Origin of the sequence: Hyphomonas sp., from assembly GCF_041398465.1 — a bacterium.
GTDB lineage: Bacteria > Pseudomonadota > Alphaproteobacteria > Caulobacterales > Hyphomonadaceae > Hyphomonas.
Map to the genome: position 1 here is coordinate 1,118,213 of NZ_JAWKUS010000001.1, position 55,646 is coordinate 1,173,858.

Consider the following 55,646-nt stretch of genomic DNA (forward strand, 5'->3'; position numbering starts at 1 on the left):
TCGACTTCTCGGGCACGCGCGAGGCGATGGCCGCCAATGTCGCTATGCGAAAGGCGGCGCTGGACCACATCAAGGACGGCGGCTGCGTCATTGTCTTCCCGTCAGGCGGCGTCTCGACCACGCCGCGCCCGTTCGACCGCACCGCCGTGGACGATGAGTGGAAGCCCTTCACGGCAAAGCTGATCACACATGGCAACGCCTCGGTGACGCCCGTCTTTTTCGAGGGCCAGAATTCCCGCCTCTTCCAGATGGCGAGTCATCTCTCGCTGGAACTGCGCCTTGCGCTCGTCTTCCGTGAAGTCCGCCGCCGCATAGGCAAGTCGCTGCGTGTCGAGATCGGGCAGACGCTGTCGCCGGACGATCTCGCCGCCGCTGGCAAGCGCCGCGGCCTGATGGAGTTTCTTCGCGAGCGTACCTATGAGCTCGCCGGGCCGGTGCAGCATGCGCGTCTCGCCCGGGCCGGTGTCCGCTTCCAGCAGAAGAAGCCGAAAGTCTACCGTTGATCCCGCCAGCGACATTCCGGAAGATCGCGCCAGAGAGAATAGAAGACCAGGGGGAGCGTATGCGCCAGAAGACAGACCCGTCAGATCCCGTCGCCGCAGCAAAAACGCTGCTGCCGGAGCTGGCCGCCCGGGCAGGCGAGATGGATGAGGTCCGCCGCCTTCCTTCTGACCTTGCACGCACCATGGCCGAGGCGGGTGTCTTCCGTCTGGTGACGCCCCGGCGGTTCGGTGGACTGGAGGCGAGCCCCCGGACCTTCGTAGAGACGGTCGAGACGCTGTCGACCGCCAATGCCAGTGCAGGCTGGTGCTGCATGATTGCCAATACCTCCGCCCTGAACGCCGCCTATATGGCACCGGAAGAGGCAGAAGCCATTTTCGACGACCCCCATGCCATCACTGGCGGCGTTTTCGCGCCGATGGGCCGGGCCATTTTGGAAGAGGGCGGCTACCGCGTCACAGGCCGCTGGCAATGGGGCTCGGGTTCGGCGAACAGCGTGTGGCTTGGCGGCGGTTGCACCGTCTGGGAAAGTGGCGAGATGCGGCGCCTGCCGAATGGTGCGCCGGAAACGCTGATGGCTGTGTTCCCGGCATCGGTCGCGACCCTGCATGACACCTGGCATGTCATGGGGCTGAAAGGCACCGGCTCCGGCGATATCGAGGTGAAAGATATTTTCGTTCCGGAAGGGCGCTGCGTGCGTCTCGCCGAAGGCAATCCGCGTGAGACCGGCCCGCTCTACAAATTCCCGGCTTTCGGCTTCCTTTCACTCGGCGTGTGCGCCGCCGCGCTCGGCAATGCGCGGGGCAGTCTCGACACGTTCCACGCGCTGGCCGCCGCCAAGAAGAACCAGGGCTCGGCCAAGACACTGGCCGAACGCCAGACGGTCCAGTCGGCCTATGCGCAGGCCGAGGCCAGCTGGCGCGCAGCACGGGCCCTCCTGTTCGCCGAGATCGACCGCGTTTGGGAGATTGCCCAGACGTCTGACGAAATCCCCATGGAGGCGCGCGCCGATCTGCGCCTTGCCTGTACCCATGTCACCCGCACCGGCGCAGACATCTGCCGGACGCTGTATGAGCTGGGCGGCGGCGCAGCCTTGTTCGAAACGTCACCGCTTCAACGCCAGTTCCGCGATGCGCAGGCCATGACCCAGCACATCATCACCGCCCCTGCCACATGGGAACTGACCGGCCGCATCCTGTTCGGCCTGCCAACCGATGGAGGCATGGTATGAGCGGATTGCAGATCCTCGTCGATCCTGCCCGCTGAAGGCGGAGGCGTACCCGTCGCCTCAAACCTGACACGCGGTTGTCAATTTCTTCAGGCAACTACCACCTAAGGGAGAAGCTGGTGTTCAGCTTTACAGGGTAGGCCGCCACGCGCGACGGAGATTTGCCATGAATTGGACTGTCAGGATTGCCGCATTCAGCCTCAGCTGCGCAGCACTGTTCGTGATGCCGGCGCAGGCTGGCTTCACGCGGGATGTCGCTGCGGTTCAGTGCGCGGAAGACAGCAGCGCAGCGCTGATCCGCATCGGCAAGGTCGAATGGGTCGAGCCTGGACCGCCGCAATGGGATGCGCTGCCGCAAAGCCTCGCGGGGGACTGGCCTGACGCGCCTGGGGATGAGACGCATGAGTGCCAGATGACCGATGGCCGCCAGGTCGAGATGACACTCACGATCGGGCAGGCCTTCGCCTATGGCATGAATGGCGGCACGGAGGCGGCGTGGGTCAGCCTGTGGATCGACGGCCATTCGGTTCTGTCGCGTTATCTCGTCCGGGCGGGCTATCTCGACCAGTCCGGCAATGATGTCTCGGCGATCCTCGTCACATCGGACACGTTGCGGATTTGCGATCGGCCGAACATCCTGCCGCCGGCTCAGCGCAAGGCGGAAGCCTATGCGGAACTCGGCCGCGATCCGGAAGGATGTTTCATCCAGCCGTTGGCCCTTGACGCACAGCCGCTCGACCCTGTTCAGATGGCGGAGGAATCCGCACTCGGCACCTACACCGTGGCCGCCACCTACAGCGAAGCCTTCTGCCGGAAATTCATCGCGCCCGATGAACGCCAGCCCGGGAAAGAGCGGCTGAACTTCCGCCCGCCAATGGTCGAGCCGCTGGCAATCAACCGGCTGCAGTTCAAATCAGATCGCTATCGCATGTCGAAAGCCGGGTTGAGGATGCAGTGGGATGAATTCGATTTCGACAATGACGGGCAGAGCGACACGGTGATCCTCGCGAATGCCGACAGTCATTATATCGATGGGGACATCCTTCTCTTCCGGCCGGGACATCATCCTGATGCGTTGGAGAGCCTCGCCGCTTTGGAGGAGTTCGATGACTATCGTGACTGGGCTAGGCAGAACGAATTCCAAATGGTCACCGGCTCAAAGACGCAATATGGGAGAGACCGGTACACCCACTTCAACCTGTTCCAGATCGATGGGATGACCTTCGTGGAAGCCTACCCGACGAACCGGAGCCTGCGCCCCAGCGCTGTGCTCTACCGGTACAGGACAGTCGCCCCATTCAGGCGCGGCAGCTTCGACACGGTTTGCATGTTCCAGCAAATTCTCCCAAACGACTGAGATGTCACACGCCCTGCAAATCCTCGTCGATGCCGATGCCTGTCCGGTGAAGGAGGAGGTCTACCGCGTGGCGCTGCGCCGCGAGGTGCCGGTGGTGATTGTCGCCAATTCCTATCTTCGCATTCCTGAACACCGTCTGGTCTCACGTCAGATCGTGACAGATGGCTTCGATGCCGCAGACGACTGGATTGCCGAACAGGCGGGGGAGGCGAGCCTCGTCATCACGGCGGATATCCTTCTGGCCCAAAGGGCGCTGGAGAAAGGCGCTCGCGTGCTGTCACCGACAGGCAAGCCCTTCACCGATGCGTCCATCGGCAATGCGGTCGCCGTGCGCGCGATCCATGCTGACCTCCGCGCAGGGCTCGGCGAGAATGCCCCCAAGGGCGCTGCGCCCTTCACGAAACAGGACCGCTCCCGCTTCCTGAACGCGATGGACACTGCGCTCGTCGCGCTGAAAAAGGCGAACTAGCGCACCACCGGTTCAAGCAGTTTGAACGTCCCGGCGTCGGCATCCATTTCGACGAGCCCGCCTTCCGGCACGGTGAACTGGTCCGTCAGATGGCCGATGAAGGCCCCGCTAAAGGCCGGCACGCCGAGCGGCTTCAGGTGATGGTCCAGCACTTCGGTCAGGGTGAAGCCGCCAATACTGCTGCCCTGGCTGCAATCGGTGCAATTGCCGACGATGACCCCGGCAACGCGGCCGAGGATGCCCGCCTGGCCGAGCTGTGTCAGCATCCGGTCCACGCGGTAGACCGCCTCGTCGATATCCTCGAAGAACAGGATCGCGCCGTCGAATGCGGGCAGGTAGGGCGTGCCGACCAGCGCCGTCATGACAGTGAGGTTCCCGCCCAGCAGGCGCCCGCGGGCCGTGCCCGGCGTGATCGTCTGTGTACGCCATTTCCGCTGCACCAGCCGGTCTTCAGTGGCAACCGGGTTCACATAGTCCGGCGTCGCGGCATCAAACAGCAGCGGCTTGAACGTTTCCAGCGATTGCTTGCCCCAGGCAGAAATCCCAACCGGGCCATGGAAGGTGACCATGCCGGTTTTGGCCTGGATGGCCATGTGCAGCGCCGTGATGTCGCTATAGCCGATCAGCGCTTTCGGGTTCTGGGCGATCAGGTCGAAATCGAGATAGGGCAGGATGCGCGCCGTACCCCAGCCGCCGCGCACGCTCATGATTGCGTTGACATCCTTGTCGCCGAACATCTGGTTCACGCCGTCGGCGCGGGCCTTGTCATCCCCGGCGAAATAGCCGTCCCGGTCGAGGATATTGTGCGCGCGTTTCGACTTCAGGCCGAGATTGCCGAGCGCTTCCTCGATCAGCGTGATGGCGAGGGGTTCCCATGTGGCAGACGCCGGTTCGATCAGGCCGACCGTATCGCCCGCCTTCAGCCGTGGCGGCAGGAGGACCGGCGCACCGCCAATTTTCACTTTCGTTTGTGCGGCTGCCTCCATGCCTGCCTGTGGCCCCAGCGCCAGCACCGCACCCGCCGCCCCCAACATCTGTCTCCGGTTCATGGTTTTCGAGTTCCCTACGCAAATCGCTCTCTGTCGCACAGACGCGCGACCGTTCTCTCATATCAGGATATAGAGTATTGATAGGCCTGAAGATGGTTCAACCGTTCCCATCCACGAAAAGCGGACAATTGCCAGAATCTTGGTCGCTGAGCCTTTTCACAAGCATGACCACTTCTACTTTCTCAACGCGGTGGAAGTGGAGATGGTCGCGCTGAAGCGGGCGACAGGCTGCATCGGATGTCGAAGCGCGAGAACGGCTGACATGAGGTAACCCCCCGAATCCGCCAGCCTTCTCTAACCCCTATTTGCAGACCCCATCGCAGGAAGCAATTTTTTCCGGGATTTCGTCGAAGCTGGAAATTTTTCGGTACGCCTCACGGTAGAAAGTCTTAACAAGTAGCATAATGGACTTAGTATGCTGCGATAGGTTTTATGGGGATGCACGCATGGTCGACATATTCATCAGTTACAAACGGGAAGACCGTGACGTTGCAGAGAAGATTGCGAAAACCTTTTTATTGCGCGGCTTCCAGGTCTGGTGGGATATCGAGCTCTTGCCCGGAGCCGACTTCGTTGACGAGATCGATGAAATTATCGAGACCGCAAAAGCCACGATCGTCCTTTGGTCCAACAAAGCTAAAACCTCGCAATATGTTCGCGCGGAAGCGTTGAAATCATTCAAACTTAAGAGCCTGGTTCCGATCCATATCGAGAGAATTGATGATCTCCCGGTGCCGTTCAACGGCCTTCATGCACACGATCTGACCTCGTGGAACGGCGACCCTCTCGCGATCGAACTCGACGGCCTGGTCAAGGTCGTGGAAGCGAAGACCGGGAAGTCATCCATCTATGTTGAGCAGAACGACGAACAAATCGAAACACGGTTGAAGCAATACGATGTCGAAGCGGATTTCTGGAAGGGCATCGTCGAGAAAAAGAAGCCAACCGCCCAGGATTATGCGCTCTATCTGAGGCGGTACGGCGAAGTTGGCCAATTCTCGCACACTGCGGAGCGCCGTAGGCTGGCCGCGCTCCGGAAGGCCCGTTCGTTCCGGTCCAGACTTGTCGGTGCGTTGATCCTCACGGCGGCAGTCGCCGCAGTCGCTCTTAATTTCAATTCCATTTCCGCATCGGCCCTGCAACTGCTCGACCGGAAGTATGTTTGCTCTGAGGCCTGGGCGAGGTTGGAGCGATCCACAAGCATGCAGGAATATGAGCGGTTTGTGAGTGAGTGTCCCGGAAGTCCGAATCTCATACAGGCGAAAGCTAGGGCTTCGGTCCTGGCAACATGGGCAAGTGGCGAGCAAAACAATGAGGCATTCATTGTTGAGCTCCTTAATGACCTCGATATGTATCCAGGCTTGGAAATCAAACTTACCGATCAATTGCGGGCTCTCAGAGAACAATCGGAGCCGGAGTGGGCCACGCTTTTCGGATCGGTGGACGTCCGCGATGTTGCCTCGCTGTATGCCTTTCTAAGGCAGTCTCCGCCGGACTCGTATAAAGAACAGGTCCTGGCGAGGTTGGCAAAGTTGGGTGCGCCGGCATTGCAGGATGCACGGGAGACCGGTCCGGAATCCAAGGCGGGTGTCCTTGTGGACCCAGCCCAATTGGAGCCGTTCTCCCTTTTCAGGGACTGCGCGAATTGTCCCGAAATGGTCGCCATACCGGCAGGCTCGTTCGAAATGGGCAGCCGTAGTCTGTACAAGAATAATCCGGACAGGAGCGACGAACTTCCTCAACACCCGGTATCCATCGCCAAGCCCTTTGGAATAGGCCGCTACGAAGTGACGTTCGACGAATGGGATGCCTGCGTGGCGGATGGCTATTGCCAGGCCACCAGGGACGAGGGCTTCGGCAAGGGCAGCCGCCCTGTAATCTATGTGAGTTGGGTGGATATTGTTGGTGATGATACCGCGACCAGCCAATCCGGCTTCATTGCATGGTTGAACTCGAAAACGCCTGACAGTGTGGTATATCGCCTCCCAAGCGAAGCAGAGTGGGAATACGCCGCCACACAGGCCGTCAATATTGATTCAGGAATGCACAATCCAGGCGCGCCTGACGAGCAGTCCATATGTGAATATGCAAACACTCTGGATTCGTCGGTGGAGACGAATCTCTTCGGAAGCCGGAAGTCTTCCTGCAATGACGGATACGGTGTGATGACCGCACCGGTCGGAAGTTTTGCGCCTAACGAATTTGGAATCTACGATTTGATCGGAAACGTCTATGAGCGGGTTTCCGATTGTTACAACCCCTCTTACAATATTGAAAACAGGCCAGATAATGGCGAGCCACGCCTGTCCGGGGATTGTGAAAACAGGAAGATCCTTCGGGGGGGAGCCTACAACTCGGCGATCGAGTTAAACAGGCCACAGTATCGCTATTTCAGCCAACCGAATGTGAGACAGAACAATTTCGGCTTTCGCGTTGCGCGGGACATTCCGGAAGCGCCGGATTTTCTCAGGCAGTGATTTTAGCTACAGAAGCCGCTGTTTCCTGCAACAACGCCCTTTATCAGACATCTGAACTTCCTGGGTCAGGCCAGGAATAGCGGTTTTTATCGAATTTGAGTCTGCGGAAGCGCTTCAGGCCAAAGGCCGCAATCAGAGCGATATTAGCCTCCCCCTGATTCAGAGGTTCATCTGGCTCTGCGTCGTCAGGGCGACGAGTTTGCCGTCTTCGCGTTCGATGCGGGTTTGCCAGACCTGCAGGCGGCGGCCGATGCTGACGGGGGTGGCGGTTGCAGTGAGGACAGAGCCTGCGGGGGCGGCGGCGATGAGGTTCGTCTTGCTTTCGGGCGTGGTGGTCGTCTTCGCGCCGTCAGGCAGGTTGAGGAAGGCGCCGAGGGCGCCGGCGCAGTCGGCCAGCGTCATCAGGAACCCGCCATGGGCGATGCCGCCGGCGGTGCAGAGATCGTCCCGGACGGTCGCCCGCGCGACGATCCTGTCCTTTCCAGCTTCGATCACTTCAAAGCCGATCAGTTTCGCAAAAGGCATCGAGGCGGCGAGGGCGGCAAGCTGGTCAGCGGTCATTTCCGGCTCCTGTACATGGTGTTTACATGTTGTTTTCATTGGATTGTACATGGTCCGGAGGGCGGACTTATCCAACAGGCTACCCCTCCGGCGGGGGAGGCCAAGGCCTGCCCGCGCGGCAGCGCTCATACTTGCCCTTAACCGCTTTCATGCTAGAGCCCGTTCATGAACGGGATCACACTCCATAAGGGCGACCTGCCGGCCGGGCTCGACTTCGGCCCCCTCGTCGCCATCGACTGCGAGGCCATGGGCCTCAACCTCCACCGGGACAATCTGACCCTCGTCCAGCTTTCCAGCGGCGACGGCACGGCGCACCTGGTGCAGCTCGGCCGGGACTATGACTGCCCGAACCTGAAGGCGCTGCTGACCGATCCGAAGGTCGTGAAGATCTTCCATTTCGGCCGCTATGACATTGCCATGATGCTGCGCTGGATGGGAATCACCTGCGCGCCGGTCTGGTGCACCAAGATCGCTTCCAAGCTCGCCCGCACCTATACAGACCGCCACGGCCTGAAGGATGTCGCCCGCGAAGTGGCCGGGGTCGAGCTGTCGAAGACGCAGCAAAGCTCCGACTGGGGCACCGCCGAGCTCAGCGATGCGCAGATGCAGTATGCCGCCTCCGATGTGCTGTACCTGCACCGGATCAAGGCTGGCCTCGAAGCCATGCTGATCCGCGAAGGCCGGCTGGAAATGGCGCAGGCCTGCTTCGATTTCCTGCCCATGCGCGCCCGGCTGGACCTTGCCGGATGGGACGAGCAGGACATTTTCGCCCATAGCTGACCGATGGTCATGCCTTCGCCGCTTTTGTCACGGCAGGATCGCGGGTAAACAAAACAGCTGAGTTGCTTACAGGTTTGCCAACGGCATGGACGCCGCCACACATCACGATCCGGCCTCACTCTGGGCCCCGCGCCGCCAGCTGACGCTGGCGCAGGCCCGCAAGCGGTCGGAACGCGTGCGGATGCTGCGAATGTTGTTCGTGGCCTGCGCGGCGGTTTCGATCGGGTTCTTTGCCGGACACGTCATCAAGAGCGCCCTGACAGCCGAATCAAAGCCGGTCAGCGTGACGAAAGATGAGTCCGTGACCATGGTGAACCCCCGTTTCACGGGCCGGGATTCGACAGGACAAAGCTTCCAGATCACGGCAGATGCCGCCCGCCGCCGCCGGGGCATGGACCAGGCGGTCGATCTGGTCGGCCCGGTCCTGACTGACGAAGCAGGCAGCCAGGTCAGGGCGCCGTCCGGCATGTACGACCGCGCCGCCGGCATTCTGGAACTCTATGACGATGTCAGCATTACGGATGCATCGGGCTACACCTTCATGTCGCTCGGGGCGCGGGTCTTCGTCGGGGAAGGCCGGATCGAGGGCCTGTCGCCGCTACAGGGAAAGGGTCCCCTTGGCGACATCCGCTGCGACTCGTATGAAGTTCTGGACGACGGCAACCGCATTGTCTGTGCAGGCAATGTGCGCACTGTAATATATCCGGCGACCGAGGAAGATACGCCGGTGCAATTGGAAACGACGGGTGAAGGTGACACAGATGGCTCGAATTAGGATTCTTGGTGCATTGCTGGCCGGCTTGTTTGCGGTCACCGCCGCTCCCTTTGCCGCCCCGGCCAACGCCCAGATCTCGTCCGAAGGCGGGCCGATCTACATCAATTCCGACCGCACCGAGAGCCTGGAGCGCGAACGCAAGGTGTTGCTGATCGGAAATGTCGACATCCAGCAGGGCGATGCCCGCCTGCGCGCCGACCAGGTGACCATGGTCTTCGCCAGCAAGGAAGGTGGCGGCACCAGCACGGTGGGGGGCAGTTTCGGCCAGATCGAGTCGATGACCGCCGAGGGTGAGGTCTTCTATGTGACGCCCGAATTGAAGGCGAAGGGTGACCAGGGGGTCTATGTCGCCACCACCGATACAATTACGATGACCGGCAATGTTGCCCTGATGCGCGGCCGCGATGTCGCCGAAGGCGAAGTGCTGAAACTTGAGATCGGCAACCGGCGCACCACATTGGATGGCGGTGACGGCCGCACGCGCATGATGATCGACCCGGATTCCGAAAACGGGTCGAATGGATAAATTTCAAAAGGATCGTGAAACCGATCTTAAGCATGTGAAGATATCAGTCGTACCGGGCAACGAACGCCCGCACTGAAAGGGATTTCTGAGAAAGATGACCGAGCCGGCCGAAGGCCTTGTCGTTAAGAATATTGCCAAGGCATTTGGCAAGCGACAGGTCGTGCGGGATGTCTCGCTTTCTCTTCAGCGCGGGGAAGTCGTTGGCCTGCTTGGACCCAACGGGGCCGGCAAAACGACCTGCTTTTACATGATCATGGGCCTTATCGGCGTCGATTCGGGGGAGATTTCGATCGACGGCGAGGATGTAACCCGTCTTCCGATGTATCAGCGCGCACGCCTCGGCGTGGGTTATCTTCCGCAGGAAGCCTCCATTTTCCGGGGCATGACGGTAGAAGAAAACGTATTGGCCGTGGCGGAACTGGTCGAAAAAGACCGCGCCGCCCGTATGGCACAGGTCGATAGCCTGCTCAGCGAACTGCACGTGGAACATCTGCGTCACCAGGCCGCCACCTCCCTGTCGGGGGGGGAACGCCGCCGTGTCGAGATTGCCCGCGCGCTCGCATCGCGTCCAAGCTTCATGCTACTGGACGAACCGTTCACCGGTATCGACCCGCTTGCCATATCCGACATTTCAGACCTTGTACGCTACCTGAAGCAGCGTGGCCTGGGCGTCCTGATCACGGACCACCAGGTGCGCGAGACGCTCCAGATCGTCGACCGGGCCTATGTGATGTATGATGGCGAAGTGCTCTTCAACGGCTCGCCGGAAAGCGTGCTGAAGAATGAGGACGTGCGCAGGGTCTATCTGGGTGAACAGTTCGCCGCTTGATTTCAGGGGGCGCGGCTTATGGCCATGAAACAATCACTCGACATGCGCCAGGGCCAGTCCCTGGTTATGACGCCGCAACTGCAGCAGGCGATCAAGCTGCTGCAGCTTTCCAACCAGGAACTTGCTGAGTTCGTCGAAGCAGAGATCGAGCGCAATCCGCTGCTCCAGAAAGCCGAAGACAATGAAGGTCCCGGCGAAGGCAGCGAGCCGGCGCGCCGCGAAGAGATGTCGCTCGACGACCGCTCGGGCATGGGCGAGGCGCGCGAACAGCTGGACGCCCCGGGCGAGGATGTCTTCGAACCGGGCACAGGTTCCGACAATGCGATGCCGGCAGGCGTTTCTGGTCCCTCCGCCAAGGCTGACTGGTCCGGCATCGGGGCAGGGCCTGCGAGCGACGATTTCGATGCGGCTTCCAACGCATCCTCCGGCATCACGCTCAACCAGCACCTGCACGAACAGCTGCAACTCGCCGGGCTTTCGGCGGCAGATCGCATGATTGCGGCCCGTTTGATCGACGAGACCGATGATGGCGGCTACCTCCGCACAACCGTTGAAGAAGTCGCCAAGGATCTCGGCGCCGATGAGGCCAATGTCGAGGCGGTGCTGCGGGTCTGTCAGGGCTTCGAGCCGACGGGCGTGATGGCCCGTTCCATCCCGGAATGCCTGGCGCTGCAGCTGAAAGAGCGCGGCCGCTATGATCCGGCCATGGAAGCGATGATCGAGAACCTCGCGCTCGTTGCCAAGCATGATCTGAAAACCCTGTCTGACCGCTGCGGCGTCGGCAAGGAAGACCTGATGGAGATGATGACGGAGCTGCGCCAGCTTTCGCCGAAGCCGGGTGCCGGCTATTCCTCCGACACGACCATCGCCGTCCAGCCGGACGTTTATGTGCGGGAACTGCCCAACGGCATGTTCGCCGTCGAACTGAATTCCGACACGCTGCCGCGCGTGCTGATGGACAAGGCCTATTATGCCGAAGTCTCGGCGCTGAAGATGCGCGAGCAGGAGAAGGAATTCATCTCCGAATGCGCCGCGTCTGCCAGCTGGCTGATCAAGTCGCTGGACCAGCGTGCCCGCACCATCCTGAAAGTGGCGAGCGAGATCGTGCGCCAGCAGGACGCCTTCTTTGCGCACGGCGTGGCACACCTGAAGCCGCTCAACCTGAAACAGGTGGCCGATGCGATCGAGATGCACGAGTCGACCGTCAGCCGTGTGACGACGAACAAATACATGTCGACGCCGCGCGGATTGTTTGAATTGAAATACTTCTTCTCCGCCGCCATCCCGGCGACCGGAGGCGGGGAGGCGCACTCCGCCGAAGCCGTCCGTTACCGGATCAAGCAGCTGATCGAGAAGGAAGACCCGGAAGACGTGCTCTCCGACGATCAGATCGTGGAAATCCTGACCGGCTACGGCGTCGAGATAGCCCGCCGCACGGTGGCGAAATACCGCGAAAGCCTGAACATCCCCTCCAGCGTCCAGCGCCGCCGCATCAACCGCGCGAGCGCCTGAGGCGGTTCCAGGTCGGTGTCCGCCGCCGGCTGAAACGGGGCTCTCACAAGCATAGACGCACAAGCGCCACCGGAAGCGGGCGATCCTGCTTCTGGAGATTGGCGCGATTGTTCAATTCCGCCGGAGCAAACCGGGATAGGCGTGGCTCATACCGCCGATGGAGCCCGTCATGTCACGCAAATCCGCCTTCGATCTGAATGACCGCACCGTATTGATCACGGGAGGGGCACGCGGGATCGGACGGGCCTTGTCCGAAGCGCTGCTGGCGCATGGATGTACGATTATCCCGGTCGGAAGGGATCGCGCTGCGCTGGACGCGTTCGCGAGACAGCATCCGGGGCGTGTGCATCCCTGGTGCGCTGATCTGAGCAATCCCCGGAACGTCGACGCATTGGTCCGTGACCTGCCCGGAGCCCATCCGGATCTTTCCCTTGTGGTGAACAATGCCGGCCTGCAGACGGCCGCCAACTATATCCAGGACGATGTTGAAGCGCTGGCGCCCGCCGCCCGACGCGAAATCGCCGTCAACTTTGATGCCGTTGTGCGGCTGTCGACCGGCTTGCTGCCTTTCCTGCTGACCAGGCGATCTGCTGGCATTGTGAATATTTCCTCCTCCCTCGCAGTCGCTCCGAAAAAGTCCGCCCCTGTCTATTGCGCAACGAAAGCGGGCGTGAGGAATTTCACCCGGGCACTGTCCTACCAGTGCGAAGATCAAGCCCCTCATGTCCGCATTTTCGATGTTGTCATGGGGCTGGTCGACACCGACATGACGGCAGGCCGCGCAAGCGGAAAGATACCACCCGCGCAAGCGGCGCACGAAATCCTTGAAGGGGTCCGGCGCGGGCATGGAACCATTCCCGTTGCACAGGCCAAGGCATTGCTCGCGATCGCACGAATTGCCCCGGGTCTGGCTGCGCGTGTGTTGCGAAATTCGTGAAGCTGGATTTGCGCGGTTGCTTCTGACCACAGGTGGTGCCGGTCAGTTGCTTTCGGCGGCCGTTTCATCTGTGGCCATCACATCACGGAAGACCTTGGGCGTCATGTTCGTCACGCGCAGGAAGTCACGCTGAAAATGCGCCTGATCGGCATACCCGCAGCAATAGCCGATTTCCGCAATCGATGTGTCCGTTTCGGTGAGGAGCCTGGATGCCTCTCGCATTCGTGCGCGCCGGAGCACGCTCGAAAAACTTCTGCCCGTCGCCTTCAGATGACGCTGAAGCGACCGTTCTGAATAGGCAAGGCCGCGCGCGGCATCTGCCAATCGCCAGCCTCGGCCGATGTCGTGGGCCAGGTGGTCGGCCAATTGGTCATTCAACGGACGGTCAGGATATGATTCAGGCTTGGGGGGTGTTCCTGTGCCGTCTTCCGACCACACAATTGCAAATGTATCGAGGCGCCCGTCGGCAGGTGATACGGCGCGAAACTCGGCTTTTGCGATCTCCCGGCTGTCGATCTGCAAACGGCAGTTTTTCGCACCGATCGCCTCCAGAAAGCCGAGCAATACACCCGCAATGAGGTAGTTTTCGGCGACACCGGGCGGGGCTTGATGGCTCTCCCGCCGGCACAGCCATTGCCCGGCCATAGTCGCATCAATCCGGGTTCGGTGATGAGAGTGATGATACTGTTCAAGCCGCATCCATTTTTCAGCCAGCACCCGCGGATCGGTGGATTTGAGGAGCACTGCGAGAACCGGTGTCTCCTCGGCCAGGTGAAGATATTGCCCGACCATGAGCGGCGCACCGGCTCCATTCCGTTCCTGCAGCTGACTGAGAACCGTCCTTTTTCCGGAACCGGATATGAGCGCCTGGTCCATCGGGTCCGGTCGCGTTGAATCGCGAGACAGATCGGAGTCCATCGCGCCGATTGCCGTCACGAGCAGGCTTGTGAGCACTGTGCTGGTAAGTTCCGTCATGTGCACGTTCCAAAGGAAATCGCCTGAAAATGGCGCGATCCTTCAATGCAGGGCAAGCCATCAGGGCGATGTTTCGTCAGCATAAACAGCCAGTCTGAAAAGGAAACATCATGCACAAAAGCATCATGGCGGCTTTCTGCGCCGTCTTCGCCGTGGGCTGCACGACGTCAAAATCGATCCGTACTTCAATTGAAATCGATGCCACGCCGCAGAGGGTATTCGACGTCCTGTCCGATTTTTCGAAATATCCCCTTTGGAATCCGTATCATGTACGTGTCGTTGGGGACCCGGTCGCTGGGGCGCCGCTGGAAGTCAGGGTTTCGCGGCCCGACGGCAGAATCGTGGATGTTCCCCATGTCCACGTCATCCGCGCTGAACCCGGAGAGGCCCTGTACTGGGGAGGCGGGCCTGAGCACATCTTCAACGGTGAACATCGCTTCGATCTGGCCCCCCTGGATGGGGGCACGAGAACGCTGGTGCATCACGACGAGGATTTTTCCGGCTTGTTCATCGGGTTTGCCGATTTGCCGGTACCTGTCCTGACCGAAGGCTATGAGCAGATGAATGAAGCACTCAAAGCATGGGTCGAAGCGGATATGGACAGCGATGGCCGGGAATGAGCCTGGCCTGTGTTGTGCTTTGAATATCCCTTCCAGCGTCCCGCGCCGCCGGATGAACCGCACGAGCTGACCGGAAACAGAAATCCGGTCCTGCTTTACTCGAGGCGATTATTTATTCGTCCAGAAACTGTTTGACTATTCGCAGTGAAGCTTCGGGTTGATCATAGAAGATGAAGTGGCCAGCATCTTCTATGACTTCCAGTCTCGCGTCCTGAAAGAAGGGCAGATGTCTCTTCTGGTACTCCGCGCCATAGACTGTGTTGCAGGTGGAGCCGATGATCAGAGTCTTTCCGGCAAACTTGTGGGCATCGGAAATGAAATCCAGTTGGGCGAGAAGGTCCGGGTCATTCACATAGGCGATGACCGTTTCGTCCAGCGTTTTTCGGCTGGCCCGCCAGCCCTCGAAGTTTGCAGGTATGACGTTTCCGCAATGAACACCTTCGCCCGGCATCGCTGAAAACGCGTGGCTTATGATGTAGTCTTCGCGCGCATATTTGTCTTCGCCAACATCCACGCGCCAGGAATTGAGCCAGATCCATGCGAGTCGCGGATAGGCGCTCCAACCCGGACCCGATTGCCCCTCAAAGAAGGGCTCGGAAAGGTCTGGTCTCATTATTCCGGGTTCGATCAATACGATTTTTGAAACCTTGTCGGGATAACGGCTTGCATAGCCCGAGGCCATCATGGCGCCCCAACTGTGGCCCAGAAGCATGATCTTCCGGCCATTGCCGTAATGCTCCACAAACAGATCAAGATCGTCGAAGAAGCTATCGAGGTCGAGAACACCTTCATACTGTCGCGAAGACAGCCCTGTCATGCGCTGGTCATAGAAAACCAGGTGATAGTCGTCCGACAGTGGGGCGATGGGAAGAAGATTCCGGTAATCGCCTCCGGGACCGCCATGCAAAACGATGACAGTGGGATTGTCGGGGTTCCCCATGGTTTCGGAGTGAAACGTGTATCCGTTGAGTGTGACCGACGGCAGGGTTTCGTCCAGGTCGACGGTTGGAGCAAACGTGAACGGAAATAATTTGATGTAGGCAAATACAAGCAGCGCGACGCCGGCGACGCCAAAGAAAAGGAATGCAGCAATGCGTTTCAAAATATGCCCCCCATTTGGCACAACGTCTGATGAAGGTGTTGAAGCAGAGTATTCCGGCCGCGTTTCACATGTCCAGACTGCCCATCCCCGGATGAACAATGTCAGCTGCCGGCAAATACTTGCCCCTGACCGGGTAACGATGGACGCCTGCTACTCTGCAGGCGGGACCGATGTTTCCTCAGCAAACATCTCGTTCAGGTACGCCGCCAACCGTACGCCGCCTTTGGAGAGTTGCTGGCGCAGGAAGCCGCGGGTCTGGTAGACATAGTCGTAGGAGAGGATCTGGCTGTCCGGATAGATCTGGTCACGGATGGCTGCGCTCTCGTCGGCCCACTGGCCGGGCGTCGCAGCAGACCAGACGAGGACGTCTTCGGCCGTGATCTTCGTCGTCAGCCAATCGGTCCATTCCGTGTAGGAAAGTTCCTGGTTGTTGATCAGCAGCTCGTCCCAGACTTCGTGCAGATTGGTCAGCTCTTCGAAGAAGTAGCAGGTGAAGGAGTTGCCGCCGCGGTCTGTGCCGTTGCCGGCGTGCAGCGGCTGCTGAAGGTCACCCACAAGGTGGATGATGAAACGGAGGGCCAGCTGGCGCTGTTCCAGCGGCTGGGTCTCGTCCAGCGCGATGGCGCGGAAATGCTCCAGCGCGGTGATCGCATTGCCCTCCGGCGGCGGCGTGATGTCAGCATAGACCTCGCCTTCCGGGATGGTGACATAGTGCCAGGGATTGGCCTCGCGGCGCCAGAAATCGGATGTGTCCGAGCGCATGAAGTCCGGCCATTCGGAGGCTTCCGCCATGCTTTCTGCGCCGAGGATTTCTTTCACGGCTGCGGCCGCTTCGTCGCTCAGATAAGCATCTCCGACGGCGGCGACGACGCGGTGGCCGGTCTTGCCCCAGGCGTGGGCAGGGGAGGCCGCAATGGCGGCAAGGGTGAGGCTGAGCAGCAGGCGGCGCATGGCAGGTCTCCGGCAAGGTAGGCGACGGGAAAGGGTTGCCCGACTGTTGGCGTCATTTCCCGCCGAGGGCAAGCGCATCGACGTCATTGCGCTGTGGGAGGCTCGGCTGTGCGCCCGGCCGAGTACAGGCGAGCGCTCCGGCTGTGACGGCGAAGGCGAGCGCTTCCTGCGGGGATTTCCCCTCGATCAGTGCGACCGTGAGGGCAGCAGTGAACGTGTCGCCCGCACCAACCGTATCGACCACCCGCACCTTCGGTGGCGCGGCCCGGGCGATTTCCTGCCCTTGCTTGTAGAGCACCGCGCCCTCCGCCCCGAGCGAGACGGCGACAAGGGCGCCACTAGTCATCAGTCGGTCGCCATAAGTCGCCGCTTCGGTCTCGTTGACACTGAGAAGATCCGCCATGGTCATGAGTTGGTCCGGTATGGTCAGGGCCGGGGCGAGGTTCAGGCTGACAAAACCGGTCGCTTTTTCCGCCGCCGCCATGAGGGCGGGTACCGGCACTTCCAGCACGCCCATCATGTGCTCGATGGGCAGGTGCGCCAGGTCATCCGGGCGTAGTACATTGTTGGCGCCGGGGCAGACGACGATCAAATTCTCGCCGGAGTTGGCATCGACGGCAATCAGCGCAACGCCCGTCGTCTCGCCATTCACATGCGCGACTTCGGACAGGTCCACACCGCCTTCCTGCAGCAGTTTCAACGCATCGTCGGCCATGTCATCGGCGCCGACCGCGCCCACCATCCGAACGTCCGCGCCGAGGCGGCGGGCTGCCAGCGCCTGGTTCGCGCCCTTGCCGCCGGGATGACGGGCAAGGCGGGCCCCGCCGACGGTTTCACCCGGCCGGGGCAGGGCAGGGCCGGTCGCCACGATGTCGAGATTGATGGAGCCAATGACGCTGATCATGTGCGCTCCATCAGCGAGGCCATGAGATCAAAGAAGCCATCCGCGTCAGCAGCTGTGACCCAGTCATGCGGGCCGCTGGTCGCTGCGGAGAGGCAGGTCTGGCCGAAGCGTTCGCCTTCCTCGGTGACAATGCTGACATTGGTCGACTTCACGTCGAACAGGTGCGGGGCCAGCAGGAAGGCAATGGTGGACGGATCGTGCATCGGCGACTTGCGGCCTTCCTTCCAGCGGCCTTCCAGTTCGTTTCCGGCCTCCAGCAGCTGCACCATGATCGCGGCGCGCTCGGTGGGAATGGCTTTCATGCGTTCGATGCGCGGCAGCTCTGCGCGCACCGTGTGAGTCACATCGAGGCTCATCACGGTCGCGCGGATGCTGGACTTGAACACAATGGCGGCCGCGTGCGGATCGGCAAAGACATTGAATTCGGAGAAGGGCGTGATGTTGCCGCCCTCGCTGTCGGCACCCGCCATCAGGACAAGGCGGGAGATGCCTTCTGCGATGGACGGATCCAGGATCAGGGCAGCGGCGATATTTGTCATCGGGCCTGTCACGACGAGTGTGTATTCGCGAGGGGCTGCTGCTTTCAGCGTATCGGTGAGGAACGTCACCGCATGGCCGTCGGCCAAAGGCGTGTCCGGCTCGAATGGGTCGAGGCCGGCGATGCCGCTTTCGCCATGGAAGTCTTCTGCCGTCACCGGCGCGCGCAGGATCGGGCAGGGGCAGCCCGCATAGACGGGCACATCCGACCGGCCCATCAGCTGGCACATCATGCGGGCGTTCCGGCTGGTGAGGCTCAGCGGCACGTTCCCGGCGACGGTGGTGATCGCACGCACGTCCAGCGCATCGCTCGCCAGCGCCATCATCAGCATCACGGCATCATCGACACCGGGATCACAATCGATGATCAGGGGCAGGCTCATGCGTGAGACGCCCGCTCAGCCCGCAGGTCCGCAATAGCATCGAGGAAAGACTGTTCCAGCGGCGGACTTTCCATGGGCGTTCCGAGGGCTTCGAGGGCCATGTCTGCGGTGACCTGTTCCTTTCCCCGGCCTTTGAGCCGCGCAATCATCCGGCTGGTCGCGATCGTCCGTCCCCGACTGACAAAAGTGTGCCGGAAACACATATAGGTGCCGTCCCAGCCGACCATGCGTGTTTGCAGTTCGAATTTCTGCGGAAACTTCATGGAGTGAAAATAGGTCAACGCTTCGTGCTGGATGATGGGCACCCATCCGCGCGCGCGGAAAGCCTTTAACGTGCCGGTACGGCCCATGAAATTCATGATGCCGAGGTCCGTGAACGAGGCATAGCGGGAATTGGTCATGTGCCCCATCGGATCATGGTCGCCGAGCCAGACGGCAGAGCGGATCGTATGCACGTCCAGGATGTGGGTTTTCGTTTTTGAAAACCAGGCCGGGAGCAGGATCCGGAGGAGTCGGAAAAACAGGTTCATGGGGGCAGGACGCCTCCTCGTCACAGACACAGACACGACGGAAGGTTGTTGCAGCTGTGTAGTCTCCACTACACCGCCAAGCTTCCTCCCGCCCGCGACTATGGGGCGGAGCGCGCCGAATGCAAGTCAAAGACGGACCTTTGCCGCTCGCATCGCAGCACGCCCGGAGAAAGGCGCAAAAAAAGGGTCAGTTCTTTCTGAACTGACCCAAAGAGCAGGTAAGATGGAGAAGCGCCAGGATTGGAACTTCATGAGGGCGTATGCGCAACGCGCCTCGACCGTTCCAATTTTCATGAGATTTACGGTTAATAAAACAAGGCGTTAAGTTAACCCTGTTTGCGCCGTCCATACAGGATGAGCAGAGCGACAAGCCCGATTGATGTGCCCTGGCTGGAAAAGGCCTCCAGCATCAGGGCAAAGAACCATGAGGGCAGATTGGTACGGGTCTGCGCCTCGGTCAGCAGGTTTCCGTTGCCCTGGCCGAGCAGCTCGGCATTCGCCGCTTCGATCTTGGCTTGCAGCTCGTCCCGGCGTTTGGCGAGACCCAGTTCGTTCTGGGCATCGCGATAGGGCTTCTGCTCGGTGCGTCCTACACGTTCCACTTCAGAGAGATAGGACTCCAGCCCTTCGACGGACCGGGTCTCCGGCGGAATGCCTTCCAGCTGGCGGCGCCAGTCGGCGATTTGCGATTCCAGCACGCCGCGATTTGTGTCTGCGCGCACGATTTCTTGGGCAGCCGCCGTATTGTTGGCGGCGATGAAGCGCTCTGTTCCGATGATGGATGTGCCCATGCCGGCCAGCGCGAAGATCAGCGCCCGCCAGCCCTCCTTCATCCGGTGATTGGCCGTGTGCCAGTAGAAGAAGGTAAAGCCGCCAAAGGAGATGACGGCCGCGATGACGCCGGTCCAGCCCCAGATGCCGGACTGGAGCGGATCGGCAACCGAGCTGGAAAAGGCCTGGTAATTGGCAAATCCCGACAGCGCTGCGGCAGCGAGACCGGCCGTGAGGAAGACCAGCGCCAGCAGGGAGATGATGAACTTCTCTCCGTTGAACGGCTTCTTTTCCTTTGGCTTCAGGTGCGGGAAGCGCTCCTCCAGCTTGTCCGCCTCGCCCAGCGTTTTCACTTTCGCTTCGTGCTTTGCGAGGTTCCGGCTGATCTTGGCTGGTGCTGGTGTGAAGTCGGCGTCCTGAACCACAGGACGGACCGCCGGGACCGGAGCTTCATCTTCCCGGATCAACTCGGCTTCCAAGGGAAGGGGTTGCAGTTCCTGTGCACGTTGGCGGCGGACCTCTTCTTTCAGGCGGACCAGGTCTGTGAAACTGCCGTCGGAACCGCAATTCAGGCACCTGAACGTGCCTTGCTTGCGATTGAGGATCAGCGAGTTTTCCCCCGCCTGGCGGCAATCGGGTGTTAGGTCGCACAGCGTGCGGACTTCGCTTTCGTCCTGGCTCGACTCGAAGTCGACACCGAGTTCCTCAAGCTGCTGGATCGCCTGCAGGAGACGTTCATCCGCCATGAAGTTCTGACCCCGTTCGCTTGGCGCGAACGCGCCCCGGCACTGGTTTGTCTATCCGAATCCCTGCGCCGCAGTCACCCCTGTCTGTCACCCATTCACGCCGGGCCTCGGGGCCCTGTGGCGGCGCGGGCAGAATAACGCATGCGTGACGCTTGTTTCACCTTTACGGGAGCGGCGCACTCTTTAAGGATGCCTTAAACCCCGCAGGCAGACTGTGGCCCGGCGGGAGACCGCACGTCATCTGGAGGAACTGTATGACCCTGCCGCGCTCCATTGCGATCCCGAAAAACTGGAAGACCTTCAATTTCGCCAGCTTTTTCTCGGCTATCGGCTATCCCGTCCTGGGTGTCGCGCTGTTCGTGACCATGGTTCTTCTGGGCATTTTCCTCAGCCATCTCACTTTCCACTGGTGGTACCTGCTGATCGCGTTTGCCGTGACAGCCTTCACGATTTTTGTCTGCAATGCCGGCATCGGCCCGTTGCACCGCATTCTTCAGCACCGGGCAGGGGAACTCGCCGTGCCAGGGCAGGTGCTGACCATGATCAATCTTGTCATCGCCATGCAGGGCAATGTGAAGGACTGGGTGAACTACCACTCTCAGCATCACCGCTTCTCAGACAAGCCGGGCGACCCGCACAATCCGTTCGAATCCAAGCGCTGGGCCTGGGTCGGCTGGATCCTGTGGCGGGACGAAAAAGACACCCAGCGCCCGCTGGCCATGTGGCTGAAAAACCAGCCCGTGATCGTCTGGATGGATCGTTTCTACAATGAAATCAGCCTTGTGGTGCACCTTGTCATCCCGGCGGCGATCTATCTGATCGTCTGGGCGGCTGGCGGCTCGCTGCTGCTGACGGCGCTAATTCATGCGAGCGTGGTGATCGGACGGGCGATCCAGTTCCACGCCACCGTCTACGGCATCAACGTACTGGGCCACCTGAAGACGCCGGTCTGGGCGGACCATCTGATCGGTCTGCTGACCGGCGGCGAAGCCTTTCATGACCACCACCATTCCGAACCGACCAGCGCGCTGCACCGGCCGCGCAAGGGCGTGTGGAACCGGATCGTCGATTACAACGGCACAATCCTGCTCGTGATGGAAAAAATCGGCTGGGTCCGGAACCTGCGCATCGCGCCGCAGTTTGCCTGATCATCGGCCCGGAAGGGCAATGAAAAACACCATATAAACACCGTGTAAACACCATATATAGCGGCCGGTTCTGGCCGGGTGCGGACCAAAAATGAGGGACCGGGAACGCGCGAGCTTCCCGGTCTTTTTTTGTTTTGCTACTTGTGCGGGCCGATCCTCTCCCCATCTCCGCTGACAGGCCGGGGGGGCCAGCAGAGGAGGGACCCGCATGGCCCAGACACATCCCCAGGCCAAAATACACTCCTATATTCTACTCGACCGCACCGGCTCGATGTCGTCCATCTGGGACGAGGCGCTGAGTTCAGTGAATGCCTATGCCGCCAGCATCGCCGGGCAGGCCGGAGACGTCGTGCCGCAAATCACGCTTGCCGTGTTCGACGCGCAGGACGGCCTGCAGTTCGACGTTCTGCGCCGCAGCGTCCAGCCGGTTGGCTGGCAACCTGTTTCAGACAAGGAAGCCAGTCCGCGTGGAATGACGCCACTGTTCGACGCCATCGCGCGGCTGATCTCCATGGCCGAGGCCGACAATCCGGAAAAGGCCGTCATCGTCATCATGACCGACGGGGCGGAAAACGCGTCGCGGGAAGTGACGAAGGAGGGCGTGAAGGCGGCCCTCGACCGGGCGGAAAAGCGCGGCTGGGAAGTTGTCTTCCTCGGCGCGGAGTTTGCGAACTTCGCTGACGCGGATGCGGTTGGCATCTCGGCGCGCAAATCCATGGCCATGGGCCGGGGACGGATGTCGGACTCGATGACGCGGCTCGCCCGCAAGAGCCAGACCTATTATGCGTCGGCGGCGAGCGCGCCGGTCGAGTTCGACGAAGTGGACCGGGAAGAGGCCGGTGAAGCAGACGTCCAGGAGCGGACCGGGCAGAAGAGAAAAGGCCTCTTCATGCGGAAGAAATAAGCCGAAACTGAACACCCGTTCAGACTGGAAGGCCCGTCGGCATCCCGGCGGGCCTTTTACCTTCCAAACGGCAACAAGCCGCCACGAACGCGCCCCAATTCTGATCGAACTTTAATCTCAATCAGGCCGTGGGGGCCTCGGACGCACAAGGCCGGCAGTTCCGGCCACAGAACAAGGCCAAGAAACCGGAAGGGACGCCAGATGAAATCCTTCATCGCCAAACTCACACTCGGAGCCGCAGCATTTGCGCTGGCAGGCGCAGCCAATGCCAAGGTGCCACCGGCGCCGCCGGAAAATCCGGGTGCGGTACATTCCTATATCCTGCTCGACCGGACAGGCTCCATGTCCGATATCTGGGAAGAAGCGCTCGGTTCCGTCAACGCCTACGCTGCGAGTGTCGGCGAGGCCGACGAAGGCGAAATCGATGGCGAAGATATTGAAACCGATGTCACGCTCGCCATTTTCGACTATCAGGACGGCATGCAGTTCGACGTGTTGCGCGACAATGTTAAGGCCGAAGACTGGCACAATGTCACCGACGACGAGGCCAGCCCGCGCGGCATGACGCCCCTGTTCGACGCCATCGGCCGCATGGTGAACCTCGCTGAAGCCGACCAGCCGGAAAAGGCCGTGATCGTGATCATGACCGACGGGCTCGAGAACTCCTCCCGTGAACTGACAAAGGACGGTGCCAAGGCCGCCCTGGCGCGGGCCGAGGCCAAGGGCTGGGAAGTCGTCTTCCTCGGCGCCGAGTTCGCAAGCTTCGACGATGCGGAAAGCATCGGCATGGATGCCCGCAAGACCATGGCCGTCGGGCAGGGCAGCATGCAGGACAGCATGTCGGCGCTCGCCAAGAAATCCCGCGCCTATGGCAAGGGCGAAGAGGCAGAGATCGAGTTCAACGAGGAAGACCGTGCCCTCGCCGATGAGGAAGGTGTGAAGGAACGCCAGAACCAATAAGCGCCAGCAACTCGGAACCTCCACCGGGCTGCTCCGGCGAACCCCCTGCACCCTGCGCCCGGAAAAGGAAGCCCGCCTCAGCAATGAGGCGGGCTGTTTCCTATGTCCGACTCTCAGCTGCCGCCGAGGATCGCACCGGCGAACACGCCGCTGCCGACGCAGACGGCAATCAGGATCAGAAACGCGAAGCAGCCGAGGCCGCTGGATTCATAATCACCTGAGAAGGCTTCCATGGGAGTCTTCGGCCCGCTGGTGAAGACCGCGCCGATAATCCAGCCGGCAAACAGGCCGGCGATCGCTCCGATCCACATGCTGGGTGTCATAGGCTTTGTCCCGGTGTCCTGACGATGACCATGTTGGAGTTTAACATGAGATGCCTTGCGGGTCATGGACCGGGGGGGGAGCTGCCGGAAGCAGACGGTCGCATGGACTTGGACGGCATGGCTCAGATATGTTTGCCCCATGACCGATAATTTTCTCGACAAAGTCTATCGTGTCTCCGGCAATGACGGGATGCGAGATCTCTACAATGCATGGGCCGGGAAATACGATCAGGACATTCTGGAAACCGGCTATGCAACGCCGGCCAGGGTGGCTGCCGCCCTTTCCGCAGAGCTGCCTGACAGGAATGCGCCGATCCTGGATTTCGGGTGCGGAACGGGCCTGTCGGGCGCCGCGCTGGTTGAAGCCGGCTTCACCCGGATTGATGGAACCGATCTGTCCGGCGAGATGCTCGCCATGGCCCGGCAAAAGAAGATCTACAACAAATTGTGGGAAACAGACCCAACAGCCCCACTACCGGTTCAACCCGGCGACTACCGGGCGATCACGGCAATCGGTGTGATCAGTGTAGGCGGCGCGCCGCCAACGGTTTATGATGACCTGCTTGCCATTCTTGCCCCCGGCGACCTGCTGGCTTTCTCGCTGAACGACCAGAGTATGGCGATGGATGACTATGGCGGACGCCTCAAAAGAAGCATCTCCGCTGGCGAAGTGGCGGTCCGGTCTGAAGCGTATGGCCCGCACTTGCAGGCGCATGGTGAAAATTCAGGTTCGACCGTTTACGTGCTGGAACGTCTGAAAGATGGGTAGGGTAGGCTAGTAACTCTGCGCGGGTTTCACGAGCGACGTGGCGCGGTCGGTGTAGTAGCCGGCGATAAGGTCGCTCAGGGATTTGTCCGTATCCCCATAATCGATGCCGTCGGTCCAGAGGGCGGCAGTGCAGAGATCTGACACGAACCGTCCCATCCGGTTCGCGTCCGGATCTGCACCGTCATAGGTTTCGCTGCGAATCTCATAGGCGTGCGCATTCGTCTGGTGGAAGCTGTCCAGCAGGCAGGCCTGCTCTGCCGGGGAGGCGGCGGCCGTCCAGTCGGGCCAGTCTTCGCCGGGATACGGTTCCATCTCGCAAATGCTGAAGACCGTTCCAGTCGTCAGGCCATCGCAGGCGGCAGGGGCGGGCAGGATTTCCGCCATCAGTTCGCTGGCGCGCTCCTGCGCGGCGCGCGCGGCTTCCTGTTGTTCCAGCACCGCGTCCAGCACGCGCTGCTCGTCAGACACCTGCGAGGCGCGCTTGTTTCCGTACCAGACGAAAGCGGCAAGCCCCAAGCCGCAGATGACGAGGATGAACGGTACAAGTGTTTTCATTTGGCTGCCCCTTTTCAGCGCCTTTCCTGAGTCTTTCCGGGGAGCATAGCACGCAAAACCGGGTGCGGCAGGCCTGACGCCTGACAAACCGGGCCGCTGCCGTTAGGCTGGCCGGGAGGAGATATCATGACCGAACAGACAAAGCTGCCATTTGCGGCGACCCATATTCTTGTGCCCGTCGACATGCGCCATAAGGAGGCGTCTCAGCTGGCGGTCGAATCTGCGGTCTGCCTGGCCGGTCTCTCCGGGGCGAAAGTGTCGATCCTGACGGTCACCAATCCGCTGGGCACGCATCTCACGGAAATGCCGGAGGCCCGCAAGCCGGAGTTCGACGCCTTCGTTGCGCAGGAAGCAGACCGCCTCGGTCACGCAATCACGCCGCTGTTCGAGAGCCATGAGGCCGTGAACGAAACGATCCAGAAAGTGATCGCAAAGCACGGCGTGGATTTCGTCGTCATGGCGACGCATCATCCGCGCCTGTCCGATCATCTGTTCGGCTCTCACGCCTCGCAGACGGCATTGCACGCCAATTGTTCCGTGCTCATCCTGAGAGGGGCGTGAGACGGGAAAGGGACGGCGGCGGCGGCAGGGTGCGGCGCGAAAGCGCTTTACTTCCATGCGCCGTGGCTCTATTCAGCCGCCCATGCTGAAGAAACAGATCATTATTACCCCAAAGACGACCCGCCTTCGCGGGACGTTGCGGGTGTGTGCGATCTGAAGCCAGCCACCTCACCAACGTCCCGCCAAGGCGCGGGACGGCCATTCCCTGACACGGCTCTCCCGCACCGAAGGCTCCCCAACCGGAGAATGCCATGTCACCCCGTTTCTCAAGATCCAGTCCTCCCCGTGTCGGCGTTGTCGGCGCGACCGGCCTTGTCGGCAGCCTGATGCGCGAGCTTCTGGCCGAGCGGGACTTCCCGCTCGCCTCGCTGCGCCTGTTCGCCTCAGCCCGGTCCGCCGGAAAGACAGTCCCGTTCCGTGACACCGAAATTGTCGTGGAGGACGTCGCCACGGCGGACGTGTCCGGGCTCGACATTGTTTTCTTTTCGGCGGGCGGTGAGACCTCGCGCCAGTATGCGCCGAAATTCGCCGAGGCCGGCGCGCTCGTGATCGACAACTCCTCCGCCTGGCGGAAGGATCCGGACGTGCCGCTGGTCGTGCCGGAAGTGAATGCCGATGCGCTGGCGAACATCCCGAAGGGCATCATCGCGAACCCGAACTGCACGACCATGGCAGCGATGCCCGTGCTGAAGCCGCTGCACGATGCCTGGGGGCTGACCCGCCTCTTCGCCTCCACCTATCAGGCCGCGTCCGGGGCAGGGGTGGCCGGATCGGAAGAACTGACCGCGCAGGTGGCAGCCGCAGCAGCCGGAGACATGGCCGGTCTTGCTGACGATTCTGCCGCGGTGGACTTCCCCTCGCCGAAGAAATGGGCGGTGCCGCTCGCCTTCAACGTGGTGCCGCTGAACTATGTTCTTGGGGAAGACGGATACACGGACGAAGAGCTGAAGCTGCGCGACGAGAGCCGGAAGATCATGGGGCTTCCGGATCTCAAGGTCTCCGGCACCTGCGTGCGCGTACCGGTGATGACCGGGCACAGCCTGTCGATCCATGCCGAGTTCGAGCGGCCGGTCTCTGCTGCAGAGGCGGAAGCCATGCTGGCGAAGGCGCCCGGCGTGCAGGTGGACCTGGTACCGAACCCGCTGGAAATGACGGGTAAGGACAATGTCAGCGTTGGACGTATCCGCAAGGACAGCGCGATGGACAATGGCCTCGTCCTGTTCGTGGTCGGCGACAATCTCCGCAAGGGCGCAGCGCTGAACGCGGTGCAGATCGCCGAGGCCCTGCTGGACATGGCAGGTTAAGACAAAAAGAAAACGCCGGACCCGTGAAAGGTCCGGCGTTTCCAATTTTCGTTGAAGCGCTGGCTTACAGGGCTTCGATGATGGTGACGTTGGCGATGCCGCCGCCTTCACACATGGTCTGCAGGCCGTATTTCTTGCCGCGTGCGCGCAGGGCGTAGATCAGCGTCGTCATCAGCTTGGTGCCCGAAGCGCCGAGCGGGTGGCCGAGCGCGATGGCGCCGCCATTGACGTTCAGCTTCGCCGGGTCAGCACCGTGATGCTTCAGCCATGCGATCGGAACCGGCGCGAAGGCTTCGTTGACTTCGTAAAGGTCGATGTCGTCGATCTTCATGCCAGCGCGCTGCAGGGCGCGGTCGGTGGCGAAGAGCGGCTCTTCCAGCATGATCACCGGGTCACCGGCGGTGACGGTGAGGTTGTGGATGCGGGCTAGCGGGGTGAGGTTGTGCGCCTTGATGGCGGCTTCCGAGGCGACCATCACGCCGGACGAGCCGTCGCAGATCTGGCTGGCATTGGCGGCAGTCATGATGCCGTCTTCCTGCAGGATCTTCAGCTTCGCCATAGCTTCCATGGATGCGTCGTAGCGGATGCCCTCATCCTTGTCGTGCATCACTTCGTTGCCGTCCGGGCCGCGGCCCTTGATGACGACGATCTCGTCCTTGAAGGCACCAGCCTGCGTTGCAGCCGCGCCGCGCTTGTGGCTTTCCACGGAGAAAGCGTCGAGCTCTTCCTTGGTGTGGCCATGCTTCTTGGCGATCATCTCGGCACCAACGAACTGGCTGAAGTGCTTGATGCCGAACTTTTCCTTCACCGATTGGGGGGTCGGGTCTGTCGGTATTTCGAACAGCTTGCCTGCGCGGGCGTTGATGCCCATCGGGCAGCGCGTCATGCTCTCGACGCCGGCTGCGATCACGAGGTCCTGCGTGCCCGACATCACGGCCTGCGCCGCGAACTGGAGGCTCTGCTGCGAGGAACCGCACTGGCGGTCGATCGTCACGGCGGGCACAGAGTCCGGCAGTTTCGAGGCGAGCACGGCAGTCCGGCCGATCTGTCCAGCCTGTTCACCGGCCTGCGAGACACAGCCCATGATGACATCGTCGATGGCGGCAGGGTCGATGCCGGTCATATCGACGAGCGCGTTGAGCACCTGGGCGCCGAGATCGCCCGGATGCCATTCGGCGAGGGCGCCGCCGCGGCGGCCGCCGGCGGTACGTTTTGCTGCTACGATATATGCGTCTGCCATGTCACGCGTTCCTCTTCTAATATTGCCGCTGCATTTATACGCCCGGTGACCGGCGGCGCCAGCACTCTCCCAACGGAACCTGCCGCAAGGGAGACCGTCAGTTCCGGATTTCCGCGAAGACAGGAAGAGATTTCCCGAAGGGGGCACTCTCCGCATTGGCGTACTTGCTCTCCACTTCCGAATGACGCAGCAGCGGATCGAGGATGCCGGTGGATTGCAAAACCGGGTCGAGGCCTGTGCGGGTGGCTTCGTCCAGTGCGTGATAGTGCGCCTGCAGCTTTTCAAGACACCAGACCCGGTACTGGGAGGTCTGGATGTCCCGATAGGCGGTGCCCTGAATGGTCATGCCATGGCGCGCATCTCCCGCCTGCCAGGCGAGGGCGTTGGCGTTCAGCGCTTCCAGATGCGTTTGCGCCAGCTCGCGCAGCAATGGCAACAGATCGTCGGGGATACCGCTGACAAGGTCACCGCCAGTTCGCGACGCCCGCGCGTTCCAAACACGGTAAACCCAGGCCATCACGCCGGAAGCGTTCTCCCGCATGAGGATGCCGGGCACAGGGTCCATGGCGAAGTGACGGAAGAGGGGCCCCATCAGGCCGATGTCGGCCAGCGTTGGCCGCTCACCCAACAGGAAAGGCCGCACCTGAAAGATGGCTTCCAGCATGTCGAGCAGCTTCAGATAGCTACCTTCCACATGCGTACGGGTCTCGGGCGTGACGCCGTCCCGGTCGACAAAATTATGCTTCTGGCGCTTTTCCGTCCGGCGCCGTTTCAGGAAGCCGGGCGCGTTGATCTCCCGGCCCATCGCATCGGAAATCTGCCGGGCAAGGAGTTTCGACGAGAGCGGATAGCTCCAGCGGTAATGCATGGCCGGGCGCCAGAGCCATTCGTCGGCATAGTCCTCGATCAGGCGGCAGAGAAAGGCCTGGGCCGGGTCGTCCGGCAGGATCGGCGGGTTCGGGTGCTGGGCTTCGAACCAGTCGATCATCGGGCTGGTGTCGGTCATCCAGCGACCGTCCGGCAATTCCACGGCGGGCATTTGCATGGCGCCGGTCTTTTCCGGAATCGTGCGCATGAACTCCCGCCCCGTCATCGGGCAGAATTCGTAGGGAATTTCCTTGTAGCGCAGATAGGCTTCCAGCTTGCCCGTGAAATAGGAAACCTTCAGGCCATAGACCTTCAGCATGATGCCCTCCCCCGGCCGCTTGTTACGGCACTTGAACTGTCAATAGTTGCATCATCCGCCAAAAAGCCGGCAGGCTCAAGCACCTAAGACAAACAGGCGGCGGGCGGTGGCTTTCATGTGTTTCAAATACTGATTCTGAGACCAGCCGCAGATTTGCGTCAGGTGCTCCCAGTTCGGCAGGAGCAGTAGCGTCCAGAGGAGATCCGCCGCCAGTTGAGCGGTCATGCCGGGGGCCAGGTCGCCATCGCGCTTCAGGGCGTTGATGGCCGCTTCGCAGCCCTCCCGCATGTCCTGCATCCGCTGGGCCCAGGCGCTCCGGGCCTCTTCATCCGTCGGTCCCATCACGATCAGCGCTTTGCCGATCGGATAGATTTCCGGCAGGTAACCGGCCCATGCCTCGATGTAGGCATCGAGGCGCTCCGTACCGGTCTTTGCAGCCCTGCTCGGCGCGAGGCGCCCATCGGAGTCCTTCAGTTCGTCCACATAAAACGTTGTCGCGATCAGCAGGTCCGCCCTGTTGGCGAAGTGCAGATAGACAGCCTGGCGGCTGATGCCGGCGCGTTTCGCGATGTCTGACATGCGCACGCCCGTGCCGCCACCTTCCGACAGGAGATCGGCGGTGGCCTGCAGGATTCTTTTGCGGGTATCGGGATTCAGACTTGACATCATGTCAAGTGATCATCTATCTAGCGCCATGTCAATTGACACGGTGTCAAGCGAAAGGGGCCGATATGACTCAGCAATGGATGCTGTTTGCCAGCGAATTTTCCGTGATCGCCTATGCTCTCGTGGCGGGCGTGTTCCTGACCTTTTCCGATTTCGTCATGCGATCGCTCGCCGCGACGCAGCCGGAAGGCGGAATCGAGGCGATGCAGCAGATAAACCGCAAAGTGTTCCGTACACTTTTCATGATCCTGCTGCTGGGAATGGCAGCTGCGTCGCCCCTGATGGCGGTGGCCGCTTTCTGGCAGGGGAGTGGCCCGGCAACCGTCTGGATCGTCGCGGCGGCGGTCACCTATGTCGTCGGCACGTTTGGCGTGACCGTGGTCTTCAATGTGCCGATGAACGAGCGTCTCGACCGGATGGCACACGATAGTGCCGCTGCGGCCGGCTACTGGCGCCGTTATGTCCCGGTCTGGAGTTTCTGGAACTCCGTCCGAACGCTGGCCTCTGCCGCCTCAGCCATCTTCATGCTGATGGCTGTGGTGGCGCTCGCCTGATGAACCCTCATTGATCCCCGAAAGGAGAATTCCATGTCCCATTCCAAATTCCGCCATGCCACATTGTTCGTTTCTGGCACGATCGCCATCCTGATCGGCGCAGCGATCGTGCTGGATCCGATAGGTTTCCATGCCACGTCCGGGATTCATCTTGGCGCCGGGGATGCAGCGTTGCTGAATGAAATGCGTGCTGCGGGCGGCGCGATCCTTGCCATTGGCCTGTTGGCAATCGTCGGCCTGTTCCTCCGCCAGCTGCAGATACTGGCCCTGACCGCCAGTGCCGTTTTCTACACCGGCTACGGTCTGGCCCGGCTCGCCAGCCTGATGATGGACGGCGTGCCAGATCAGATGGCGGTGTGGATCACTGCGCTGGAACTGGCAGTCGGCGCGATGTGTTTCCTGGCGGCTGCTGCGTCAGGCACGACTTCCGCTCTGCGCTAGTCGTCAAAGCCGAGGAAGGTGGCTGCTTCGTCTACGGACTTCCGTTTCGAAATGACAGCATTGGCAGGGAAGGTCTCATCCGGCCAACCCATGGCGACGCAGGTCTGGATCACCTGGTCGTCCGGGATGCCGGCTTCCTCGCGAACCACCGGGCTTTGCATGATGCCTTGCGAATTGATCACGCAGCCGAGGCCACGGTTCCAGGCGGCATTGACGATGCCATTGACGACGCCGCCACAATCGAAGGGCGGGATGTCGCCGCCGGCGAGGGCCTTGTCATAGGTGACGACGATGGAGACGGGCGCATCGAACTGGCGGAAACCGCGCAGCACCCAATCCATCCGCGCTTCCTTGTCGTGGCGTTCGATACCCATGGCCTGGAACAGCTGGATAGCGATCTCGACCTGGCGCTCGCGGTGCACGCCCTCATAGGCGGGGCCCATGCGGAATTCGCGGCTATCCGGGACGCCGGCGACATTGCGTTCGACATTGCCTTTGCGGATCCGGTCCAGCACGTCGCCGGAAACGACATAGAAGTTCCAGGGCTGGGAGTTCAGCGAGGTCGGCGCCCGCATGGCGATTTCGAGGATTTCGCGGACGAGGGCTTTCGGGACAGGTTTCTTCAGGAAGCCCCGAATGCTGCGCCGGCTGCGGACAACGTCATCATATTCCACGGTAAGACCTCCCAATCTCTTATCGGAACCCTTGTAGCGCACCCGTGGCCGGTGACAGCCCCTGCCGTTGCGGAAATAAAAAAACCCGCTCTTTCGAGCGGGTTTTTCAGGCTTTCAAACCTTTTCAGGTGATCAGCGCGGCGCCATGCGGATTGCGCCGTCGAGGCGGACGTCTTCGCCGTTGAAGTAGCCGTTGCGGCACATTTCGGTGGCGAGCGATGCGTACTCTTCCGGGTTGCCGAGGCGGGCTGGGTTCGGCACCTGCGCGCCGAGGGCTTGCTTGACCGGCTCAGGCGCGCCCTGCAGCAGCGGCGTGTTGAAGATGCCCGGCAGGATCGTGTTGACGCGGATCAGCTCACGGCTGAGGTCGCGGGCGATCGGCAGGGTCATGCCGACAACGCCGCCCTTGGAAGCGGAGTAGGCGGCCTGGCCGATCTGGCCATCTTCAGCAGCAACCGAAGCGGTGTTGACGATGGCGCCACGCTCGCCGTCGATCGGATCCAGCGTCATCATGCCAGCAGCCGATTTCGCGATGCAGCGGAAGGTGCCGACGAGGTTGATCTGGATGATCAGGTCGAACTTATCGAGCGGGAAGTGGCTGATTTCGCCGGTGTTCTTGTCGCGGCTGGCGGTCTTGATGGCGTTGCCGGTGCCGGCGCAGTTGATCAGGATGCGCTCCTGGCCGATAGCGGCGCGGGATTTTGCGAAGGCCGCGTCAACGCTGGCTTCGTCGGTCACGTTACACTCGCAGAACACGCCGCCGAGTTCCTTGGCGAGCGCTTCGCCTTTTTCCGCGTTCAGGTCGAAAAGAGCGACCTTCACGCCATAGCTGGCCAGTTTCGTGGCGGTTGCGGCGCCGAGGCCGGATGCGCCACCGGTGATGACAGCGGAAATATTCGAATTGAGTTCCATGGGCCGTGGCCCTCCCTTGTTTCTGACAACTTTTCAGATGATCTATAGGTCTCACAGGAGGACGCAATGTCTGACGCAGCGGAAGTCATCAACACCGTTCTCAACGAGGACGGGCGCTATATCCCGAAGTCGATTGAGCGAGACGAGCGCACCTCGCGCGGGTTGATCCCCAAGCTGATGCGGATGGTGGGCAAAATCCCCTTCGCAGACGACCTCGTGGCGGCCTGGTATGCCGCGCGCGATCCGCATACGCCGATGCGGGCCAAGGCCGTCCTGTTCGCCGCCGTCGCCTATTTTGTCACACCCATGGACATGCTGCCGGATTTTATTACCGGCCTTGGCTTTACCGATGACGCAACTGTACTCGCGACGGCACTTGGCCTGGTGGGCATGCATGTGAAAGAAACGCACCGGGCCGCGGCCCGGCGCCTGTTGCGGGTGCCGGAACCGGTCAGGGAAGACTAAGAAAAGAAACATAAGGGAGGCTGCCGTATGGCTGGGGAGACCGCTGCGCTTGCGGGCGCAATTGCTTTGGGCGTGCTGTACTGGGCCGGCTGGTGCTGGCGAGAGGGCGGGGGATTACCCGGCCTGCTGGTGAAGACCGGGTCGACAACGCTGTTGGCTGTGTTCGCCTATCTGGCGGGCGGTCCGTGGCTGCTGGTCGCGGCCCTCGTCCTGTCTTCGGCCGGAGATGCGTTCCTCGCGATGGACAAGCCAGGCGAGGACAAATGGCTGAAGCCCGGTATGGCGGCCTTCTTCCTGGCGCATGTCGCCTATGTCGCGCTGTTCTGGGGCCTGCCGCAGGCGGACCGCAGCCTTCTGAACCTCGGCGCGCAGCTGGCGCTTGTCTTCAGCGGGGTGGCATTCGTACGGTGGCTGGCGCCCTGGCTCGGGGCCATGCGGTATCCTGTGTTTGCATACACGGCGATCATCCTTGTGATGGGGGCGGCGGCGCTCCGCCTGCAGCCGCAATTCCTGCTGGTGACGCTCGGCGCTGTGATGTTCGTCGCCTCCGACATGATCCTGTCGCTGCAGCTGTTCACCCGTCCGGCCGGTGCGCCGAAGAAGATGCTGCCATCGCTGGCCGTCTGGGGGCTCTACTTCTTCGGGCAGGCCCTGATCGCCTGGGGTGCGGCTTATCCGTTCATGACCGTCGCAGAATAGAAATGCGGCGGCGTCCGATTGTCCGGAGGCCGCCGCATTCTGATCCGGCATCTGAACGTGCTGCCTATTCGAACCACTGGCCGGTGCCGACCGAGGCGCCGCCCTTGGAATGGATCGTCAAGACACCGCGGCGTCCTTCATAGTCGCCGGACTTGCCAATCAGGCCGCCGACGCAGGACATTTCCCCGGCTTCCGGATCCAGAAGGTTACAGCCGGAATAGACGGTATAGTCACCCTCAGCGCCCGTGCCATCACACACGCCGTGCACCATGAATATGGAATCCCTTGGCGGCTGGCTTGTGGAGACGCAGGTAAAGGTGCTGTTGGCCACGGTCCCATCTGCCTGAGTGACCGTGGACGCACCCGTCCAGTAGGCGCCGGTAACAGAGCCTTGCGGGGTTGTCGCGCCCAGAGTCATCGGCTCTTCCGACGTGGACTCAAACGTGAAGGTCTGCGCCCATGCGCTGCCGCACAGGGCCGCTGCCGCCACCCCGAAGGCCAGGGGGCGAAGCATACACCCGAATTTGATCCTCATTATTCCCTCCATAGGTTATGCATTCCACCTGTCAGCAGGCGGATCGATTGGGCCACATGGCTCAATGGCGTGGAGGTGGTCTCGATCAGGTGCGGACGTGGCTGTCAGTCAGCGGCGCCCGCCGGCACACACAGGTGTCTCTGGTCCCACCCGTCTTGGGGCGGAACATACTCCGAAAACAGACTTTTTCCAAGGTGTTGCGATTGATTGCAACCGGTGAGGGCTTTGGGTGCAGGGGTTTGCGCGCCTAGCGCGGACGGTCGCCATTGATGGTGGCGCGGCGCATGTGGCGGCGGTGTCCGTGATAGTCATTGAGGGCATAATGCCAGACGCAGCGATTGTCCCACATGGTCACGTCGCCTTCCTGCCAGCGCACGCGGCAGGTGTTGCGTTCCTCGCGGGAGAGGTCGAACAGATAGTTCAGCAATGGGCGGCTTTCCTTCCGGCTCCAGCCGGCAAAGCGCAGCGTGAAAGCCGGGTTAATGAACAGGCCCTTGCGGCCGGTTTCCGGATGGGTGCGGATCACCGGGTGTTCGTATTCCGGGGCGTCGGGCGCGGACCTGGCATCCATGGACTGGCGCACGGCGGCGGAGTAGCCATCCGCGCCATATTCCTTGCTGGCGGTATGGATGGCGGTCATGCCTTCCAGCGTTTTCTTGAGGCCGGGGGAGAGGCGGTCATAGGCGGCCTGCTGGTCTGCGAACAGCGTGTCCCCGCCATAGGGCGGCACTTCGAGGGCGTGCAGGATGGAGCCGAGCGCCGGCTCCTCCAGGAAGCTCATGTCGGAATGCCAGCCGCCGCCGAAATTGGTCTTCTCTTCCGGCTCCTTGATGATCTCCAGCAGTTCCGGATGTCCTTCCATGCCTTTCACATAAGGGTGGATGTTCAGCGTGCCGAAACGGCGGGCGAAGGCCTTGTGCTGGTCCGGCGTCATGCCTTGCTGGCCGCGCAACACGATCACCTTGTGGTCGAGGAAAGCCTGGTGAACCGCGTCGAACTCGGCGTTCGACAGGTCCTGTTTCAGGTCCACACCATGGATCTCAGCACCAAGGGTGCCGGTCAGCGGCTGGATCGTCATGCTCATGGGGTTCCTCCAATTTTTGCCCAGCTTAGCAGGTCGCGGCATCACGTCACGCACATATCCCGTCACAGAAAAGCCATTTGCGCAGGCCCCCGAAATATGAGACAGACGCGGCGGGCCAGCATCCCCCAACGGATGCCAGCCTATCTGTAAGGATAGGAGTACAAACAGATGACGACCGTCGCCAAACCCGGCGTGCTGCCAGCATGCCCGCATTTTTCCTCGGGCCCGACTGCCAAGCGCCCAGGATTTTCCCTTGAAAAACTGAACACCGCTGTCCTCGGCCGTTCGCACCGTTCCGGCGATGCGAAAAAGAAGCTGAAGGAGGCCATCGACCGCACCAAGGCCATCCTCGGCCTGCCGGAAGGCTACCGCGTGGCCATCGTGCCTGCGTCCGACACCGGCGCGGTTGAGATGTGCATGTGGTCCATGCTGGGCGCAAAGCCCGTCGACGTCTTTGCCTGGGAAAGCTTTGGCCAGGACTGGGTGACCGACGCGACCAAGCAGCTGAAACTGGCTGACTGCAAGACTTACGGTGCCGACTATGGCGCGCTGCCTGATTTCTCTCAGGCGCGCGACGATGCCGACATCATCTTCACCTGGAACGGCACGACCTCCGGTGTACGCGTCCCGAATGCCGACTGGATCAAGCCGAACCCGGACCGCGTCGTGATCTGCGATGCGACTTCGGCGGCCTTCGCGCAGGATATCGAGTGGGAAAAGCTCGATGTGGTGACCTATTCCTGGCAGAAGATTCTCGGCGGGGAAGCGGCCCACGGCATGCTGATCCTGTCGCCGAACGCCGTGAAGCGTCTCGAGACCTACACGCCGGACCGCGCACTGCCGAAACTCTTCCGCATGACCAAGGGCGGCAAGCTGAACGAGGACCTGTTCGAAGGCGCTACGATCAACACGCCCTCCATGCTGTGTGTGGAGGACTATCTTCAAGCGCTCGACTGGTGCGAAGCCCTTGGCGGCTGGAAGGCCCTGAAGGCCCGTTCCGATGAGAGCCTCGGCATTCTCACTGACTGGGCAGCCAAGACCGATTGGGTCGACTTCCTTTGTCCGGATGCGGATGTGCGCTCCAATACGGGCGTCACGTTCAAGATCACGGATCCGCGGGTTGCAGGCCTCGACGAGGCTGGTCAACGCGCCTTCGTGAAAGCGATGATGAAGCGCCTTGAGAAGGAAAACGCCTGCTTTGATGCCGCCGGTTATGCCAAGGCCCCTCCCGGCCTGCGCATCTGGTGCGGTGCCACGGTGGAACCGTCCGATGTTGCGAAGCTTCTGCCATGGCTCGACTGGGCCTTCGCTGAAGAAGCGGCCACGCTCTAGCAATTGAACCTGTCATGAGCGCCTTCAGCAGCAAGGCGAAGGCGCAGCGGCGCGGGCGAGAGCCCGCAACAGCCGCGAGCAAAGGAAAAGACAATGCCTAAAGTCCTTATCGGAGACAAACTCTCCCCCGCCGCCGTGGAAATCTTCCACGCCCGCGGCATCGAAACGGTCACCAAGACCGGTCTGAATACGGAAGAACTGATTGCGGAGATTCCGGAATATGACGGCCTCGTCGTTCGCTCGGCCTGCAAGCCGAACGCGGATGTCATCGCCGCTGCAGCGAACCTGAAAGTGATTGGCCGCGCCGGTATCGGCGTCGACAATATCGACATCAAGGCTGCGACCGCCAATGGCGTCGTAGTCATGAACACACCGTTCGGAAACGCCATCACAACGGCAGAGCATGCGATTGCCATGATGTTCGCTGCGGCTCGCCAGATCCCGGCGGCCAACGCCGAGACGCAGCAAGGTAAATGGCCGAAGTCGGGCTATATGGGTGTCGAGGTCTCGTTCAAGACGCTCGGCCTGATCGGGGCAGGGAACATCGGATCCCGCGTTGCTGAGCGTGCGATCGGCCTCAAGATGCGTGTCGTTGCCTACGACCCGTTCCTGACGGAAGAGCGCGCTGTGGAGCTCGGCGTGGAGAAAGTGGAGCTGGAAGAACTGCTGAAGCGCGCAGATGTCATCACGCTGCACGTTCCGCTCACGGACCAGACCCGCAACATTCTCAGCCGTGAAAATCTCGGCAAGACCAAGAAAGGCCTGATCCTCGTCAACTGCGCCCGCGGCGGTCTGGTGGACGAGGAAGCCGTGGCTGACATGCTGGACAGCGGTCATCTCGCTGGCGCCGCTTTCGACGTGTTCGCCGTCGAGCCTGCCAAGGAAAACATCCTTTTCGGCAAGCCGAATTTCATCGCCACGCCGCACCTTGGCGCATCGACGAATGAAGCGCAGGAAAATGTTGCCCTTCAGGTGGCAGAGCAGATGTCGGACTATCTCCTCTCGGGCGCCGTCACCAATGCGCTCAACATGCCATCGATCACGGCCGAGGAAGCCCCGCGCATCAAGCCTTTCGCAACGCTGGCAGAAAAGCTCGGCTCGTTCGCCGGCCAGATCTCCGACTTCGGCTATGAAGAGGTCGTCATCGAGTATGAGGGCGAGGTCGCAGACCTTAACCGCAAGCCGATGACGGCGGCATTGCTTGCCGGCCTGCTGCGTGCTTCGCGCGGAGACGTGAACATGGTCTCCGCCCCGGCGATCCTTGCCGACAGCGGTGTGAAGCTGACCGAGACCAAGACCGAGGACAGCCCTGTCTATGACAGCCTGATCCGGGTGAAGGTGAAGACCAAGGCGACCCAGAACGCCCCGGAAGGCGGCTGGCGCACGCTCGCTGGTACGCTGATCGCTGGCAAGCCGCGTATCGTCGAAGTGAAGGGTATGGCGCTGGAAGGCGATTTCGCCCCGGTCATGCTCTACGTGAACAACCTCGACCAGCCGGGCTTCATCGGTGCGCTCGGCCAGATGCTGGGCGAAGAGCAGATCAACATTGCCACCTTCCACCTTGGCCGCACGGCGGCCGGGGATGAGGCCATCGCTCTGATCGGCATCGATTCGACCCCGAGTGGCGGCCTTGTCGAAAAACTGAATGCCCTTCCGCAGGTCCGCTACGCCAAAGTGCTGACGTTCTGACCGGGCTCTGGCCGCAGGCCTGATTCTCTTGATTTCCATGACGGGCGGTCCTTCGGGACCGCCCGTTTTCCATTCCGGGTAGGGGCAGTGTGCCGGTTTGGTTACCCCACCCTGCAATTTGCCGTGAAGGGTCACGTTCACGCTTGACGGGCGAGTTCGGACACCCTTTCTCGCCTGTAATGTTACAGGGAGAATCCATGCGCCGTTACTTTCTCGCCAGCCTTGCTGCTGCAGCCTCATTCGCTGGTTCCGCCTCTGCTGACCTTGTCAGCGAGATCCGCCTTGGCGTCATGCAGGAGAATGTCTGCATCCTTGATTGCGACAATGCCAACAAGGAGCCGGGCCAGAGCATCAACGGCGACATACTGTTCAATTCACCGGACTTTCTGGGCATCATCTGGAGCCCGAAGCCCTACATCATGGGCAGCGGAAACCTTCAGGGCGAGACGAGTTTCGGTGGTTTCGGCCTGCACTGGTCTTTCCCGATCGCGAAAACCTGGCAGTTCGAGCCGAGCTTCGGATATGTGATCCATGACGGCGAACTGGCGAGCCCTTATCCGGACGGCGATCCGCGCAGCCTGGCATTCACGGAAAAGCACGTGCTGCTCGGCTCGCGCGACCTGTTCCGCACCACGTTCGGCCTGCACCATGACATCAATGAGACCTGGGGCGTGGAAGTGATGTACGAACATTTGAGCCACGGCCAGATCCTGGGGAACGGCCGTAATCAGGGTCTCGACAATGTCGGTATGCGTTTCAGCTACAGTTTCCAGTAGAGCGCGGCCAAAGGCCCCTTGCTTTTCTGCTCTGAATCCTGCCCTTGTCGCCGCGGACTGAACAGGAGCGGCACATGGCTGGAGTCGTAGTCGTAGGCGCCCAATGGGGCGACGAGGGCAAGGGCAAGATCGTCGACTGGCTTTCGAGCCGGGCGGATGTGGTTGTCCGGTTCCAGGGCGGGCACAATGCCGGCCACACGTTGGTGATCGACGGCAAGGTGTTCAAGCTGGCCCTTTTGCCGTCTGGCCTGGTGCGCGGCGGCAAGCTCTCCGTCATCGGGAACGGCGTTGTCGTCGACCCCTGGCATATGCTGACCGAGATAGAGGGCATTCAGGGGCAGGGGGTCGAAGTCTCGCCTGAATCGCTGGTGCTCGCGGACAATGCGGCCCTCATCCTGCCCTGGCACAAGGACATCGATGCCGCCCGCGAAGGCGCACTCGGCGCTGCCCAGATCGGCACGACCAAGCGCGGCATTGGCCCGGCCTATGAAGACCGTGTCGGCCGCCGTGCGATCCGCGTGGCAGACCTTGCAGACCCGGCCGCGCTCGACATGAAGATCGAGCGTCTGCTGGCCCATCACCGGCCGCTGCGCGCAGGGCTCGATCTGCCCGAGCCGGACGGTGCGAAGCTGAAAGCGGATCTGCTGGAAATCGCCCCGAAGATCCTGGCCTATGCCCAGCCGGTCTGGAAGCTGCTGGACGAGCAGGTGAAAGCCGGCAAGCGCATTCTGTTCGAAGGCGCGCAGGGCGTGATGCTGGACGTCGATCACGGCACCTATCCGTTCGTTACCTCTTCCAACGTTGTGGCGGGCAATGCCTCGGCCGGATCAGGGGTCGGTCCGGGGGCGATCTCCTACGTGCTGGGCCTTGCCAAGGCCTACACCACGCGCGTCGGTGCCGGGCCTTTCCCGACCGAGCAGGACAATGAGATTGGCGAACGTCTGGGTACGGTTGGCCGTGAAGTCGGCGTGAACACAGGGCGGGCCCGCCGCTGCGGCTGGTTCGACAGTGTCATGGTGCGTCAGGCCTGTGCGACCTCGGGCGTCAACGGCCTCGCGCTGACCAAGCTGGACGTGCTGGACGGGTTCGACGAGATCAAGGTCTGCACGGCCTACAGACTGAACGGGCAGGAGATCGACTACTACCCCGCTGGCCTGACGGATCAGGCGGCGGTGGAGCCGGTCTACGAAACCATGCCGGGCTGGAAAGGCTCGACCGCAGGGGCCCGTTCCTGGGCGGACCTTCCGGCCGAAGCGGTGAAATATGTCCGCCGCCTCGAAGAACTCGTCGGAAAGCCCTGCGCGCTCGTCTCCACCAGCCCGGAACGCGAGGATGTTATCCTCATGCGTGATCCGTTCGAGGGTTAGGCGGGGCCGTAGGCCGCGATCGACAGGCTCACTTCGCCATCATCATTGAAGATGAAGGTCTCCGCGACCTTCTCTTCGCGATGATTCGTGTAGAGAATGGTTACGGCGTCTGATCCGACGAGCACATTGTCGATCGCGAAGAACAGGGACCGGGCCCTTGAAAGGGCCTCGGTCCAGTAGGTCTGCAGCGCTTTCTTTCCGTGGACAGTGTTTGCGTCATTCCCCATCACCAGCGCGATGCGCGGGCTGTGGAAGACGACGTCGTCGGCATAGTGCGACAGGATCCGGTCGATATCTCTGTCGTTCCATGCCGACAGCCAGTCATCGGCAAACTCTTCCGCGAAAGCGCGGCTCAGCATGATCAGCTGGCCTGGCCGTTCACGGCAAGCACGTCTTCCACCGTCCGCAGGCCCGGCTTCGGAGAGGTCACGAGGACGGCCATGTTGCCCGGCAGGTGCTTGTTATCCAGCATCTTCTCGTGTGCCGCCGGAATGTCTTCCCATGGGAAGACTTCGGACATGCCCGGGTCAATGCGGCGGTTGATCACCAGATCATTGGCGGCGGACGCCTGCTTGAGGTTCGCGAAGTGGCTGCCCTGCACGCGCTTCTGGCGCATCCAGAGGAAGCGCGCATCCATGGTCAGGTTGAAGCCGGTCGTCCCGGCACAAATGACCACCATGCCGCCGCGCTTCACGACGAAGACGGAGACCGGGAAGGTCGACTCGCCCGGATGTTCGAACACGATGTCGACATCCTTGTTGCCGGTGATCTCCCAGAGCGCTTTGCCGAACTTGCGGCTCTCGCGCATATAGTCCTTGAACTCCGGACCGTTCACCGTCGGCAGCTGGCCCCAGCAATTGAAGTCCTTGCGGTTCAGCACGCCTTTGGCGCCGAGGCTGAGTACGTGCTCCTTCTTGTCGTCGCTGGAGACGACACCGATGGCGTTCGCACCAGTGACGGCGCAGAGCTGGACCCCGAAACTGCCAAGACCGCCCGAGGCGCCCCAGACGAGCACGTTGTCAGCCGGCTTCACGATGTGCGGGCGGTGGCCGAACAGCATGCGGTAAGCGGTGGCGAGCGTCAGCGTGTAGCAGGCGCTTTCTTCCCAGGTCAGGTGCTTCGGACGCGGCATGCACTGGCGGGCCTGAACGCGGCAGAATTGCGCGAAGGAGCCGTCCGGCGTCTCATAGCCCCAGATACGCTGGGACGGGGAGAACATCGGGTCGCCGCCATTGCATTCCTCGTCGTCGCCGTCGTCCTGATTACAGTGAATGACGACTTCGTCGCCCGGCTTCACGCGCTTCACCTTGCGGCCAACGGCCCAGACGATGCCCGCGGCGTCGGATCCGGCAATGTGATAGTCCTGCTTGTGGACGTCGAACACGGACACAGGCTCGCCCAGAGCGGCCCAGATGCCGTTATAGTTCACGCCAGCGGCCATCACGAGCACCAGCACTTCGTCGGAATCGATTTCCGGCACCGGCACCTGTTCCAGCTGCATGGCTGTGGCCGGACGGCCATGGCGCTCGCGCCGGATTGCCCAGGCGTACATCATTTTCGGAACGTGGAATTCGGGCGGAATCTCGCCCAACTCATAAATGTCTTTGACTTCCCGGCTCATGGCGGAATGCCCTCCTCCTTTGTACTTTCTGCAAAAAACCCGGTGGTGCGATCTTGGTGCAGCTTCACAAGGCCCTCGGCGCGCGTCACCTTGGCGTCATGGATGCCCCGATGCAAGTTGTTTTGTTGCGGTGCACAATGACAAGTCTCAGGAGCGTGACAAAAATGACAATCGGCCGGACCGTCTATCTGAACGGAAAATTCTGTCCTGTTGAGGATGCAACGATTTCCCCGTTCGACCGGGGGTTCCTGCTCGCGCACGCCGCCTATGAAGTGACGTCGGTATATGATGGCCGGTTCATTGACCTTGAAGGGCATCTTTCGCGTCTTCGCCGCACTCTGGAGGGCATATCCATCCCCAATCCATACAGTGATGAGCAATGGGCGGAAATCCATTCCGAGCTGATCGACAAGAACGGAATGGAAGAGGGGACGGTCTATCTTGAGGTGACGGCTGGAGACTACGGCATGCGCGATTTCGCCGGGCCAGAGACGTTTACGCCGACTGTATTTCTTTACAGTGACGCCCGCCCACTGATCGGGGATCTGGGCCGGGACGGGATCAGGGCGATTACGCTGGGCGATACGCGCTGGAAGCGGCGTGATATGAAGACGGTCCAGCTGCTGTCCCAGGCACTGGCTTATCGCGCGGCGCGTGAGGCGGGGGCGGAAACCGCCTTCATGGTTGAAGACGGCCTTGTGACCGAGGCGGCGTCAGCCAATGCCTGGATCGTTGATGCGGATGGCAAGCTGATCACGCGCGAGCTGTCCCATTCGATCCTGCCCGGCATTACCCGGGCGGGGATCGTCTCGCTGCTCAAGGCAGATGGGCTGGAAATCATAGAACGGGCTTTCACACCGGAAGAGGCAGCCTCGGCGACTGAAGTCTTCACGACGTCATCGGGCGCCATCGTGGCCCCGGTTGTTGCGCTTGATGGAAAGCCTGTCGGTGACGGCAAGCCGGGGCCCGTGACCCGGCGGATTCAGCGCCTCTATTATGAAGCGATGGGGGCCGATGTTGCGGCGGTCGCACCGTGGGCGCTCGGCTGAGGCCCACGACCCGACCGGATCCTGATGACAAGAATGATGCTGGCCAGCGCCAGCGTGACCGCGTTTGCCAGAATGATCGGCATGGCGCCGAGCGAAATCCCGTAAACGAGCCATGCCGCCACGCCGGCCGTGAACATGGCATACATGGTAACGGAAATGCCTTCCGTGCGCTTCGTGCGGATCACGAGGATCGCCTGCGGAACGAAAGAGAGCGTGGTCAGGACCGCAGCGATGGTGCCAATCAGGTCTGTCATGGGTCGTGAAGCTCCGGGAGAACGACGCTTCTTATCCCAAATCGGACGGAGTGGGGAGCGGTGGTTTACGCCATATGTTCCGCGTCAGCGCTCATCGGGGGCTGAAAATTCACCCTCGATGATGTCGTCGGGTCCGGTACCGGGGCGTGTCCCAGGCGCGAATGAGGCATTCAGCTGGGTCGCCACGATATTCACCTGTCCCATCGCCATACGGGCGCTGGCCAGGTTCATCAGATAGGCCGCCAGCGTTGTGCCGCCTGCGATCAGCAGGTCCGGCCAGCCAAAGCCGCGAGCGAGCGACGTGTCGCGGAACAGCGCCAGTATGCCGAGTGTGATGATGAATATGCCGAGCAGAAGCCCCGTCCGCGCGGCAAAGCCCGGCCAGAAAGCCCCCGGATCCGGCAGGCGTGTTTCGCCCGCGGCGCGTAGAAGTCGGATGCGCTCGATCCAGGACGCCAGCATCATTCCGCCTGCGAGCAACAGCAAGACCAGAAAGCTGCGCTGGGCGATGGCGGCAAGCATCGCCGCTGCTGGAAACGCGAATAGCGAGGCCAGCCGCAAGCGAAGCGCCAGTTGCAGGGAGCCGGGTGAAAAGTCCCCTGTCGGACCACCGGGAGAAGCGTGTATCATATGGCATATGTGGCCCTGCCCGCCTGCGGCCGCAAGACGCTCCATCCGGTGTCTTGTCAGCCCGGTTCCGGGAGGGCATGTTGCGCCGCAACATAAAATCCTGCGTTGGGAGGCGCATGCCCCATGGCTGACACTCAGACTTCATTCCAGCACAATCCCGACCGGCCGTGGATCTTCCGCACCTATGCCGGCCATTCGACCGCGAAGAAGTCGAATGAGCTGTACCGGATGAATCTGGGCAAGGGTCAGACGGGTCTCTCCATCGCCTTCGACCTGCCCACGCAGACAGCTTATGACGCTGACCACATCCTGGCGCGCGGCGAAGTCGGCAAGGTCGGCGTACCGGTCAAGCACCTTGGAGACATGCGCGAGCTGATGGCCGAGCTGCCGCTGGAGCAGATGAATACGTCCATGACGATCAATGCGCCGGCGTCCTGGATGCTCGCGCTTTATGTCGCCCTGGCGGACGAGCGCGGCGACGACCGCAAGAAGCTGCGCGGCACGACCCAGAACGACATCGTCAAGGAATACCTCTCGCGCGGCACCTATGTGTTCCCGCCCGAGCCGTCGATGAAGCTGATCTCCGACATGGTGACCTGGTGCTACACCGAGGTGCCGAAGTGGAATCCGATGAATGTCTGCTCCTACCATTTGCAGGAAGCGGGCGCGACGCCGGAACAGGAACTCGCCTACGCCCTCGCGACGGCGATTGCCGTGCTCGACACAGTCAAAGCTGGCGGTAAAGTTCCAGAAGAAGACTTTGAAATTGTTTTCGGGCGCATCTCGTTCTTCGTGAATGCGGGGGTGCGTTTCGTTACGGAACTGTGCAAGATGCGTGCCTTTGTGGAACTCTGGGAGGAGATCGGCCGGGAACGCTACGGTGTCTCCGATCCGAAAGCCCTGCTGTTCCGCTACGGCGTTCAGGTGAACTCGCTCGGCCTGACCGAGCCGCAGCCGGAGAACAATGTCTATCGCATCCTGATCGAAGCGCTGGCCGTGACGCTTTCCAAGAAAGCCCGGTGCCGCGCGCTGCAGCTACCGGCCTGGAACGAGGCGCTTGGCCTGCCGCGTCCATGGGACCAGCAATGGTCGCTGCGCCTGCAGCAGATCCTCGCTTACGAAACGGATCTCCTCGAATACGAAGACCTGTTCGATGGCAGCCATGTGATCGAAGGCAAGACGGATGAGCTGAAAGAGCTCGCCCGGGCCACACTCGCGGAAATCGATGCTCGCGGCGGGGCGACCAACTCCATCGACTTCATGAAGGAAAGCCTCGTCGGTGCACATATCGAGCGTGTGAAGGCAATTGAGTCCGGTGACCTCACCGTGGTTGGCGTGAACCGCTACACCGAAACGGAAGAGAGCCCGCTGGGCGGAGGCGACGGTGCGATCCAGACGGTCGATCCGGCCGAAGAAATGATGCAGGTCCGTGAACTGACGGCCTGGCGTGCGAACCGTGACAATGCCGCAGTCGAAGCCGCTCTTGCCGATCTCAAGGCGGCGGCCCAGGAAGGGACCAATATCATGGAACCCTCCATCACCTGCGCGAAGGCTGGCGTTACCACCGGTGAGTGGGGTGAAGCGATGCGCGACGTGTTCGGTGAGTATCGTGGGCCCACCGGCGTGGCCGTTGTCATCAGTTCCGACAGTAATGAAGACACTGAAGCCGTCCGCAAGGAAGTCGACCGCGTGTCCGAGGCACTCGGCCGCCGCTTGACTTATGTGCTCGGCAAGCCGGGCCTCGACGGCCACTCCAACGGGGCCGAGCAGATCGCTGCGCGCGGACGCGAGGTCGGCATGGATGTCGTGTATGAAGGCATCCGTTTTGCCCCGAACGAGATTGCCGCGCAGGCGAAGGAAGCCAATGCCCATGTCGTCGGCCTGTCGATCCTGTCTGGCAGCCACCTGGATCTCGTCCGCGAGACGCTGGCGGAACTGCGCAAGGTCGGCCTCGATAATGTACCCGTCGTGGTTGGCGGCATCATCCCGCCGGAAGATGCCCAGGCCCTGCGCCAGATGGGCGTTGCCCGCATTTACACGCCGAAGGATTTCAAGATCACCGGCATCATGGGCGACGTCGTCGGCATCGTGGAGAAGGCCTGGCTGGTCGAGAACTGAGCCCTGTCATGTTCTTGCCGCTTGTGCTTGTCTGCGGGCAGGCATAAGCGGCGGAAAATTCTGACAGAGGCACACGGACCATGCCCCACTCCAACCCGTTCGAACTCGGCTGGGAAGAATGGCTGGCGCTGCCAGACTTGGGCCTTCCTGCGATCAAGGCGAAGATCGATACGGGCGCAAAGACGTCCGCGCTGCATGCCAGCGTGATCGAACCGTTCGGCCCGGTGACGAACCCGCAGGTGCGCTTCCTGATCCAGCCCGACCCGAACGATCCGGCCCTGGAAGTGACCTGCTCCGCTGCCGTGGTCGACCGGCGTGAGGTGACGAGTTCCAATGGCGAAACCGAGCTGCGCTACGTGATCCAGACCGAAGTGCAGATGGGCGAGCGGCGCTGGCCGATCCAGCTGACGCTGACCAACCGCGAAAACATGATGTACCGCATGCTGTTCGGGCGCGGCGCCATGCAGCCTGACATGGTGGTCGACCCGAACGAATCCTTCCGCATGCCAGAGCTCTCCTACAATCTGTACAAGGGTCTGCCCAAGAAGAAGCCCGTGAAGCGCCCACTCCGGATTGCGCTGCTGACGCGGGAACCGAACAATTATTCCAGCCGGCGATTGGTCGAGGCGGCGCGGGAGCGGGGGCACGTCATCGAGACGATCGACACAGCCCGCTGCTACATGCAGATCGGCACGCTGGACCCGCAGGTCCATTATGACGGCAAGGCGCTGCCGCGATACGACGCCGTGATCCCGCGTATTGGCGCCAGGATCACAGACTATGGCATGGCCGTACTGCGTCAGTTTTCGAATACGGGTGCCGTCTGCCTGAACGGGGCCGGAGCCATTGGCCGGTCACGCGACAAGCTGCTGGCACAGCAGCTTCTGGCGCGGGCGAAGATCGCCATGCCGGTGACCGCCTTTGCGCACAGCCCGAAGGATACGAAAGACCTGATCGGTCTCGTCGATGGGGCGCCGGTGGTGCTGAAGCTTCTGACCTCGACGCAGGGGCGCGGTGTTGTACTGGCCGAGACGCGCAAGGCGGCCGAAAGCCTGGTCGATGCCTTCCGCGGGCTCGATGCCGATTTCCTTGTGCAGGAATTCGTGGAGGAGGCCGCCGGTGCGGACGTGCGCGCCTTCGTGATCGGCAACAAAGTGGTCGGCGCGATGAAGCGGCAAGCGCAGAAGGGGGAGTTTCGCTCCAACCTTCACCGCGGCGGCACGGCCTCCAGCATTCGTCTGACAGCGGAGGAACGGGAAACGGCCCGCGCCGCCGCGAAAGTTCTGGGGCTGAACGTGGCGGGGGTAGACCTGTTGCAGACGAAAGAGGGGCCCAAAGTGCTGGAGGTCAATTCCTCGCCGGGTCTCGAAGGCATCGAGAATTCCACCGGCAAGGATATTGCTGGCAAGATCATTGAGCATTTGGAGCGTCAGGTTCGGCCCCTTTCCAGCGACCGTGAGCATGTGACGCGCAGCAATCGCCGGATCAACGTGAACTGAACAGCTTCCCCTTCTCGGTGATCAGGATGATCGTGAGGGAAGAGAGGCCAAGGCAGACAAAGCCCAGCATGAGCGGGATCGTGGACCCGTTGTATTGGCTGCCGATCAGCATGCCGATCAGGCTGGAGACGGTTGTTGTTGCAAATCCATAAGCAGCCGATGCCGTTCCGGCGATCGAGCCCAGCGGTTCCATGGCAAGTGCCGAAAAATTCGATCCAAGCAAGCCGAAGCAGGCGAATGTCAGGATGAACAGCGGATAGAACCACAAAAGGTTCTCGCCCAAGAAAAAGGTGATCATTGCCGACAAGGCAGACAGGCCTGTGAACAGGAACAGGGCCGAATGGCTTATGCGCCGCATGCCGATCTTCTCGACGAGCCGTGAATTGGCAAAATTGGCCACGGCCAACATGCCAGCGATCCCCGAGAACCAGAGAACAAAGTCCTGACCGCGGCCGAAGACTTCCCGGAAAACCTGTTCCGACGTCGCGATGAATGAAAAGAGGGCGCCGAAAACAATGCCGGAGGCGCACATATAGCCGAAAGTGACCGGCGTGCGGATCACCTGCCCATAGGCGCCAAGTGCATTGCCGAGGTTGAGCGGACGACGGTTTTCTGCCGGCAGGGTTTCCGGCAACCGCGCCCAGGTCCAGCCGAGCATGCCAATTCCGAAAACCACCAGCGCTCCGAAGATCCATTCCCATGGGGCCACCAGCAGGATGGCCTGCCCAACCGCCGGGGCGATAATCGGGATGATCATGAAGATGGTCATGACCAGCGACATGAACCGGGCCATCTGCCGCCCGGCAAACAGGTCGCGTACGATGGAGACCGCCACCAGCCGGGCACCGGACGAGAACACACCTTGCACAAATCGCGCGGCCAGCAGCGCGTGGAATTCCCGCAGCGTGATGCACAGCGATGCCATGACGATGTAGCCGATGAGGCTGACAAAGAGCGGGCCGCGCCGCCCGAACCTGTCGGTGATCGGCCCCCAAAGGATTTGCGGGGCGCCAAATCCGAGGATGTAGGAGAAGATGATCAGCTGCTGGCGGTTATCGCTCTCGACGCCTTCTGCGGTGAGCCCGACAGCATGAGCGATCTCATTCAGGGCGGGCAGCATAATATCAATGGCCAGCGCGTTCAGGGCCATCAGGCCCGCAACCATCACCACCATTTCCATCTGTCCCGGAACCTTTCGGCCGGGCAGCGTCTCGGGCGTCGGTGCCTTTGTTTCAGAATCGGGCACCGCGTGCGCCTTTCGAGCCGGTAAGTTTCTGGGAAAGGCTATCTGGACCCGTCAGACCATCATTACCAGAGCTGTGGGCAGAAAACTGTCACACGGGACACCTGACCGCTTTGATGGGCGGCAGGCCTGTGGCCATGCTTTTAACGAGGAATGCGGAACCCGGTCAGGATTCGGGGCGTACAATATTGCCGGACAGGTTCATGATAACCTGGTCGGCGTCAAAGTAGGCCGCATCGTCTGGTTTGGGGCCTTTGCCCATCAGGATCTCAGCCGAAGCGATATAGCGCGTCGACTCCCTGTATTCTGCCGGTCCCCAATAAGGGTCGTAATAGCCCCAGCGTGGCCAGAACGGATCCGCATAATAGGGCCTGCGATAATAGGCAGAGCGTCCACCGAAATAGTAATAGTCTAGATAGAAGTGATCGTAGAACGGGCTGTAAGGGCCGCCACCCCTGGGCACGAGGCGGCTCTCGGCATCCGTGTCGCGATGCACGACCCGGAAATGATCATAGCCGTTCAGTTTGGTCAGTTCCGCGGCGCGGTAGAGCAGGTAGGTTTCGACCGTCTTGCGGTCCGTCAGGCTGTTGCCGGCAAACTGGACGCGGAAGCGATTGTTTTCGATTTGCTGTTCCGAATAGCCCCGGCTGGAGGAGTCCATAGCGGCCTGGTATGGCGTCGCTGTCGCGCAGGCGCCGAGCAGGGCGAGCGCTGCAATTGCAGCAGGGAGAACAAGTTTCCGCATCTGGGAGTACCTCCGGCGCACAGTAATTTGAACATAATATATGGATCGTTGAAGCTGAATGCCAGTTGAACCATGTCGCAGCCAGCAGCTGAGAGGATGACGATATTGTTATGTTTTCCGTTTCGTCGGTACGCCCAGATTTTTGTGAATAGAAAAAGGGCGGCCCGGAGGCCGCCCTTCAATCAAATAGCGTGTTGGCTGGATCAAGCTGCCTTGTAGCCGATCACCGCCTTGACCTCGAGGAATTCCTCAAAGCCTTCCTCGCCCCATTCGCGGCCATTGCCCGACTGGCCATAGCCGCCGAACGGTGCCGTGAAGTCCGGACGCGCGCCGTTGACCTGGATCTGGCCGGCACGAATGCGGTTGGCGACCTTGTTCGCTTCATCCTCAGGACCCTGAACATAGCCGGCGAGGCCGTAGACCGTATCGTTCGCCATGGCGATGGCGTCTTCCACGTCTTCATAAGGCAGGATGCACAGCACCGGTCCGAAGATTTCCTCGCGGGCGATCGTCATGTCATTGGTGACGTTCGCGAAAACGGTCGGGCGGGCGAAGTAACCCTTGTTGAAGCCTTCCGGACGGCCCGGGCCGCCAGCGACGAGGGTTGCGCCTTCCTTGATGCCGGTTTCGATCAGGTCCTGCACCTTCTGGTACTGGTTGCCGTTCGAGATCGGACCGATGGCGCCCGGCGTTGCCTCTGCCGGCATCATGACCTTCACGGATTCCGCAGCGGCCTTGGCAATCGCGATTGCCTGGTCCTGCTGGTCCTTCTGCACGAACATGCGGGACGGGGCGTTACAGGACTGGCCGGAATTGGTCATCATCTGGATGACGCCGCCAGCAACGGCCTTTTGCAGGTCTGCGCTCGGCAGGACGATGTTCGGGCTCTTGCCGCCGAGTTCCTGCGCAACGCGTTTCACGGTCGGGGCTGCAGCCTGCGCCACAAGCACGCCAGCGCGGGTGGAGCCGGTGAAGGACATCATGTCCACATCCGGGTGCGCGGAGAGCGAAGCGCCGACGCCCGGACCGTCGCCGTTGACGAGGTTGAACACGCCTTTCGGCACGCCAGCCTCGTGCATGATCTCGGTCAGGATCATGGCATCGATCGGGGCGATTTCAGACGGCTTCAGAACCATGGTGCAACCTGCAGCGATGGCCGGGGCCACTTTGCAGGCGATCTGGTTGATCGGCCAGTTCCAAGGCGTGATGAAACCGCAAACGCCGATCGGCTCTTTGCGAAGAAGGGTCGTGCCCTTCACTTCTTCCCATTTGTAGTTCCGCAGGATCGCAGCAGTCGTTGCGAAGTGGCCCATCCCGGACGGAACCTGGGCGGCATTGGCCAGCCACATCGGGGCGCCCATTTCCGTTGATACGGCTTCAGCCAGTTCCGGCAGACGAGCCTGAATGCCAGCTGCGATCTTGTCGAGCAGCTCGGCGCGGTATTCCACGGTCGTCTGTGAGAAGGCCGGGAAAGCTGCCTTGGCGGCGGCCACAGCCTTGTCGACGTCTGCCTGTGAGCCCAGCGAGATCACGGCGAAGTTCTCTTCAGTGGCCGGGTTCTCGACTTCGAGCGTCTTCGGTGTCACGGGATCGACCCATTCACCGTTGATGTAGAATTTCAGATACTCTTTCATGCCGCTCGGGCCTCCCTCCAAAGGTGTCAGACTACAATTAAGTATAGGGGCAGGGCCCGCGAGCCGCGAGTCCTTACCCGACGATATGTCCACTTTGTCACCGGCCATCAGCCGTGAACATTGTCCACATCATAGGCGGCGATGGTCGCGAGGTTCACGATATCGCCGACGGTCGCGCCCAATGAAGCGATCTGCACCGGCTTTTCCAGGCCCAGCAGCATCGGACCGATCACAGTGGCGCGGCTCATCGATTCCAGGAGCTTGGTCGAAATCGATGCGGCGTGGATGGCTGGCATCACGAGAACATTGGCCGGACCGCTGAGGCGCGAGAATGGGTACAGCATCCAGTGGTTCGGGTTCAGCGCGACATCCGCTGACATGTCACCCTCATACTCGAAATCGATGCCATCCATCTTGTCGAGAATGGCGACAGCCTCACGGACTTTCTCACCCCGTTCACCCATCGGGTTGCCGAATGTGGAATAGGACAGGAAGGCGACACGCGGGATAAAGCCGACCGAATGAACGGCGCGCGCCGCTTCGATGGCGATGTCGGCAAGTTCCGGCCCGCCAGGCAGTTCGGTGACGCTGGTGTCCGCGATGAAAACGGTCTTGCCGCGGTTGATCACCATCGACATGCCGATGACAGCCTGACCCGGAATCGGGTCCAGCACCATCTGGGCGTCTTTCAGGGCAACGTCATAGTTGCGGGTAACGCCAGTGACCATGCCGTCGGCATCGCCATTCTTCAGCATGCAGGAGCCGAAAATGTTGCGGTCGTTGTTGACGAGGCGTTGGACGTCCCGCTTGAGGTAGCCCTCGCGCTGAACGCGGGCATACAGCATGTCCGTGTAGACCGGATTGTTGTCCGAAAGGCGGGCATTGATGATTTCCAGCGAACCGGCCGGAACACCCATCATTTCCATCGTCTGCTCAACTTGGGCTTCGCGGCCGATCAGGATCGGATGGCCAAGGCCCTGGTTCTTGAAGCTGTATGCCGCGCGAACGACTGCTGGTTCTTCACCTTCCGCAAACACGATCCGGCGCTGGACTTCCTTGCAGCGGGCTTGCACGCCTTCAAGAAAGGCGGCTGCAGGATCCGACCGGCGTTTCAGCTGGGCGCGATAAGCATCCATGTCCGCGATGGGTTTGCGGGCGACGCCTGTGTCCATGGCGGCCTGCGCCACAAAAGGCGGGACATGAGAGATAAGACGCGGGTCAAACGGGGTCGGGATAATGTAGTCCCGCCCGAAGGAGGGGCGCGATCCGTGATAGGCCGCCGCCACTTCATCCGGCACGTCCTCACGGGCGAGTTCTGCCAGCGCGTACGCTGCCGCCACCTTCATCTCTTCATTGATGCTGCGCGCCCGCACATCAAGAGCGCCGCGGAAGATGTATGGAAAGCCGAGGACGTTGTTGACCTGGTTCGGATAGTCGGACCGCCCGGTTGCGATGATGGCATCATCGCGCACCGCCTTGATTTCTTCCGGAGTAATTTCCGGGTCCGGATTGGCCATGGCGAAGATGATCGGGTTCGGCGCCATCGCCTTGACCATGTCCTGCGTCACTGCCCCCTTGGCGGACAGGCCGAGGAATACGTCGGCGCCTTCCATTGCTTCGGTCAGGGTCCGTTTGGCGGTCTTGACGGCGAAGGCGGATTTGAACTGGTCCATTCGCTCAGTGCGGCCTTCATAAACGACGCCCTTGGAGTCGCACATCAGGATGTTTTCCGCCTTCACGCCGAGGTGACGGATCAGACCGGCACAGGAAAGACCGGCAGCGCCCGCGCCGGAGACAGCCACTTTCACATCTTTCAGGTCACGTCCGGTGATGTGGCAGGCATTGATCAGGCCAGCTGCCGCGATGATGGCGGTACCATGCTGGTCGTCATGGAAGACCGGAATGTCGAGCTCTTCCCGAAGCTTGCTTTCGATGATGAAACAGTCCGGAGACCCGATGTCTTCCAGGTTGATGCCGCCCCAGGTATCCCCGATATTGCGAACAGTACGGATGAAATCTTCCGCGTCCTTTGTGTTCACTTCGATATCGATACTGTCGATATCGGCGAAGCGCTTGAACAGGACGGACTTGCCTTCCATCACCGGCTTGGAAGCCATGGGGCCCAGGTCGCCCAGGCCGAGAATGGCAGTGCCGTTCGAGATCACGGCGACCATGTTGCCCTTGGACGTATAGTCGTAGGCCTTGTCCTCATCTTCCGCGATGGCGAGGACAGGCACAGCGACGCCCGGGCTGTACGCCAGCGACAGATCCCGCTGGGTACCCATGGGCTTGGTCGGCGCCATGGAGATCTTGCCGGCGGTTGGTTTGGAATGGAAATCGAGGGCTTCCTGATCGGTGAAGCTTGGGCGCTTGGACGTCATGACTTGGGGTCTGTTCTGCGGTCTGTTTTGGTTCTCGTTTGGCGCCGGACCCTAGGCCGCGCCGAAGGGACTGCCAACTGCCTAAATGACCGAAAAGCATGCCATTTCAGTATGGCTGGCCAGATGCTTTGCGAATCCCCCGGCAAACGGCTAGCGTCCGCGCGACATGGCTGACACTGCAACCTCCTCTCCTGCGAGCAAGACTTCCGCGCCGACCCCGTTCATGGCGCAATATCTTTCCATAAAAGCGCAACAGCCCGATGCGCTTTTGTTCTTTCGCATGGGTGATTTCTACGAACTGTTCTTCGACGACGCTGTCGAGGCTGCGCGGATCCTCGACATCACGCTCACCTCGCGCGGGGAACATGAAGGAAAGCCCATTCCGATGGCCGGTGTGCCTTATCACGCGGCGGAAGGCTATCTTGCCCGTTTGATCAAGGCCGGATGCCGGGTCGCCGTGTGCGAACAGACAGAAAGCCCGGCCGAAGCAAAGAAGCGCGGCACAAAAGCGATCGTGAACCGGGAAATTGTACGGATCGTCACGCCTGGCACCCTGACGGAGGAGGCGCTGCTGCCCGCCCGTCAGGGGCAGGCGCTGGCCGCCATCGCTTTGGGGGCAGGGGGCAGCGAAGGGGCCATCGCCGTCTGCGACGTGTCGACCGGCACCTTCGACGTCGCGGCGGTCGAACCGGCTGCGCTCGCCGACATGCTGATGGCCTGGCCCTTGTCGGAATTGCTGGCCGCAGATGCTGACAGCGGCAAGCCACCGATCATCTCGGCCACCGCAGCTTCTTCGGCACCGGTCACGTGGCGGCCCGCGCGTGCGGCGACGCACAAGACCGGAGAGGCGCTGTTGAAGGAAGCCTTCGACATCGCTGCCATCGATGCGCTTGGAGATTTCAGCCGTACCGAGCTTTCCGCCATCGGATTGCTGCTGGACTATGTGAAGCTGACGCAGGCTGGCAGCGAAATCCGGCTGGACCCGCCAAGGCGGCCGGACCCTTCCGGGCATCTCTCAATTGATCCGGCGACGCGGGCGAGCCTCGAGATCGACCGCGCCATGAATGGTGGCCGGGACGGCTCGCTGCTCGGCACCGTCGACCGGACGGTCACTGCCCCCGGCGCGCGCCTGCTGGCAGCACGGCTCGCGCGGCCTTCTCTGGACAGGGCGGAGATCGAGGCGCGCCTCGACGCGGCGGCATGGTTCGAGGACGACACATCTACTTTGGAAGATGTTCGTGCGCGGTTGCGGCAGGCGCCCGATCTGGAGCGTGCGCGGACGCGCCTCAATCTCGGCAGGGGCGGGCCGAGGGACCTGCTCGCCATTGCCAATGCGTTGCAGGCTGCCAGCGATTGTGCGGGTCTGTTGAATCAGACTGGCACTTTGCCCGAGCAGCTGGCGCGCGCCTGCGAACAGCTTGATCTTTCGGAGCAGAGCGGACTTGCGGAACTCGCCGGGGACACGGCGCGCGCCATCAAGGAAAGCCCGCCAACGCTGGCCCGCGATGGCGGGTTCGTCGCGGCAGGATGGGACAAGGCGCTGGACGATGTCCGGGCGCTCAGGGACGACAGCCGGAAGATTATTGCGGAGATGCAGGCGCGCTATGCCAGCGAAACCAGCATTGCTGCATTGAAGGTCAAATTCAACAACGTACTCGGCTACTTTGTCGATGTGCCGGCAAAGCATGGCGACACGCTGATGACGCCGCCCTGGTCCGAGACTTTCATTCACCGCCAGACGCTTGCCGGTAATGTCCGCTTCTCGACCAGTGAACTGGCCGATCTCGCGGGACGCATCTCGCGTGCGG

At 61.4% G+C, this 55,646-nt stretch carries 56 protein-coding genes (2 of these 56 running past the window's edge); 30 read left to right on the top strand and 26 right to left on the bottom strand.

Annotated features, from left to right (window positions below):
• From R3C98_RS05590 to R3C98_RS05605, 4 genes are all read left to right on the top strand, one after another.
• Positions 1-503 carry the 3' portion of a lysophospholipid acyltransferase family protein gene (locus tag R3C98_RS05590; RefSeq protein WP_371313125.1) on the top strand. Its footprint begins 412 nt before the window's first position, so the window shows 503 of its 915 coding nt (coding positions 413-915); its start codon lies off the left edge, out of view; its stop codon occupies positions 501-503.
• 59 nt (positions 504-562) lie between these two features.
• Positions 563-1,732, top strand: coding sequence for an acyl-CoA dehydrogenase family protein (locus R3C98_RS05595; protein WP_371313126.1), 1,170 nt, complete (start codon positions 563-565; stop codon positions 1,730-1,732).
• Between the two features lie 163 nt (positions 1,733-1,895).
• Positions 1,896-3,086 (top strand): hypothetical protein, encoded by a 1,191-nt coding sequence (locus R3C98_RS05600; RefSeq protein ID WP_371313127.1) that lies wholly within the window; start codon positions 1,896-1,898, stop codon positions 3,084-3,086.
• 1 nt (position 3,087) lies between these two features.
• Positions 3,088-3,555 carry a YaiI/YqxD family protein gene (locus R3C98_RS05605; RefSeq protein WP_371313128.1) on the top strand — a complete coding sequence of 156 codons (468 nt, stop codon included), beginning with the start codon at positions 3,088-3,090 and terminating at the stop codon, positions 3,553-3,555.
• Here the strand turns inward: R3C98_RS05605 and R3C98_RS05610 are convergent.
• Complete coding sequence (locus R3C98_RS05610) at positions 3,552-4,604, bottom strand: LD-carboxypeptidase (RefSeq protein ID WP_371313129.1); 1,053 nt, start codon at positions 4,602-4,604, stop codon at positions 3,552-3,554. The genes R3C98_RS05605 and R3C98_RS05610 overlap by 4 nt on opposite strands.
• A gap of 446 nt (positions 4,605-5,050) precedes the next feature.
• Here R3C98_RS05610 and R3C98_RS05615 point away from each other — a divergent pair, with 446 nt between their 5' ends.
• A complete protein-coding gene (locus R3C98_RS05615) occupies positions 5,051-7,081 on the top strand; it encodes an SUMF1/EgtB/PvdO family nonheme iron enzyme (RefSeq protein WP_371313130.1) in 2,031 nt (676 codons plus the stop codon).
• A 159-nt stretch (positions 7,082-7,240) separates the two neighbouring features.
• Here the strand turns inward: R3C98_RS05615 and R3C98_RS05620 are convergent, their stop codons facing one another.
• Complete coding sequence (locus R3C98_RS05620; protein WP_371313131.1) at positions 7,241-7,642, bottom strand: PaaI family thioesterase; 402 nt, start codon at positions 7,640-7,642, stop codon at positions 7,241-7,243.
• 165 nt (positions 7,643-7,807) lie between these two features.
• Between R3C98_RS05620 and R3C98_RS05625 the strand changes: the two genes are divergently transcribed.
• From R3C98_RS05625 to R3C98_RS05650, 6 genes are all read left to right on the top strand, one after another.
• The gene (locus tag R3C98_RS05625) at positions 7,808-8,422 is read left to right on the top strand and encodes a ribonuclease D (protein ID WP_371313132.1); all 615 of its coding nucleotides are present in this window, start codon (positions 7,808-7,810) and stop codon (positions 8,420-8,422) included.
• Between the two features lie 85 nt (positions 8,423-8,507).
• Positions 8,508-9,197 (top strand): hypothetical protein, encoded by a 690-nt coding sequence (locus tag R3C98_RS05630; protein WP_371313133.1) that lies wholly within the window; start codon positions 8,508-8,510, stop codon positions 9,195-9,197.
• Complete coding sequence (locus R3C98_RS05635; protein WP_371313134.1) at positions 9,184-9,723, top strand: LptA/OstA family protein; 540 nt, start codon at positions 9,184-9,186, stop codon at positions 9,721-9,723. The genes R3C98_RS05630 and R3C98_RS05635 overlap by 14 nt, the downstream gene beginning before the upstream one ends.
• 94 nt (positions 9,724-9,817) lie before the next feature.
• A complete protein-coding gene (lptB, locus tag R3C98_RS05640) occupies positions 9,818-10,552 on the top strand; it encodes an LPS export ABC transporter ATP-binding protein (protein WP_371313135.1) in 735 nt (244 codons plus the stop codon).
• 18 nt (positions 10,553-10,570) lie between these two features.
• Positions 10,571-12,064: an RNA polymerase factor sigma-54 gene (rpoN, locus tag R3C98_RS05645; protein WP_371313136.1), complete on the top strand. Its 1,494-nt coding sequence runs from the start codon at positions 10,571-10,573 to the stop codon at positions 12,062-12,064.
• A 169-nt stretch (positions 12,065-12,233) separates the two neighbouring features.
• A complete protein-coding gene (locus tag R3C98_RS05650; RefSeq protein WP_371313137.1) occupies positions 12,234-13,001 on the top strand; it encodes an SDR family oxidoreductase in 768 nt (255 codons plus the stop codon).
• Positions 13,002-13,043: 42 nt separating this feature from the next.
• Here the strand turns inward: R3C98_RS05650 and R3C98_RS05655 are convergent, their stop codons facing one another.
• Complete coding sequence (locus R3C98_RS05655) at positions 13,044-13,976, bottom strand: helix-turn-helix transcriptional regulator (protein ID WP_371313138.1); 933 nt, start codon at positions 13,974-13,976, stop codon at positions 13,044-13,046.
• A 110-nt stretch (positions 13,977-14,086) separates the two neighbouring features.
• Here R3C98_RS05655 and R3C98_RS05660 point away from each other — a divergent pair, with 110 nt between their 5' ends.
• Positions 14,087-14,596, top strand: a complete 510-nt coding sequence (locus R3C98_RS05660) for an SRPBCC family protein (RefSeq protein ID WP_371313139.1) — start codon at positions 14,087-14,089, stop codon at positions 14,594-14,596.
• Positions 14,597-14,708: 112 nt separating this feature from the next.
• On the opposite strand, the gene R3C98_RS05665 is transcribed toward R3C98_RS05660, so the two are convergent.
• The 6 genes from R3C98_RS05665 to R3C98_RS05690 all read right to left on the bottom strand — a co-directional run bounded on the left by R3C98_RS05665 (position 14,709) and on the right by R3C98_RS05690 (position 20,520).
• Positions 14,709-15,797: an alpha/beta fold hydrolase gene (locus R3C98_RS05665; RefSeq protein ID WP_371313140.1), complete on the bottom strand. Its 1,089-nt coding sequence runs from the start codon at positions 15,795-15,797 to the stop codon at positions 14,709-14,711.
• Between the two features lie 51 nt (positions 15,798-15,848).
• Complete coding sequence (locus R3C98_RS05670; protein ID WP_371313141.1) at positions 15,849-16,649, bottom strand: S1/P1 nuclease; 801 nt, start codon at positions 16,647-16,649, stop codon at positions 15,849-15,851.
• Positions 16,650-16,701: 52 nt separating this feature from the next.
• Positions 16,702-17,553: a ribokinase gene (locus tag R3C98_RS05675; RefSeq protein WP_371313142.1), complete on the bottom strand. Its 852-nt coding sequence runs from the start codon at positions 17,551-17,553 to the stop codon at positions 16,702-16,704.
• Entirely contained in the window at positions 17,550-18,473 is a 924-nt protein-coding gene (locus R3C98_RS05680; RefSeq protein ID WP_371313143.1) for a nucleoside hydrolase, read from the bottom strand. The genes R3C98_RS05675 and R3C98_RS05680 overlap by 4 nt, the downstream gene beginning before the upstream one ends.
• Entirely contained in the window at positions 18,470-19,003 is a 534-nt protein-coding gene (locus tag R3C98_RS05685; RefSeq protein ID WP_371313144.1) for a thioesterase family protein, read from the bottom strand. Before R3C98_RS05685 ends, R3C98_RS05680 begins: the two co-directional genes overlap by 4 nt.
• 326 nt (positions 19,004-19,329) lie before the next feature.
• Positions 19,330-20,520, bottom strand: a complete 1,191-nt coding sequence (locus R3C98_RS05690; protein ID WP_371313145.1) for a hypothetical protein — start codon at positions 20,518-20,520, stop codon at positions 19,330-19,332.
• 254 nt (positions 20,521-20,774) lie between these two features.
• Here R3C98_RS05690 and R3C98_RS05695 point away from each other — a divergent pair, with 254 nt between their 5' ends.
• The 3 genes from R3C98_RS05695 to R3C98_RS05705 all read left to right on the top strand — a co-directional run bounded on the left by R3C98_RS05695 (position 20,775) and on the right by R3C98_RS05705 (position 23,532).
• Complete coding sequence (locus R3C98_RS05695; protein ID WP_371313146.1) at positions 20,775-21,668, top strand: acyl-CoA desaturase; 894 nt, start codon at positions 20,775-20,777, stop codon at positions 21,666-21,668.
• A 208-nt stretch (positions 21,669-21,876) separates the two neighbouring features.
• Positions 21,877-22,572, top strand: coding sequence for a vWA domain-containing protein (locus R3C98_RS05700; RefSeq protein WP_371313147.1), 696 nt, complete (start codon positions 21,877-21,879; stop codon positions 22,570-22,572).
• Positions 22,573-22,773: 201 nt separating this feature from the next.
• Positions 22,774-23,532 (top strand): VWA domain-containing protein, encoded by a 759-nt coding sequence (locus tag R3C98_RS05705; protein WP_371313148.1) that lies wholly within the window; start codon positions 22,774-22,776, stop codon positions 23,530-23,532.
• A 113-nt stretch (positions 23,533-23,645) separates the two neighbouring features.
• On the opposite strand, the gene R3C98_RS05710 is transcribed toward R3C98_RS05705, so the two are convergent.
• Positions 23,646-23,855, bottom strand: coding sequence for a hypothetical protein (locus tag R3C98_RS05710; protein WP_371313149.1), 210 nt, complete (start codon positions 23,853-23,855; stop codon positions 23,646-23,648).
• Positions 23,856-23,994: 139 nt separating this feature from the next.
• Between R3C98_RS05710 and R3C98_RS05715 the strand changes: the two genes are divergently transcribed.
• The gene (locus R3C98_RS05715; protein ID WP_371313150.1) at positions 23,995-24,624 is read left to right on the top strand and encodes a class I SAM-dependent methyltransferase; all 630 of its coding nucleotides are present in this window, start codon (positions 23,995-23,997) and stop codon (positions 24,622-24,624) included.
• A gap of 6 nt (positions 24,625-24,630) precedes the next feature.
• On the opposite strand, the gene R3C98_RS05720 is transcribed toward R3C98_RS05715, so the two are convergent.
• Positions 24,631-25,179, bottom strand: coding sequence for a hypothetical protein (locus R3C98_RS05720; RefSeq protein WP_371313151.1), 549 nt, complete (start codon positions 25,177-25,179; stop codon positions 24,631-24,633).
• 126 nt (positions 25,180-25,305) lie between these two features.
• On the opposite strand from R3C98_RS05720, the gene R3C98_RS05725 reads away from it, so the two are divergent.
• Entirely contained in the window at positions 25,306-25,740 is a 435-nt protein-coding gene (locus tag R3C98_RS05725) for a universal stress protein (RefSeq protein ID WP_371313152.1), read from the top strand.
• Positions 25,741-25,991: 251 nt separating this feature from the next.
• Positions 25,992-27,044 (top strand): aspartate-semialdehyde dehydrogenase, encoded by a 1,053-nt coding sequence (locus tag R3C98_RS05730; RefSeq protein ID WP_371313153.1) that lies wholly within the window; start codon positions 25,992-25,994, stop codon positions 27,042-27,044.
• A 64-nt stretch (positions 27,045-27,108) separates the two neighbouring features.
• Here R3C98_RS05730 and R3C98_RS05735 read toward each other — a convergent pair whose 3' ends face one another.
• The 3 genes from R3C98_RS05735 to R3C98_RS05745 all read right to left on the bottom strand — a co-directional run bounded on the left by R3C98_RS05735 (position 27,109) and on the right by R3C98_RS05745 (position 30,139).
• The gene (locus R3C98_RS05735; RefSeq protein ID WP_371313154.1) at positions 27,109-28,284 is read right to left on the bottom strand and encodes an acetyl-CoA C-acetyltransferase; all 1,176 of its coding nucleotides are present in this window, start codon (positions 28,282-28,284) and stop codon (positions 27,109-27,111) included.
• 97 nt (positions 28,285-28,381) lie between these two features.
• A complete protein-coding gene (locus tag R3C98_RS05740) occupies positions 28,382-29,470 on the bottom strand; it encodes a glutathione S-transferase family protein (RefSeq protein ID WP_371313155.1) in 1,089 nt (362 codons plus the stop codon).
• Positions 29,471-29,545: 75 nt separating this feature from the next.
• Positions 29,546-30,139, bottom strand: coding sequence for a TetR/AcrR family transcriptional regulator (locus R3C98_RS05745; RefSeq protein ID WP_371313156.1), 594 nt, complete (start codon positions 30,137-30,139; stop codon positions 29,546-29,548).
• Between the two features lie 62 nt (positions 30,140-30,201).
• Here R3C98_RS05745 and R3C98_RS05750 point away from each other — a divergent pair, with 62 nt between their 5' ends.
• A complete protein-coding gene (locus R3C98_RS05750; RefSeq protein ID WP_371313157.1) occupies positions 30,202-30,690 on the top strand; it encodes a DUF1772 domain-containing protein in 489 nt (162 codons plus the stop codon).
• Between the two features lie 33 nt (positions 30,691-30,723).
• Positions 30,724-31,131 (top strand): DUF4345 domain-containing protein, encoded by a 408-nt coding sequence (locus R3C98_RS05755; RefSeq protein ID WP_371313158.1) that lies wholly within the window; start codon positions 30,724-30,726, stop codon positions 31,129-31,131.
• Here R3C98_RS05755 and R3C98_RS05760 read toward each other — a convergent pair.
• Both R3C98_RS05760 and R3C98_RS05765 read right to left on the bottom strand, forming a co-directional pair.
• Positions 31,128-31,805, bottom strand: coding sequence for a nitroreductase (locus R3C98_RS05760; RefSeq protein ID WP_371313159.1), 678 nt, complete (start codon positions 31,803-31,805; stop codon positions 31,128-31,130). The two genes, R3C98_RS05755 and R3C98_RS05760, sit on opposite strands and share 4 nt — an antisense overlap.
• Positions 31,806-31,937: 132 nt before the next feature.
• Complete coding sequence (locus R3C98_RS05765) at positions 31,938-32,717, bottom strand: SDR family NAD(P)-dependent oxidoreductase (RefSeq protein ID WP_371313160.1); 780 nt, start codon at positions 32,715-32,717, stop codon at positions 31,938-31,940.
• Positions 32,718-32,783: 66 nt separating this feature from the next.
• Here R3C98_RS05765 and R3C98_RS05770 point away from each other — a divergent pair, with 66 nt between their 5' ends.
• The gene (locus R3C98_RS05770) at positions 32,784-33,182 is read left to right on the top strand and encodes a YkvA family protein (RefSeq protein ID WP_371313161.1); all 399 of its coding nucleotides are present in this window, start codon (positions 32,784-32,786) and stop codon (positions 33,180-33,182) included.
• Positions 33,183-33,209: 27 nt separating this feature from the next.
• Positions 33,210-33,881 (top strand): lysoplasmalogenase, encoded by a 672-nt coding sequence (locus R3C98_RS05775; RefSeq protein ID WP_371313162.1) that lies wholly within the window; start codon positions 33,210-33,212, stop codon positions 33,879-33,881.
• Positions 33,882-33,945: 64 nt separating this feature from the next.
• On the opposite strand, the gene R3C98_RS05780 is transcribed toward R3C98_RS05775, so the two are convergent.
• Complete coding sequence (locus tag R3C98_RS05780; RefSeq protein WP_371313163.1) at positions 33,946-34,395, bottom strand: hypothetical protein; 450 nt, start codon at positions 34,393-34,395, stop codon at positions 33,946-33,948.
• A 268-nt stretch (positions 34,396-34,663) separates the two neighbouring features.
• Complete coding sequence (locus R3C98_RS05785; RefSeq protein WP_371313164.1) at positions 34,664-35,500, bottom strand: TauD/TfdA dioxygenase family protein; 837 nt, start codon at positions 35,498-35,500, stop codon at positions 34,664-34,666.
• A 168-nt stretch (positions 35,501-35,668) separates the two neighbouring features.
• Here R3C98_RS05785 and R3C98_RS05790 point away from each other — a divergent pair, with 168 nt between their 5' ends.
• The 4 genes from R3C98_RS05790 (at position 35,669) to R3C98_RS05805 (ending at position 40,664) form a co-directional block, all read left to right on the top strand.
• Positions 35,669-36,832 (top strand): phosphoserine transaminase, encoded by a 1,164-nt coding sequence (locus R3C98_RS05790; RefSeq protein WP_371313165.1) that lies wholly within the window; start codon positions 35,669-35,671, stop codon positions 36,830-36,832.
• A gap of 93 nt (positions 36,833-36,925) precedes the next feature.
• Positions 36,926-38,521: a phosphoglycerate dehydrogenase gene (gene serA / locus R3C98_RS05795; protein ID WP_371313166.1), complete on the top strand. Its 1,596-nt coding sequence runs from the start codon at positions 36,926-36,928 to the stop codon at positions 38,519-38,521.
• A 197-nt stretch (positions 38,522-38,718) separates the two neighbouring features.
• Positions 38,719-39,297 carry an acyloxyacyl hydrolase gene (locus tag R3C98_RS05800; protein WP_371313167.1) on the top strand — a complete coding sequence of 193 codons (579 nt, stop codon included), beginning with the start codon at positions 38,719-38,721 and terminating at the stop codon, positions 39,295-39,297.
• Between the two features lie 74 nt (positions 39,298-39,371).
• Entirely contained in the window at positions 39,372-40,664 is a 1,293-nt protein-coding gene (locus R3C98_RS05805; protein ID WP_371313168.1) for an adenylosuccinate synthase, read from the top strand.
• Here the strand turns inward: R3C98_RS05805 and R3C98_RS05810 are convergent.
• Both R3C98_RS05810 and ccrA read right to left on the bottom strand, forming a co-directional pair.
• Positions 40,661-41,023 carry a nuclear transport factor 2 family protein gene (locus R3C98_RS05810; protein ID WP_371313169.1) on the bottom strand — a complete coding sequence of 121 codons (363 nt, stop codon included), beginning with the start codon at positions 41,021-41,023 and terminating at the stop codon, positions 40,661-40,663. The genes R3C98_RS05805 and R3C98_RS05810 overlap by 4 nt on opposite strands.
• A gap of 2 nt (positions 41,024-41,025) precedes the next feature.
• On the bottom strand, positions 41,026-42,285 hold the full coding sequence (gene ccrA / locus R3C98_RS05815; protein WP_034761576.1) for a crotonyl-CoA carboxylase/reductase: 1,260 nt from the start codon (positions 42,283-42,285) through the stop codon (positions 41,026-41,028).
• A 164-nt stretch (positions 42,286-42,449) separates the two neighbouring features.
• On the opposite strand from ccrA, the gene R3C98_RS05820 reads away from it, so the two are divergent.
• Positions 42,450-43,334: an aminotransferase class IV gene (locus R3C98_RS05820; RefSeq protein WP_371313170.1), complete on the top strand. Its 885-nt coding sequence runs from the start codon at positions 42,450-42,452 to the stop codon at positions 43,332-43,334.
• On the opposite strand, the gene R3C98_RS05825 is transcribed toward R3C98_RS05820, so the two are convergent.
• Both R3C98_RS05825 and R3C98_RS05830 read right to left on the bottom strand, forming a co-directional pair.
• On the bottom strand, positions 43,280-43,588 hold the full coding sequence (locus R3C98_RS05825) for a SemiSWEET transporter (RefSeq protein WP_371313171.1): 309 nt from the start codon (positions 43,586-43,588) through the stop codon (positions 43,280-43,282). The genes R3C98_RS05820 and R3C98_RS05825 overlap by 55 nt on opposite strands.
• Positions 43,589-43,672: 84 nt before the next feature.
• Positions 43,673-44,110 (bottom strand): hypothetical protein, encoded by a 438-nt coding sequence (locus R3C98_RS05830; RefSeq protein WP_371313172.1) that lies wholly within the window; start codon positions 44,108-44,110, stop codon positions 43,673-43,675.
• A 231-nt stretch (positions 44,111-44,341) separates the two neighbouring features.
• Between R3C98_RS05830 and R3C98_RS05835 the strand changes: the two genes are divergently transcribed.
• Both R3C98_RS05835 and rimK read left to right on the top strand, forming a co-directional pair.
• Positions 44,342-46,336, top strand: coding sequence for a methylmalonyl-CoA mutase family protein (locus tag R3C98_RS05835; protein ID WP_371313173.1), 1,995 nt, complete (start codon positions 44,342-44,344; stop codon positions 46,334-46,336).
• Positions 46,337-46,416: 80 nt separating this feature from the next.
• The gene (gene rimK, locus R3C98_RS05840) at positions 46,417-47,835 is read left to right on the top strand and encodes a 30S ribosomal protein S6--L-glutamate ligase (RefSeq protein WP_371313174.1); all 1,419 of its coding nucleotides are present in this window, start codon (positions 46,417-46,419) and stop codon (positions 47,833-47,835) included.
• Here the strand turns inward: rimK and R3C98_RS05845 are convergent.
• The 4 genes from R3C98_RS05845 to R3C98_RS05860 all read right to left on the bottom strand — a co-directional run bounded on the left by R3C98_RS05845 (position 47,822) and on the right by R3C98_RS05860 (position 53,838).
• Positions 47,822-49,081: a multidrug effflux MFS transporter gene (locus R3C98_RS05845; protein ID WP_371313175.1), complete on the bottom strand. Its 1,260-nt coding sequence runs from the start codon at positions 49,079-49,081 to the stop codon at positions 47,822-47,824. The two genes, rimK and R3C98_RS05845, sit on opposite strands and share 14 nt — an antisense overlap.
• Before the next feature lie 163 nt (positions 49,082-49,244).
• Positions 49,245-49,823: a hypothetical protein gene (locus R3C98_RS05850; protein WP_371313176.1), complete on the bottom strand. Its 579-nt coding sequence runs from the start codon at positions 49,821-49,823 to the stop codon at positions 49,245-49,247.
• Positions 49,824-50,026: 203 nt separating this feature from the next.
• The gene (locus tag R3C98_RS05855) at positions 50,027-51,457 is read right to left on the bottom strand and encodes an aldehyde dehydrogenase family protein (RefSeq protein ID WP_371313177.1); all 1,431 of its coding nucleotides are present in this window, start codon (positions 51,455-51,457) and stop codon (positions 50,027-50,029) included.
• A 107-nt stretch (positions 51,458-51,564) separates the two neighbouring features.
• Complete coding sequence (locus R3C98_RS05860) at positions 51,565-53,838, bottom strand: NADP-dependent malic enzyme (RefSeq protein WP_371313178.1); 2,274 nt, start codon at positions 53,836-53,838, stop codon at positions 51,565-51,567.
• 166 nt (positions 53,839-54,004) lie between these two features.
• On the opposite strand from R3C98_RS05860, the gene mutS reads away from it, so the two are divergent.
• Positions 54,005-55,646, top strand: partial view of a DNA mismatch repair protein MutS gene (mutS, locus tag R3C98_RS05865; protein ID WP_371313179.1) — the 5' portion only. 1,067 nt of this gene lie beyond the right edge of the window; 1,642 of the gene's 2,709 nt are visible here — the first part of the coding sequence; it begins with the start codon at positions 54,005-54,007; the stop codon falls past the right edge of the window.

Coding starts and splice junctions, on each gene's coding strand:
- R3C98_RS05595 (WP_371313126.1), top strand. CDS start 563: ATGCGCCAGAAGACAGACCCGTCAGATCCCGTCGCCGCAGCAAAAACG.
- R3C98_RS05600 (WP_371313127.1), top strand. CDS start 1,896: ATGAATTGGACTGTCAGGATTGCCGCATTCAGCCTCAGCTGCGCAGCA.
- R3C98_RS05605 (WP_371313128.1), top strand. CDS start 3,088: ATGTCACACGCCCTGCAAATCCTCGTCGATGCCGATGCCTGTCCGGTG.
- R3C98_RS05610 (WP_371313129.1), bottom strand. CDS start 4,604: ATGAACCGGAGACAGATGTTGGGGGCGGCGGGTGCGGTGCTGGCGCTG.
- R3C98_RS05615 (WP_371313130.1), top strand. CDS start 5,051: ATGGTCGACATATTCATCAGTTACAAACGGGAAGACCGTGACGTTGCA.
- R3C98_RS05620 (WP_371313131.1), bottom strand. CDS start 7,642: ATGACCGCTGACCAGCTTGCCGCCCTCGCCGCCTCGATGCCTTTTGCG.
- R3C98_RS05625 (WP_371313132.1), top strand. CDS start 7,808: ATGAACGGGATCACACTCCATAAGGGCGACCTGCCGGCCGGGCTCGAC.
- R3C98_RS05630 (WP_371313133.1), top strand. CDS start 8,508: ATGGACGCCGCCACACATCACGATCCGGCCTCACTCTGGGCCCCGCGC.
- R3C98_RS05635 (WP_371313134.1), top strand. CDS start 9,184: ATGGCTCGAATTAGGATTCTTGGTGCATTGCTGGCCGGCTTGTTTGCG.
- lptB (WP_371313135.1), top strand. CDS start 9,818: ATGACCGAGCCGGCCGAAGGCCTTGTCGTTAAGAATATTGCCAAGGCA.
- rpoN (WP_371313136.1), top strand. CDS start 10,571: ATGGCCATGAAACAATCACTCGACATGCGCCAGGGCCAGTCCCTGGTT.
- R3C98_RS05650 (WP_371313137.1), top strand. CDS start 12,234: ATGTCACGCAAATCCGCCTTCGATCTGAATGACCGCACCGTATTGATC.
- R3C98_RS05655 (WP_371313138.1), bottom strand. CDS start 13,976: ATGACGGAACTTACCAGCACAGTGCTCACAAGCCTGCTCGTGACGGCA.
- R3C98_RS05660 (WP_371313139.1), top strand. CDS start 14,087: ATGCACAAAAGCATCATGGCGGCTTTCTGCGCCGTCTTCGCCGTGGGC.
- R3C98_RS05670 (WP_371313141.1), bottom strand. CDS start 16,649: ATGCGCCGCCTGCTGCTCAGCCTCACCCTTGCCGCCATTGCGGCCTCC.
- R3C98_RS05675 (WP_371313142.1), bottom strand. CDS start 17,553: ATGATCAGCGTCATTGGCTCCATCAATCTCGACATCGTGGCGACCGGC.
- R3C98_RS05680 (WP_371313143.1), bottom strand. CDS start 18,473: ATGAGCCTGCCCCTGATCATCGATTGTGATCCCGGTGTCGATGATGCC.
- R3C98_RS05685 (WP_371313144.1), bottom strand. CDS start 19,003: ATGAACCTGTTTTTCCGACTCCTCCGGATCCTGCTCCCGGCCTGGTTT.
- R3C98_RS05690 (WP_371313145.1), bottom strand. CDS start 20,520: ATGGCGGATGAACGTCTCCTGCAGGCGATCCAGCAGCTTGAGGAACTC.
- R3C98_RS05695 (WP_371313146.1), top strand. CDS start 20,775: ATGACCCTGCCGCGCTCCATTGCGATCCCGAAAAACTGGAAGACCTTC.
- R3C98_RS05700 (WP_371313147.1), top strand. CDS start 21,877: ATGGCCCAGACACATCCCCAGGCCAAAATACACTCCTATATTCTACTC.
- R3C98_RS05705 (WP_371313148.1), top strand. CDS start 22,774: ATGAAATCCTTCATCGCCAAACTCACACTCGGAGCCGCAGCATTTGCG.
- R3C98_RS05710 (WP_371313149.1), bottom strand. CDS start 23,855: ATGACACCCAGCATGTGGATCGGAGCGATCGCCGGCCTGTTTGCCGGC.
- R3C98_RS05715 (WP_371313150.1), top strand. CDS start 23,995: ATGACCGATAATTTTCTCGACAAAGTCTATCGTGTCTCCGGCAATGAC.
- R3C98_RS05720 (WP_371313151.1), bottom strand. CDS start 25,179: ATGAAAACACTTGTACCGTTCATCCTCGTCATCTGCGGCTTGGGGCTT.
- R3C98_RS05725 (WP_371313152.1), top strand. CDS start 25,306: ATGACCGAACAGACAAAGCTGCCATTTGCGGCGACCCATATTCTTGTG.
- R3C98_RS05730 (WP_371313153.1), top strand. CDS start 25,992: ATGTCACCCCGTTTCTCAAGATCCAGTCCTCCCCGTGTCGGCGTTGTC.
- R3C98_RS05735 (WP_371313154.1), bottom strand. CDS start 28,284: ATGGCAGACGCATATATCGTAGCAGCAAAACGTACCGCCGGCGGCCGC.
- R3C98_RS05740 (WP_371313155.1), bottom strand. CDS start 29,470: ATGCTGAAGGTCTATGGCCTGAAGGTTTCCTATTTCACGGGCAAGCTG.
- R3C98_RS05745 (WP_371313156.1), bottom strand. CDS start 30,139: ATGATGTCAAGTCTGAATCCCGATACCCGCAAAAGAATCCTGCAGGCC.
- R3C98_RS05750 (WP_371313157.1), top strand. CDS start 30,202: ATGACTCAGCAATGGATGCTGTTTGCCAGCGAATTTTCCGTGATCGCC.
- R3C98_RS05755 (WP_371313158.1), top strand. CDS start 30,724: ATGTCCCATTCCAAATTCCGCCATGCCACATTGTTCGTTTCTGGCACG.
- R3C98_RS05765 (WP_371313160.1), bottom strand. CDS start 32,717: ATGGAACTCAATTCGAATATTTCCGCTGTCATCACCGGTGGCGCATCC.
- R3C98_RS05770 (WP_371313161.1), top strand. CDS start 32,784: ATGTCTGACGCAGCGGAAGTCATCAACACCGTTCTCAACGAGGACGGG.
- R3C98_RS05775 (WP_371313162.1), top strand. CDS start 33,210: ATGGCTGGGGAGACCGCTGCGCTTGCGGGCGCAATTGCTTTGGGCGTG.
- R3C98_RS05780 (WP_371313163.1), bottom strand. CDS start 34,395: ATGCTTCGCCCCCTGGCCTTCGGGGTGGCGGCAGCGGCCCTGTGCGGC.
- R3C98_RS05785 (WP_371313164.1), bottom strand. CDS start 35,500: ATGAGCATGACGATCCAGCCGCTGACCGGCACCCTTGGTGCTGAGATC.
- R3C98_RS05790 (WP_371313165.1), top strand. CDS start 35,669: ATGACGACCGTCGCCAAACCCGGCGTGCTGCCAGCATGCCCGCATTTT.
- serA (WP_371313166.1), top strand. CDS start 36,926: ATGCCTAAAGTCCTTATCGGAGACAAACTCTCCCCCGCCGCCGTGGAA.
- R3C98_RS05800 (WP_371313167.1), top strand. CDS start 38,719: ATGCGCCGTTACTTTCTCGCCAGCCTTGCTGCTGCAGCCTCATTCGCT.
- R3C98_RS05805 (WP_371313168.1), top strand. CDS start 39,372: ATGGCTGGAGTCGTAGTCGTAGGCGCCCAATGGGGCGACGAGGGCAAG.
- R3C98_RS05810 (WP_371313169.1), bottom strand. CDS start 41,023: ATGCTGAGCCGCGCTTTCGCGGAAGAGTTTGCCGATGACTGGCTGTCG.
- ccrA (WP_034761576.1), bottom strand. CDS start 42,285: ATGAGCCGGGAAGTCAAAGACATTTATGAGTTGGGCGAGATTCCGCCC.
- R3C98_RS05820 (WP_371313170.1), top strand. CDS start 42,450: ATGACAATCGGCCGGACCGTCTATCTGAACGGAAAATTCTGTCCTGTT.
- R3C98_RS05825 (WP_371313171.1), bottom strand. CDS start 43,588: ATGACAGACCTGATTGGCACCATCGCTGCGGTCCTGACCACGCTCTCT.
- R3C98_RS05830 (WP_371313172.1), bottom strand. CDS start 44,110: ATGCTTGCCGCCATCGCCCAGCGCAGCTTTCTGGTCTTGCTGTTGCTC.
- R3C98_RS05835 (WP_371313173.1), top strand. CDS start 44,342: ATGGCTGACACTCAGACTTCATTCCAGCACAATCCCGACCGGCCGTGG.
- rimK (WP_371313174.1), top strand. CDS start 46,417: ATGCCCCACTCCAACCCGTTCGAACTCGGCTGGGAAGAATGGCTGGCG.
- R3C98_RS05850 (WP_371313176.1), bottom strand. CDS start 49,823: ATGCGGAAACTTGTTCTCCCTGCTGCAATTGCAGCGCTCGCCCTGCTC.
- R3C98_RS05855 (WP_371313177.1), bottom strand. CDS start 51,457: ATGAAAGAGTATCTGAAATTCTACATCAACGGTGAATGGGTCGATCCC.
- R3C98_RS05860 (WP_371313178.1), bottom strand. CDS start 53,838: ATGACGTCCAAGCGCCCAAGCTTCACCGATCAGGAAGCCCTCGATTTC.